The organism is Lysinibacillus sp. NPDC058147 (assembly GCF_042884205.1).
Classification (GTDB): Bacteria; Bacillota; Bacilli; order Bacillales_A; family Planococcaceae; genus Lysinibacillus.
Genome location: NZ_JBHVUJ010000002.1, coordinates 380,712 through 438,382 on the forward strand (window position 1 = coordinate 380,712; position 57,671 = coordinate 438,382).

51 protein-coding genes, 1 pseudogene, 1 riboswitch and 1 other annotated feature (2 of these 54 cut by a window edge) are annotated in these 57,671 nt (G+C 35.9%); of the genes and pseudogenes, 16 read left to right on the forward strand and 36 right to left on the reverse strand.

Annotated elements, in window-relative coordinates; translation table 11 throughout:
- Positions 1–668 carry the 5' portion of a formaldehyde dehydrogenase, glutathione-independent gene (fdhA, locus tag ACFVT8_RS07235; RefSeq protein ID WP_387082922.1) on the reverse strand. It extends 547 nt beyond the left edge of the window, so the window shows 668 of its 1,215 coding nt (coding positions 1–668); its start codon is at positions 666–668; the stop codon falls past the left edge of the window.
- 612 nt (positions 669–1,280) lie between these two features.
- Positions 1,281–2,156, reverse strand: coding sequence for a tyrosine-type recombinase/integrase (locus ACFVT8_RS07240; protein ID WP_387082923.1), 876 nt, complete (start codon positions 2,154–2,156; stop codon positions 1,281–1,283).
- A 343-nt stretch (positions 2,157–2,499) separates the two neighbouring features.
- Between ACFVT8_RS07240 and ACFVT8_RS07245 the strand changes: the two genes are divergently transcribed.
- Positions 2,500–3,294, forward strand: a complete 795-nt coding sequence (locus ACFVT8_RS07245; protein ID WP_387082924.1) for an enoyl-CoA hydratase/isomerase family protein — start codon at positions 2,500–2,502, stop codon at positions 3,292–3,294.
- Positions 3,295–3,341: 47 nt separating this feature from the next.
- On the opposite strand, the gene ACFVT8_RS07250 is transcribed toward ACFVT8_RS07245, so the two are convergent.
- A complete protein-coding gene (locus ACFVT8_RS07250) occupies positions 3,342–4,157 on the reverse strand; it encodes a hypothetical protein (protein WP_387082925.1) in 816 nt (271 codons plus the stop codon).
- A gap of 308 nt (positions 4,158–4,465) precedes the next feature.
- Between ACFVT8_RS07250 and ACFVT8_RS07255 the strand changes: the two genes are divergently transcribed.
- Complete coding sequence (locus tag ACFVT8_RS07255) at positions 4,466–5,641, forward strand: aminotransferase class I/II-fold pyridoxal phosphate-dependent enzyme (protein ID WP_387082926.1); 1,176 nt, start codon at positions 4,466–4,468, stop codon at positions 5,639–5,641.
- Between the two features lie 122 nt (positions 5,642–5,763).
- Here ACFVT8_RS07255 and ACFVT8_RS07260 read toward each other — a convergent pair.
- The 10 genes and pseudogenes from ACFVT8_RS07260 to ACFVT8_RS07305 all read right to left on the reverse strand — a co-directional run.
- Positions 5,764–6,090: pseudogene (locus tag ACFVT8_RS07260) on the reverse strand (NUDIX hydrolase); the annotation flags it as partial.
- 293 nt (positions 6,091–6,383) lie between these two features.
- Positions 6,384–6,686: a hypothetical protein gene (locus ACFVT8_RS07265; protein WP_387082927.1), complete on the reverse strand. Its 303-nt coding sequence runs from the start codon at positions 6,684–6,686 to the stop codon at positions 6,384–6,386.
- A gap of 330 nt (positions 6,687–7,016) precedes the next feature.
- On the reverse strand, positions 7,017–7,256 hold the full coding sequence (locus ACFVT8_RS07270) for a DUF2798 domain-containing protein (RefSeq protein ID WP_387082929.1): 240 nt from the start codon (positions 7,254–7,256) through the stop codon (positions 7,017–7,019).
- Between the two features lie 280 nt (positions 7,257–7,536).
- On the reverse strand, positions 7,537–8,730 hold the full coding sequence (locus tag ACFVT8_RS07275; protein WP_387082930.1) for an MFS transporter: 1,194 nt from the start codon (positions 8,728–8,730) through the stop codon (positions 7,537–7,539).
- A 73-nt stretch (positions 8,731–8,803) separates the two neighbouring features.
- A complete protein-coding gene (locus ACFVT8_RS07280) occupies positions 8,804–9,331 on the reverse strand; it encodes a TetR/AcrR family transcriptional regulator (protein WP_387082931.1) in 528 nt (175 codons plus the stop codon).
- A gap of 807 nt (positions 9,332–10,138) precedes the next feature.
- A complete protein-coding gene (locus ACFVT8_RS07285; RefSeq protein WP_387082933.1) occupies positions 10,139–10,558 on the reverse strand; it encodes a DUF1801 domain-containing protein in 420 nt (139 codons plus the stop codon).
- A gap of 101 nt (positions 10,559–10,659) precedes the next feature.
- Positions 10,660–11,223 (reverse strand): GyrI-like domain-containing protein, encoded by a 564-nt coding sequence (locus tag ACFVT8_RS07290; protein WP_387082934.1) that lies wholly within the window; start codon positions 11,221–11,223, stop codon positions 10,660–10,662.
- A 64-nt stretch (positions 11,224–11,287) separates the two neighbouring features.
- Entirely contained in the window at positions 11,288–12,241 is a 954-nt protein-coding gene (locus tag ACFVT8_RS07295) for a helix-turn-helix transcriptional regulator (RefSeq protein ID WP_387082936.1), read from the reverse strand.
- Positions 12,242–12,391: 150 nt separating this feature from the next.
- Entirely contained in the window at positions 12,392–13,591 is a 1,200-nt protein-coding gene (locus ACFVT8_RS07300; RefSeq protein ID WP_387082938.1) for an AI-2E family transporter, read from the reverse strand.
- 64 nt (positions 13,592–13,655) lie between these two features.
- Positions 13,656–14,606 carry an LCP family protein gene (locus ACFVT8_RS07305; RefSeq protein ID WP_387082940.1) on the reverse strand — a complete coding sequence of 317 codons (951 nt, stop codon included), beginning with the start codon at positions 14,604–14,606 and terminating at the stop codon, positions 13,656–13,658.
- 177 nt (positions 14,607–14,783) lie between these two features.
- On the opposite strand from ACFVT8_RS07305, the gene msrA reads away from it, so the two are divergent.
- Entirely contained in the window at positions 14,784–15,305 is a 522-nt protein-coding gene (gene msrA, locus ACFVT8_RS07310; protein ID WP_387082942.1) for a peptide-methionine (S)-S-oxide reductase MsrA, read from the forward strand.
- A gap of 866 nt (positions 15,306–16,171) precedes the next feature.
- Positions 16,172–16,519: a VOC family protein gene (locus tag ACFVT8_RS07315; protein ID WP_387082943.1), complete on the forward strand. Its 348-nt coding sequence runs from the start codon at positions 16,172–16,174 to the stop codon at positions 16,517–16,519.
- A 63-nt stretch (positions 16,520–16,582) separates the two neighbouring features.
- Here the strand turns inward: ACFVT8_RS07315 and recQ are convergent, their stop codons facing one another.
- Positions 16,583–18,358 (reverse strand): DNA helicase RecQ, encoded by a 1,776-nt coding sequence (recQ, locus tag ACFVT8_RS07320; RefSeq protein ID WP_387082944.1) that lies wholly within the window; start codon positions 18,356–18,358, stop codon positions 16,583–16,585.
- Positions 18,359–18,366: 8 nt separating this feature from the next.
- Positions 18,367–19,527: a TcaA NTF2-like domain-containing protein gene (locus ACFVT8_RS07325; protein ID WP_387082945.1), complete on the reverse strand. Its 1,161-nt coding sequence runs from the start codon at positions 19,525–19,527 to the stop codon at positions 18,367–18,369.
- 410 nt (positions 19,528–19,937) lie between these two features.
- On the opposite strand from ACFVT8_RS07325, the gene ACFVT8_RS07330 reads away from it, so the two are divergent.
- Together ACFVT8_RS07330 and ACFVT8_RS07335 are read left to right on the forward strand one after the other, a co-directional pair.
- Positions 19,938–20,486, forward strand: coding sequence for a MarR family winged helix-turn-helix transcriptional regulator (locus tag ACFVT8_RS07330; protein ID WP_387082946.1), 549 nt, complete (start codon positions 19,938–19,940; stop codon positions 20,484–20,486).
- A 3-nt stretch (positions 20,487–20,489) separates the two neighbouring features.
- Positions 20,490–21,482, forward strand: a complete 993-nt coding sequence (locus tag ACFVT8_RS07335) for an alpha/beta fold hydrolase (protein WP_387082948.1) — start codon at positions 20,490–20,492, stop codon at positions 21,480–21,482.
- A gap of 119 nt (positions 21,483–21,601) precedes the next feature.
- Here the strand turns inward: ACFVT8_RS07335 and ACFVT8_RS07340 are convergent, their stop codons facing one another.
- The 3 genes from ACFVT8_RS07340 to ACFVT8_RS07350 form a co-directional block, all read right to left on the reverse strand.
- Positions 21,602–22,774, reverse strand: a complete 1,173-nt coding sequence (locus ACFVT8_RS07340) for an MFS transporter (protein ID WP_387082949.1) — start codon at positions 22,772–22,774, stop codon at positions 21,602–21,604.
- 171 nt (positions 22,775–22,945) lie between these two features.
- Positions 22,946–24,625 (reverse strand): arginine--tRNA ligase, encoded by a 1,680-nt coding sequence (argS, locus tag ACFVT8_RS07345; protein WP_387082950.1) that lies wholly within the window; start codon positions 24,623–24,625, stop codon positions 22,946–22,948.
- A gap of 45 nt (positions 24,626–24,670) precedes the next feature.
- Positions 24,671–24,891, reverse strand: a binding site (T-box leader).
- Between the two features lie 565 nt (positions 24,892–25,456).
- Positions 25,457–26,311: an excalibur calcium-binding domain-containing protein gene (locus ACFVT8_RS07350; protein ID WP_387082951.1), complete on the reverse strand. Its 855-nt coding sequence runs from the start codon at positions 26,309–26,311 to the stop codon at positions 25,457–25,459.
- Positions 26,312–26,997: 686 nt separating this feature from the next.
- Between ACFVT8_RS07350 and ACFVT8_RS07355 the strand changes: the two genes are divergently transcribed.
- The gene (locus ACFVT8_RS07355; RefSeq protein WP_387082953.1) at positions 26,998–28,602 is read left to right on the forward strand and encodes an ABC-F family ATP-binding cassette domain-containing protein; all 1,605 of its coding nucleotides are present in this window, start codon (positions 26,998–27,000) and stop codon (positions 28,600–28,602) included.
- Between the two features lie 118 nt (positions 28,603–28,720).
- Here ACFVT8_RS07355 and ACFVT8_RS07360 read toward each other — a convergent pair whose 3' ends face one another.
- Together ACFVT8_RS07360 and ACFVT8_RS07365 are read right to left on the reverse strand one after the other, a co-directional pair.
- Entirely contained in the window at positions 28,721–30,064 is a 1,344-nt protein-coding gene (locus tag ACFVT8_RS07360) for an MFS transporter (RefSeq protein WP_387082954.1), read from the reverse strand.
- 42 nt (positions 30,065–30,106) lie between these two features.
- The gene (locus ACFVT8_RS07365; RefSeq protein WP_387082955.1) at positions 30,107–31,666 is read right to left on the reverse strand and encodes an AMP-binding protein; all 1,560 of its coding nucleotides are present in this window, start codon (positions 31,664–31,666) and stop codon (positions 30,107–30,109) included.
- Positions 31,667–31,820: 154 nt separating this feature from the next.
- Between ACFVT8_RS07365 and ACFVT8_RS07370 the strand changes: the two genes are divergently transcribed.
- Positions 31,821–32,447 carry a TetR/AcrR family transcriptional regulator gene (locus ACFVT8_RS07370; protein WP_387082956.1) on the forward strand — a complete coding sequence of 209 codons (627 nt, stop codon included), beginning with the start codon at positions 31,821–31,823 and terminating at the stop codon, positions 32,445–32,447.
- A gap of 184 nt (positions 32,448–32,631) precedes the next feature.
- On the opposite strand, the gene ACFVT8_RS07375 is transcribed toward ACFVT8_RS07370, so the two are convergent.
- On the reverse strand, positions 32,632–33,105 hold the full coding sequence (locus ACFVT8_RS07375) for a DinB family protein (protein ID WP_387082957.1): 474 nt from the start codon (positions 33,103–33,105) through the stop codon (positions 32,632–32,634).
- Between the two features lie 221 nt (positions 33,106–33,326).
- On the opposite strand from ACFVT8_RS07375, the gene ACFVT8_RS07380 reads away from it, so the two are divergent.
- Positions 33,327–34,322 carry a S66 family peptidase gene (locus tag ACFVT8_RS07380; RefSeq protein ID WP_387082958.1) on the forward strand — a complete coding sequence of 332 codons (996 nt, stop codon included), beginning with the start codon at positions 33,327–33,329 and terminating at the stop codon, positions 34,320–34,322.
- A gap of 250 nt (positions 34,323–34,572) precedes the next feature.
- Here the strand turns inward: ACFVT8_RS07380 and ACFVT8_RS07385 are convergent, their stop codons facing one another.
- Positions 34,573–35,682, reverse strand: coding sequence for a hypothetical protein (locus ACFVT8_RS07385; RefSeq protein ID WP_387082959.1), 1,110 nt, complete (start codon positions 35,680–35,682; stop codon positions 34,573–34,575).
- Positions 35,683–36,162: 480 nt separating this feature from the next.
- Between ACFVT8_RS07385 and ACFVT8_RS07390 the strand changes: the two genes are divergently transcribed.
- A complete protein-coding gene (locus tag ACFVT8_RS07390) occupies positions 36,163–36,972 on the forward strand; it encodes a S1C family serine protease (RefSeq protein ID WP_387082960.1) in 810 nt (269 codons plus the stop codon).
- Between the two features lie 298 nt (positions 36,973–37,270).
- On the opposite strand, the gene ACFVT8_RS07395 is transcribed toward ACFVT8_RS07390, so the two are convergent.
- Positions 37,271–37,471 carry a cold-shock protein gene (locus ACFVT8_RS07395; RefSeq protein WP_004230088.1) on the reverse strand — a complete coding sequence of 67 codons (201 nt, stop codon included), beginning with the start codon at positions 37,469–37,471 and terminating at the stop codon, positions 37,271–37,273.
- 211 nt (positions 37,472–37,682) lie between these two features.
- Positions 37,683–37,976, reverse strand: a complete 294-nt coding sequence (locus ACFVT8_RS07400; protein WP_387082961.1) for a DUF1033 family protein — start codon at positions 37,974–37,976, stop codon at positions 37,683–37,685.
- A 128-nt stretch (positions 37,977–38,104) separates the two neighbouring features.
- Here ACFVT8_RS07400 and ACFVT8_RS07405 point away from each other — a divergent pair, with 128 nt between their 5' ends.
- From ACFVT8_RS07405 to ACFVT8_RS07415, 3 genes are all read left to right on the forward strand, one after another.
- Entirely contained in the window at positions 38,105–39,832 is a 1,728-nt protein-coding gene (locus ACFVT8_RS07405; RefSeq protein WP_387082962.1) for a methyl-accepting chemotaxis protein, read from the forward strand.
- 46 nt (positions 39,833–39,878) lie between these two features.
- Positions 39,879–40,160, forward strand: a complete 282-nt coding sequence (locus ACFVT8_RS07410) for an acylphosphatase (RefSeq protein ID WP_387082963.1) — start codon at positions 39,879–39,881, stop codon at positions 40,158–40,160.
- A gap of 545 nt (positions 40,161–40,705) precedes the next feature.
- Positions 40,706–41,239: a hypothetical protein gene (locus ACFVT8_RS07415; RefSeq protein WP_387082965.1), complete on the forward strand. Its 534-nt coding sequence runs from the start codon at positions 40,706–40,708 to the stop codon at positions 41,237–41,239.
- Between the two features lie 405 nt (positions 41,240–41,644).
- Here the strand turns inward: ACFVT8_RS07415 and ACFVT8_RS07420 are convergent, their stop codons facing one another.
- The 3 genes from ACFVT8_RS07420 to ACFVT8_RS07430 all read right to left on the reverse strand — a co-directional run bounded on the left by ACFVT8_RS07420 (position 41,645) and on the right by ACFVT8_RS07430 (position 43,532).
- A complete protein-coding gene (locus ACFVT8_RS07420) occupies positions 41,645–41,908 on the reverse strand; it encodes a hypothetical protein (RefSeq protein ID WP_387082967.1) in 264 nt (87 codons plus the stop codon).
- A gap of 417 nt (positions 41,909–42,325) precedes the next feature.
- Positions 42,326–42,682 carry a VOC family protein gene (locus ACFVT8_RS07425; protein ID WP_387082968.1) on the reverse strand — a complete coding sequence of 119 codons (357 nt, stop codon included), beginning with the start codon at positions 42,680–42,682 and terminating at the stop codon, positions 42,326–42,328.
- A 160-nt stretch (positions 42,683–42,842) separates the two neighbouring features.
- On the reverse strand, positions 42,843–43,532 hold the full coding sequence (locus ACFVT8_RS07430) for a VOC family protein (protein WP_387082969.1): 690 nt from the start codon (positions 43,530–43,532) through the stop codon (positions 42,843–42,845).
- Between the two features lie 400 nt (positions 43,533–43,932).
- Here ACFVT8_RS07430 and ACFVT8_RS07435 point away from each other — a divergent pair, with 400 nt between their 5' ends.
- From ACFVT8_RS07435 to ACFVT8_RS07445, 3 genes are all read left to right on the forward strand, one after another.
- Entirely contained in the window at positions 43,933–44,265 is a 333-nt protein-coding gene (locus tag ACFVT8_RS07435; protein ID WP_387082970.1) for a DUF3139 domain-containing protein, read from the forward strand.
- 444 nt (positions 44,266–44,709) lie between these two features.
- Entirely contained in the window at positions 44,710–45,360 is a 651-nt protein-coding gene (locus ACFVT8_RS07440) for a 5-bromo-4-chloroindolyl phosphate hydrolysis family protein (RefSeq protein WP_387082971.1), read from the forward strand.
- Positions 45,357–46,421, forward strand: coding sequence for a toxic anion resistance protein (locus ACFVT8_RS07445; protein ID WP_387082972.1), 1,065 nt, complete (start codon positions 45,357–45,359; stop codon positions 46,419–46,421). The genes ACFVT8_RS07440 and ACFVT8_RS07445 overlap by 4 nt, the downstream gene beginning before the upstream one ends.
- A gap of 441 nt (positions 46,422–46,862) precedes the next feature.
- Here the strand turns inward: ACFVT8_RS07445 and ACFVT8_RS07450 are convergent, their stop codons facing one another.
- The 9 genes from ACFVT8_RS07450 to ACFVT8_RS07490 all read right to left on the reverse strand — a co-directional run.
- Positions 46,863–47,060 (reverse strand): DUF6501 family protein, encoded by a 198-nt coding sequence (locus ACFVT8_RS07450; RefSeq protein WP_387082973.1) that lies wholly within the window; start codon positions 47,058–47,060, stop codon positions 46,863–46,865.
- Between the two features lie 317 nt (positions 47,061–47,377).
- Entirely contained in the window at positions 47,378–48,109 is a 732-nt protein-coding gene (locus tag ACFVT8_RS07455; protein ID WP_387082975.1) for an amino acid ABC transporter ATP-binding protein, read from the reverse strand.
- Positions 48,110–48,121: 12 nt separating this feature from the next.
- Positions 48,122–48,847 carry an amino acid ABC transporter permease gene (locus ACFVT8_RS07460; RefSeq protein WP_387082976.1) on the reverse strand — a complete coding sequence of 242 codons (726 nt, stop codon included), beginning with the start codon at positions 48,845–48,847 and terminating at the stop codon, positions 48,122–48,124.
- A 189-nt stretch (positions 48,848–49,036) separates the two neighbouring features.
- Complete coding sequence (locus ACFVT8_RS07465; RefSeq protein ID WP_387082978.1) at positions 49,037–49,903, reverse strand: transporter substrate-binding domain-containing protein; 867 nt, start codon at positions 49,901–49,903, stop codon at positions 49,037–49,039.
- 115 nt (positions 49,904–50,018) lie between these two features.
- Positions 50,019–50,205, reverse strand: a riboswitch (Lysine riboswitch).
- 490 nt (positions 50,206–50,695) lie between these two features.
- On the reverse strand, positions 50,696–51,934 hold the full coding sequence (odhB, locus tag ACFVT8_RS07470; RefSeq protein WP_387082979.1) for a 2-oxoglutarate dehydrogenase complex dihydrolipoyllysine-residue succinyltransferase: 1,239 nt from the start codon (positions 51,932–51,934) through the stop codon (positions 50,696–50,698).
- A gap of 93 nt (positions 51,935–52,027) precedes the next feature.
- Positions 52,028–54,853 carry a 2-oxoglutarate dehydrogenase E1 component gene (locus ACFVT8_RS07475; RefSeq protein WP_387082980.1) on the reverse strand — a complete coding sequence of 942 codons (2,826 nt, stop codon included), beginning with the start codon at positions 54,851–54,853 and terminating at the stop codon, positions 52,028–52,030.
- Positions 54,854–55,083: 230 nt separating this feature from the next.
- Complete coding sequence (locus ACFVT8_RS07480; protein ID WP_387082981.1) at positions 55,084–56,469, reverse strand: ATP-binding protein; 1,386 nt, start codon at positions 56,467–56,469, stop codon at positions 55,084–55,086.
- A complete protein-coding gene (locus tag ACFVT8_RS07485; protein WP_387082982.1) occupies positions 56,466–57,140 on the reverse strand; it encodes a response regulator transcription factor in 675 nt (224 codons plus the stop codon). The genes ACFVT8_RS07480 and ACFVT8_RS07485 overlap by 4 nt, the downstream gene beginning before the upstream one ends.
- A 114-nt stretch (positions 57,141–57,254) precedes the next feature.
- Positions 57,255–57,671, reverse strand: the end of a protein-coding gene (locus tag ACFVT8_RS07490) for a diguanylate cyclase domain-containing protein (RefSeq protein WP_387082984.1). Its footprint extends 1,611 nt past the window's final position; only the last 417 of its 2,028 coding nucleotides appear in the window; its start codon lies off the right edge, out of view — the gene reads right to left on this strand; its stop codon occupies positions 57,255–57,257.

A 57,671-nucleotide genomic window follows, 5' to 3' on the forward strand; every position in this document is an offset into this window, starting at 1 on the left:
ACTACAGCGGCTCCTAGTAACTGAGCTGAATGAGCAGCAGCGAGACCAACTGGACCTGCACCTGCGATATATACAGTTGATCCCGGTTTCACACCTGCACTTACGGCACCATGATATCCAGTTGGAAATATATCTGAAAGCATTGTTAAATCTCTAATTTTCTCCATTGCTTGGTCTTTATCAGGAAATTTTAATAATTGGAAGTCGGCATATGGCACCATTACATACTCAGATTGACCTCCAACCCATCCTCCCATATCGACATAACCATATGCTGAACCAGGACGATCTGGATTTACATTCTCACAAATATGAGTATTCCGCTCCTTACAGCTACGGCACCGACCGCAAGCTATATTAAATGGAACAGAAACTAAATCACCTTTTTTAATAAATTCAACATCTCGGCCTACTTCAATCACTTCTCCTGTAATCTCGTGGCCTAGAACTAATCCTGTCGGAGCTGTAGTTCTCCCCCTCACCATATGCTGATCGCTTCCACAAATATTAGTTGTTACTACCTTTAAAATAACACCATGATCACATTTGCGTCCTACATTAAGTGGATTTACCCCTGGTCCATCTCGTAAAACCAAATCTGGAAAACCAATATCTTGCACTTCTACGTTTCCGGAGCCCATATAGGCCACAGCTCTATTTCCAACCACTTGCAATTCCTCCCCTATATCATAAATTCATACAATCTATACATATGGCTACTTTGTCCTAATCATTCCGATGAAAAATAATATTCGTTCGTTCAAATTATTCATTTCTTGTTTAACGAAATGGATCTATCTCTCACGTCTATTTCTCTACTTTACAATTGAATTCACCCATTTCAATTAAGTAGAGATTTTTTTCCTTGCAAACTGCATATGAACTAAAAGAAGAGAGTTGGTCCATAAAGAACTGACTCTCTTCTTTTAGTTCATACTATTAGGTCTATTTTTTCTTTTTAATCAACGCTCCATTAAATGAATAGAATCTCACTTACTTGTGGTACGGTTCACCGAAACTAATATGAAAATGTAATACCTATTTTCGATCGTGCGCCTATCTTTATTGTTAAATGATAAAACAGACATTTTATTTAAGGAGTGATGCAAAGTGCATATATTAACTTCTTTCAGAAAATGTTCTTTGTAGCGAAAGCGGAGCGACAGAAAGAAGTCTCCCATCTCTATAGAGGGTGAGATGAATGTGGGTTTAAGTTACTTTTTAGAGGGTGTTTGGACACTCGTTGAAAAAAGTTGATTATTTTTATAAAAAATCCATCTTTATTCAAAACGCCCCTGTCTCTCAGTAAGCACCCATTTTCGAACATAGCCCATTTTTTCCTGAATATTTTCGATTGTTTTTTCACTTTGAAATGCCTTTTGCATGACCGTGTAGCGCAAATCCGTAGCTCTCACATTTGTCCCCATATCCTTAGACATCGTTTGGAAAATTCGCTCAATTGTTTTCGTTGAGATGGATTTTGATTGACTTGCCTCGCTAACCCAAAGCCATTCTCCTGACTTTTCTTCATGTAATTTCTCTGTTGCCTCTTTATAGTGCGTGAGCATATCCATTAATATCGGGGAAAGCTTTATTTCTCTGCGTCCATTCTGGTTAGCAATGTAAACTACAGATGAATCAAAGTTAAGATGAGCCCATTTCATACGTACAAGTTCTGCTGGCTTACATCCTGTTTCCATTAGTATTTGGACAATGCAGCCATTACGTCTTGCTAACCATGCATGCTCCATTGTTTTAGCGTATTGAAAATAGGTTGGCCAGATATTCGCAATTTGCAGCAATTGTTTATTAGTCAGTAATGTTAAAGCCTCTTTTTGCCTCTTTTTTGGCTGTAAAATACCCTCATAGTCAAAGGGCTCTACCCACTCCCTTAAAAAGACAAAGTCTACAAAGCTTCGTAATGTAGCAATTTTATGATTAAATGTGTTGACATTTGTATAGGTCTCTTTCAAATAATTACTATATAAGAATAACACTTCTTTTAAATGATGATCCACATACAAGTAGTTATTGTCATGAGCAATCGCTAAAAATTGCTGTCCATCTATATTATACTGCTTTATAGTAGCAGGACTTTTCTTTAAAGAATTTAAAAGTAATAAATAGCTTTTCCATGCGTCCACAAGTGTGTTCATCTTGCTACCTCCTTATTAACTGTGCGTGTTTTAACTTTAGTTTACTATATTTTGGGTGCGTACGTTTATTATTAATTTATATAAATTATAATGTCGGATAATCTGTAATATTCATACACTATCCTGCTTCCACTGTTCAAATGGTCCGCTAGCAGTGTCTCATATCTTTTGTTTTCTTACAATAGTAATTTCACTTTAGCTGTTGTAGTACAATTTCTTTAAAATGCCACTATTCTTGTATAACAAGGCTTATTTACATGAAAATTCGTATAATTTAGTGTTTATTGTAGTTTGTGTTATATAATAAGTGTATCAACTATAAAATGTAGGGGGCTTTTCAAGTATGCAAGTAAAAACAACTCGACTTGAAGCAGAAGACGCAAAAATTATTTATCAAGAAACAGCTGGGCTAGCGATTATTACGATCCATCGCCCACAAGCTAAAAACGCGCTAACAGCAAATATGTGGGATCAATTAGCTAAAATTGCCCTACGAGTATTAGATAATCCGAAAAATAAAGTATTGATTTTACGCGGCTCTGGCGAGAACTTTACGGCCGGATCTGATATTAAAGAATTCAACGCCATTTCCCTTGAAAAAGCCGAAGAAGCATTTGTACATATGGAAAAAACAATTTCCACAATTGAGCGTTTACCAATTCCTACGATCGGTGTAATTAATGGTCCTGCAATGGGTGCTGGTTTAGAGCTTGCATTAGCCTGTGATATACGCATTGGCTCTGAAAAAGCAAAGCTCGGTATCCCTGTCGGCAAATTAGGGATCACCTTAAATAACAAATTTGCACAACGTTTAGTTCAATTAGTTGGTCCTTCTACAACGAAGGATTTAGTATTTACAGGTCGTATGTTTAAAGCTGAAGAAGCCTTCAAGCTAGGCATGCTAAACTACTTAGTAGCTGAGAAAGACTTAAATAAATACATGATCCGCATGGGTAAACTTGTTGCAGGTATGTCACCTGAATCTTTACTAGCTGTGAAGAAATCTGTGCAAGAATGCGTGGACAGTGTGCCAACATTATGGCAAGGTTCAACACCGTTTGTCGGAAAGGATTTTGCAGAGGGCTGCAGTGCGTTTGTAGAAAAACGCCAGCCACAATTTACACGTCAATCAAAATAACAAACAGGTACTCTGCTCGCCTCTCTTGCGAATGGAGTACCTGTTTTTTAAAATTTTCGCTTTAGCACGACCGACTTAATGTGAAGATGAATTGCATCTAATTCATAACCAAATTGTTGATGAAATTCCTCTTGTATCATTTTTTGTAATGCATATAATCGATCTGGTAAGGAATAATTAATGGGTAGCTTTAGCTGTAATGTAATTGTTGCTTGCGCTAGATCACCTAATACGAATTGTACGTGCTCGACTTTGTGTACAATATCTTGTTTGGCACAACAATACGTTAGTAGTTGCACGTAAACATGCTTTCCAATATCGATATACTCCTGTTGAAAATCAGGGCGAACGATCGTCGTCTCCCCTATTTTTTCTCGCTTTGAAGAGAAAATCTCCATCCCTCTTTGAACTAGTCGTATAAAAAAGTTTTGTTCGACTTGACGGTACGGTATTGGCATAACGTGTTTCCCTTGAGTCTGTCGAATAAAGCGAGCTTTAGCAATTTCTTTTTGGGAACGGACATCTTCAACATAGTAATAGTTATTAATAGGACCAAGCTCTAGCTGTCGAGCTATCGTCTTTGTCATTTTATCGGATGTGCCAATCAGTAAAATTGACTGTACCTTATATGTATCAAGTGCTTTTTTTACTTCATCGCGATGTGTATCATCTGTAAAAATAGCTCGACGAACGGCTGTTATCGTATTTTTCTCAAATTTTGCGGAGATTCCCGCTACTTTCATACCATTTACAATGAGAAGACCATCATCAATAAGAGCCTCTACGCCGATTTTATGGGCGAAAACAAGCGCGCTTGTACTTTTCCCTGTCCCACTTGGCCCACTTAAAGAATAAACATTCATGACTAACAGCTCCTTTCCATTACATGATAGCAGAAACATATCACTTTTTCCGTCCAAATATTATTATTTTCAGCATTAGATTAATTATGCCTCAGCATAATTCCGTTCAGAATCAGCATTGTGCTGAGGCCTGTTCGATGCAGGTCAGCTAGCCTTTATGAACTCCTTTCCGATTCCGCTAGCCTACGCATACATCTTCTTCAATATAGAAATATATTCTTTTTTCAGAATAACTTTCCCTTTATGTGCTTTAGTATGATAAAATGTGAACTACTATTCTGTTATAGAACTATAAGGAGTGTACTAGTTTGAAAATCGTACCATCTAAAAAAATGTCTTTATTTACAGCAGCAATTTTCGGAGATTTAAAAAATCATGCTAAACAACAGGAAGCGAAAGGCATGAAAATGATTGACTTAAGCTTAGGTAGTCCAGACTTACCCCCTGACGCTAAAATCCGCGAGCATTTATCGTATAGAGCAGGTTTAGCAGAATCCTACGGATATACATTAACTGGCACGCAACGTTTTTATGATGCTGTTAGTCGCTATTATAAACGTCGTAGCAACGTAGATTTAGATCCCGCTTCTGAAATCATTCAAACAATTGGTTCTCAAGAAGGATTAGTGCATTTACCAATTGCCTTTTGTGATCCAGGAGATATCGTATTATCCACAAACCCAGCTTACGTTGCCTATGATGCAGGAATTCATCTAGCAGGGGCAACTCCTTACTATATGCCTCAAACAGCTGATAACGATTATTTACCAGACTTAGACGCTGTTCCTGAAGATATTGCACAAAAAGCAAAGCTACTAATTTTAAACTTACCTGGTAATCCAGTGACTGCAATGCCTTCTTTCGCTTATTTTGAAAAAGTCATTGCCTTTGCGAAAAAATATAATATCATCGTTCTACATGATGCGGCATATTCTGAGTTCTACTTTACAGGCGATGGCCCAATTAGCTTCCTAGCTACTCCTGGAGCAAAGGAAGTTGGAATGGAAATTAACTCATTATCGAAAAGCTTTAGCCTTGCTGGTACACGTATCGCTTATATCGCTGGTAATGCTGAGATGATTTCGATCTTAAAACAATTAAAGTCTAATTTAGATTTCGGTATTTTCGAGCCAATTCAAGATGCGGCAGTCGTAGCACTTGATAACGCGGAGGAAATTACAGCAGGCCTACGTGCAACATTCTCAGAACGCCACAAAACATTAATGAACGGCTTACGTGATTTAGGATGGGATGCAGCCCCTTCTGACGGTGGCATGTTCGTTTGGGCAAAATATCCGTACGATATTGACTGCACAGAGCTAGCCTTTAAAATAATTGAACAAGCTGGTATCGTGACAGTCCCTGGTACAGTATTTGGCTCGGCTGGACAAGGCTATTTACGTTTAGCCTTAGTACAACCTAAAGAATTGTTACAGGAAGCTGTAGATCGTTTAGCACAACTACAAGTTACATCACAAAAATAATTATATAAATAACATGAAAACCCTTCTAACTTTAGTATTGGAGGGTTTTTGTTATTACTTTTTATGTAATCTTCAAGTATCGGTCTATCAGGTGGACTAATATTTTTGGGTAAATCATTTTAAGAGAAAAATTGTAACATTGTTGCCTCATTTTGATCATGAACAAGGAGACCACTATATTCTTTACACTCAAATGCTGTATCAACGTTAAAAACTTCATCACTATGCGGATATTGATAATAAAATTCTTGTCCGGAATACGTATTGATTAATGTTAAATTTTTTGCTCTCAGTACTGTTTCCTCAAATAATTCTCGATGGGCAACTTGCTCTAATGTTTCACCTAGCTCCATAGATCCACCAATTAACCCCCAACACCCGTTATCTTTCCGAAGCTGCATTAAAATTTGTTGACGATTATTAATGACCAATACACAAGCACTACACATAAATCAATTATGCCATGGCATAATTGCGTCTGGAATCGGCTTTGTGCTTGCACAAAGCACTCCTTTCCGATTCCGTGACATCTGCCGGAGGCTTTAACTTCTTTTAGCGGATGTCTGGACACCCGCTGAAAGAAGTTAATGGTCTGGTTCCAACTACTTTACGCAAATCCTTTATATATCCCATAAAGTTCTCCTTTTTTACGTAGGTTCATTTATACATCTCTCTTATTTATTATAATTGACTAGTATTTTCACTAATACATAATCTTCAGTCCACTTTTGTGTAGCTACAATCAAATTTTCACCATGTCTTTCAAAGAAGAGTCCATACCATCCTTTTGTTTAAAAATCCAACCATTTCGGCCAACGATTTCCTTGATCATATTATCTGCTACTGATGTATTTCTTTCTTTTATTACATACCATTCATAATCGTTTTCATTCGACAATTTAACAAGTTGATTCTCGGTATCATTTATTTTTTCTAAAACTGCTTTTTTGCTTAGATTTTCTATAGGGAGTGGTGGAAGATAGAGTTTGTTGTAAAATACGAATGCTCCAACAAGGATAATTATTATTCCAATTGTTAATAACATTTTTTCAAAAAAACACCTCATTCTACAAATATCCATCAACACCTTCTCGCTCTATTTTACAGTAGATATAAATTGAATGGATAATGCTTCAGGAAGTAATATAGTAATCGAAATATTTAGTGGAGGTGAAGAGGAAGAATAAGCAGACTTTCAAGGATCAACAGTTTGTGCTGATCATGAAAGTAGCATTAAGAAATAAATACGTGAAACTGATTTACACGCTTATGTTGTTTTTCTCAAGGTTTTTGGGGATGAGTCCAAAGTTTGTTGTGGATTTGAAATAAAGTTATGATGTTTTATCTATTGCCGACGTAGTATTTCACTTTATTTTTAAGCTTCATTCTCAATAAACGTGAACATTTTCATTATCCTTTTAACTACAAAAGGTAGTAAGTTAGAAGCTATAAATGCAACCACAAAAGCAATTCCCCATGCTTTCATCCATGATTTAAGGAATAAAGCAGTATATCCAACATTCATTGAAGTCATAACGAAAGAGATAATACTGGATATACCTAAAATCATAAGGACACTAAAAATTAATGGTTCGTATTTTTTATTGATTTTCAAAATTTACACCTTTTTCTATCTATTCTACGCTATCAAATTTGATCAACAACTAATCTTACAGTTTAATATCTAGTATGTCCAGGTTCTTTTGCATTGCCAATAGCAATTTTAAAGAATAACCTTACAAAAAAAACCCCCGAATAAAAATATTCGAAGGAATGTAATTACTATATTCATTTATTATTTTTTCGTTTACTTTTTTCTTTAAATAATTATGTTGTATGTCATCTGTATCTGCAAAAGCTTCTTTTCTATTTGAATGAACATCCATATAGTTTAATTACTTTTTCTCGGTCGCATAATAAATCATCGCAATGGTCGGTAAAGCTATTCCAATCAATAATGCTGCTTTCCAACCAAACATGGCGTATGCCCATCCTCCTGTCGCAGAACCAATAGCACCACCTCCAAAAAAAATGGCCATGTATAATCCATTAAGTCGGCTTCGAAACTCTGCTCCCAATGAGAAAATAGCGCGTTGACCAAGGACTAGATTAGCAGAAACCCCCATGTCTAAAAGAATTGCCGAAACTACCAATATTACTAATGCTATTGTCGAGCCTCTTTGAATCATAAGGGGTAGAATGACAGAAATGATAACTAAAGCTAAAGCTAATCCTGTAGCTGGTCGAACCCAACCTTTATCAGCAAGACGACCTGCCACAGGTGCAGCAACCGCTCCAGATACTCCTACCAATGCGAACAACGCAACTTCTTTTTGCGAAAAATTGAAAATCGGACTGGTCAATAACATAGGAACAGTTGTCCAGAACAAACTAAAAGTTCCGAACACACAAAAGTGATAGATTGCTCTACGTTGTAGGACTGGTGTCGATTTGAGTAAATGCAACATAGATTTCAGCAGTGTTGAATATTGTGTTGTTGTCATTGGTTGCCTTGTAGGAAGTAACTTTACTAATACAAAAGCCAGAATAAAAATTATTACAGCGGAAAAGACGAATATAGCGCGCCAGCCCATAAACTCCGCCACAATACTTGATATGGGACGAGCGAGCATGATACCAAGTAACAAACCACTCATAACATTCCCCACATTGCGGCCACGTGTGGCATCGGGTGAAAGATGAGCTGCATACGGTACTAGTACCTGAGCTGCTACTGAGCCTACCCCGATAAACAGTGAAGTTGCAAGAAATAGCGTAGCACTTTTAACCACTGCAGCAATCGCCAACACGACTGCAGTGAAGAGCAATAAAGTAACAACAAGTTTTCTATTTTCCAGGATATCTCCCAGAGGAACGATAAATAACAATCCGATTCCGTATCCAATTTGAGTCAGCGTGACGATGAGGCCAGCTGCCCCGGAAGATAATTCGAGTGTAGAACTGATGGGTCCTACTAAAGGTTGCGCATAATAGAGATTAGCAACAATCACGCCACAAGCTATGGCCAAAATGAGTATAATCCACGATGAAACAGGTTTCTCCATTTTTTGTTTTGCGATTAAACTCATAGAAAACTCTCCCTCACTTTATTAAAGTCGTAGTTACCGGAATGATCATTCCAGTAATGTTAAAAAAATTTGTCTATAGCATCTCAATTACAGTATCCATCATGTCATAAATAATTTTTTTGTTGTTTTTTACCTTGGAAACTACTTTGATACTGTGATTAAGGTTAAGTAGTAAATGTGATAAAGCCTTTATATCTTTCTTAGGGTTGATTTCTCCCACCTGCTGTCCTTTACTTAATAGTTCATAGAAAGACTGTTCTAATTCCTCAAAGCTGTCTCGTATCAATTTACTAAGTTGTTCATCAGGTGAATCCAAACCGATGCTTGCCTTTGTAATCAAACACCCTTTGGGCAAATCATCATCAAATGCAGAAGAAATATGCTGATCAAAATACTGCCGTATTCCAACTTTCGCAGACGGTGCATTTACCAAGAGATTGCGTTTATTTTGATTGAATTTTTTGTATTGGTGTATAGCCTCAATATAAAGTGTCTGTTTGTCCGTAAAGGTTTCGTATAAACTTGATCTGCTTAATTCCATAGCCTCTAACAAATCCGGTATACTCGTTGCATCGTAGCCTTTTTCCCAAAATACTAACATTGCCTTATGTAGTACGTGCTCCTTGTCAAACTCTTTTGAACGTCCGATGGTAAATTCCTCCTTTCCATAACAATAATATAATATTTCCGGAACGAATAGTCCAGTATTTTTTTTAACTAAATACTTCTAGCCCTCATTCCATCATTATTCGAAATTGTCGCTGCTCGTTTTGTTCTTTCGTCCTTATACGTATATATCTAGCCTTATAAAAAACAGCTACTGCACATTCGCAGTAGCTGTCTCCTCTTACACATCATATTTTTGATGGTTCTCATCCTCGTAACGATTATATCGCTGTTTAAATAGCTTGAATAAATGCGTCACCAGCACTTTAATAATGGCATAGCCAAGGATCCCTAAAATTGTATTGAAAATGCTAAAAATTCTACTCTTTCATATATAAATTAAATGTGAATTCTGAGGAACCATTAACAATGCAAAATGGATATATAGATATTAATTTGGGTGGTATTATTTTTTAGAAGGACTAAACTTCCATATATCTCCTTATATACCTTGACTAAAAATAATTAATTCGTTGTATCGACTTGTATAATAACGTTTATATTTTGAGCTTTGGAACATCAATTGATGGAATAAATTTACTCAATTAAAATAAGATGTTACAAGTTTAATAGATGATGTTGGAGGAAGCTGTTGATTGTTTTACAAGTGCAAGTTACATCACAAAAATAATCGTGTACACTATGCAAACCCTTCTAACTTTAACGGTTGGAAGGGTTTTTGCAATAGTTTAATATGTTGTTTTTTACTCATCATAATTGAAACAATTTTAATAACTATTTATTATATTCCAAGCATTGGTAGATGCTTTCGGGTATGATAAGTGAGTGCCAATGCAATGCACTGTTTTAATTCATTTACTGGTATTTCATCATTTTCCGCAAATACAATCGCTCGATTACCTTCATAGTTGAATAAATCTTGATAAACCTCTTTAAACGTATCAATTAGCTTCGTATTACAGTTAAAATACATGGCATATTGATCTGGGCTAGACTGTTTCCAGCCTAATCTAATTGTACTCCCTTTTTTTGTGATATAACTAGGCTCTCCCCATTTTAACGTTTCTTCCACATGATCAACGCTTATTGTCTCTATAGCCGTATCCAAAATTAACTGACGAAGAATCAATAGTTTTGATTGAATGTGTTTAGGGTACTGTTTGAATACTTCCTCCACCTTGGTATTTTCAATTGTACTCATATTCATCATTCCTTTTTTTAAAATAACAAACTAATCAATACTCAATCGTACGATTAATAAATTTCTACAAGCAATTCAAATTGTCTAATACAATCCGAAAGCTATTTTATCGAAATATAAATCTCTGCTTGTCCATCCTCTGGGTTAATATCCTTACTATAATATTCAAAATCACCTGTGAATGCTCGGTTATTGCCTGACTGCTGTGACCATTGCCATATATCAGCCCAAGTACGCTGAACCATTTCTATAATTGGTCCACGTTCTGTAACGAATACAGCATATTTTGCAGCAGGTACAATAAATGCTTTTATCATATCTAGGTTTTGAAGTTGTAATTCTTCCTTTATATGTACGCTGACCATTACTTCATAAAGTCCCGCATCCCCCTGTTCATAGTTGAAGTAACAGCTATAATGACCATCCTCTTGGATATGAGCTCCTAGCTTCTTACCAATATTTTGAGAATGGAAATTTTCGAACAACTTACCAATTTTGCCATCTTGGCTTTGTTCGGCTTCATTTGTTGTAACGGTACTTATTCCAGCTAACGTGAAGGAGGATAATATCTCAATTCGGCTAGGTTCAATTCGTTTCGTAGTAATGTTATCTTCAGACGATATGTAATTCCAGTCAGTCATACTTTTTTGTTCCTTTTGTTTCATCCAAAATCATTCTCCTTATTATAGAATGAAACCAGTATAAAACAATAAACCTGACAACTGATTGTCATGTTGCTTTGTCATTTTTATAAATGATCGTTATTTTTTCCGCACGACTAGCAATGATTTCCCGTAAATGTTGAGGCTCAAGCACCTCTACATGATGTCCCAAGCTAAGAATGAAACTATAGAGCCATTCATTTTCTGGATACGCCTTTTTTACTAGCCAACTGCCATCCTCAACTGGCAAAAGTTCTTCAATACCAAACCACTCTTCTGCAATATGCCGGGCTTCATCTTGGAATCGAAAGACAACTTCTGGTACATCTGATGGCTTGAATTTACGCTTGCCTTCGACATGCTTCTGAGTAGCAGGATCTCGACGAATAAAGTTACTTTCACGATCTATCTCAAGCCCTTTCATTCTTTTTAGTTTAAAAAGTCGAAACTCTTTTTTCTCTAGACAATAAGCTTGTAGATACCATTGTCTTCCTTTAAGAATAAGCATATGCGGTTCTACTATTCGCTTGGATACTTCACCTTCTGCATTCGAATAGGTGAAGTTAACTAATACACTGCTATCTATTGCTTCGTCTAATAGTTGTAGTTTCGTCCGAAGACGTTCAATACCATCCCATGGAGAGTAATCGATTAATACGCGATTTGTCTTATGTCGAAATTCTTCTTCATGTGCTGGTAGTACGACACTATTTATTTTTTCCATAAGTCGTTGGTGTTGCTCTTTGCCGTATGAAGTGGAGATACTGCGAAGAGCTGTAACAATGGAAGCAAGCTCGTCATTTGTTAGCAAATTTCGGTCCAAACGGTATCCTTCTGATAAACCAATCCCACCGTTTGTTCCTTGATAGGTGACGATTGGGATGCCAGCTGCATTAATTGAGTCAATATCTCGGTATATCGTCCGAATGGAAACCTCAAACTGCTCCGCCAGCTCCTTAGCTTGCACCTTTCGACGGTTCAGTAAAATAATAATAATAGATAAGAGCCTTTCCAGTTTCAAAATATGTTACCTCCATTTCAATGGTACTCAAGAAACTATCTCTATAAGAATAATTGATAAGATGAGTCCTAATATCGAGTGATAGAACATCAAGGTTTATTATAGCCTTATAAAAAACAGCTACTGCATGTTCGCAGTAACTGTCTCTACTTACACATCATATTTTTGATGGTTCTCATCCTCGTAACGATTATATCGCTGTTTAAATAGCTTGAATAAATGCGTCACAAGAACTTTTATAATGGCATAGCCCGGAATCCCTAAAATGACACCTGGAACGCCAAATAAAGAACCAGCAGTTAATAACACGAAAATAATTGTAATTGGATGGATACTAAGTGATTTACCCATAATTTGTGGAGAAATGAATTTCCCTTCAATGAGCTGTACGACCGTCCAAACAATAGCTAGCTTAATAAGCATGAATGGTGAGGTTACAAGAGCGATAATGACCGCTGGTGTAATGGCGATAACTGGTCCTAAGTATGGAACTACACTCGTGATCATTGCAAGGAATCCTAGCAATAAGGCATATTTCATACCGATAATTAAAAAGCCAATTGTCACCATGGCACCTATGCACATTGACACTAAAATTTGTCCTTGAATATAGGAACTAATTTGCTTGTCCATATCATGAAAAATTTCATGTACTTCTTTTCGCATACGTGGCGGGCACATTTTTAAAATAAAGCTCGGTAGTTTTTCACCATCTTTAAGTAAATAAAATAAAATAAATGGCACGGTAACTAATGATAAAACAATTCCTGTTAACGTTGAAACGAAGCCAGTAATACCAGATGCTACACCTTGCGCAATATTCGCAGCTGTATTTTTTACAGTATCCACAATATCCGTAGTAAAATTCTTTACCATTGCATCATAGTTTAAATTAATTTTATCTAGATACTCGTTGATACGTGAATTATTTAAAAATTCAGCAATATTTTGCGTAAACGCCATAAAATACCCTGGGAATTCCTGTGCTAAATTAGTAAACTGGTCTCGTAAAAACGGATAGACAAGTACTACTAATAACGTTATTATGCCAATCAGAATGATATATAGAAGAAAGATGCCCCAAACTCTTGGGATACGCCATCTTTCGAAAAGACCTACTATTGGACGTAATAAATAATACCCAATACTGGCAAGTACCCCTGGTAGAATAACTACCTCAAACAAAACTTTAAGCGGGGTAAATATAAAGGAAACTTTTTGGAACATAAAAATAACGCATGCTGATAGTAATAAAATAATCAGTGTAAAAAATAAGTTTTTACCACCTAAAAAACGAATAAACTTCGTTGAAAAGAAATTTGAACGCTCTCTTGGTCTTTCTTTTTCCATCTACTCACCCCAATACAAATCCTATATCCATATAGTACAGGATAATGTTGGATTTTGCGAAAAATCACTCTAGGGAAATGCCTAAAAAATTACGTAAAAATTCTTTATTTTTCTCTACATCAATAATAATTGAATCACCGACACCACTAATATTTTTGAAACTATAACTACCTTCAATTGGAATAGTTGCTTTTTCTATTTTGACTTTACCTTTCGACACCATTTTCAGCACTTGTTGAATCTCACCTGCTGTTGAATAGTCAGTTGTTATATAACCTTGCGCTGCACCAACGAATTTTGGTAAGTTCAACATATTTTGAGGCGATAAAATTTCATTCTTTAAGGCTTCGATAACTTTTTGCTGACGTTCCACTCGACCAAAATCGCCTTTTTCATCGTGACGGAATCGGGCAAAGCCAAGTAATTCTTTACCGTTTAAGTTATGCACGCCTTGTTTTAATGAAACGCCAATTTTTTCGGACATATCCTTATCTACATCAATTTCAACGCCATTTGGTGCAATAATATCTACAAGTGATTCAAAATTTTTGAAATCGATAATTGCATAATGATTAATCGGCAGGCCAAACATATTACCAATCGTATCTTTTAATAATTGGACACCGTCTAAATAGTAGGCCGTATTAAGCTTATAAGATTTATAACCTGGAATATCCGCATAAATATCTCGCATTAATGATACGAGTTTGACATCATTTGTTTTCTTATTCCAAGATAATACCATCATTGTATCTGTACGTGATTTTTCCTCACCACGAGTATCGACTCCTAATAATAAATAATTTTCAACATCACCTTTTACTGGATCACCGGTAAAATCCTCTTGGGCTACCTTTGATTCACTTGCTAATTTTAGACCACTTCGATATTGCATAACGGAATAACCTATAATGACAATGACACAAAGTAATAGCAATGTGAACAATGCTCTCCCTTTACGCAAGCGACGTTTTTGGGGACGTTGCGAGCGTCTTGTATAATCTTGCTCTTCCATAACTGTTAACTCCTCTATTTTTTATAGTTAATGTAACGATTCCATATAAAGAAAGGTTCATTTTACACGATGTTGTGAATTCTTTCTACAACTATTTATAGGTTATTTTACACCCTATTTGCCAGTTATGAACAAAATAATGCTATAATATTTTCACGAAAGAAAGGATGATAAAACATGATCGAAAAAGCAACGTTTGCTGGCGGTTGTTTTTGGTGTATGGTAAAGCCATTTGTTGAATGGGATGGAATACATAAGGTTACTTCGGGCTACATGGGTGGCCATTTAGACAATCCAACTTATGAGGATGTCAAAAAAGGTACTTCTGGCCATTTAGAAGTAGTCGAAATTGAATTCGATCCTAGCATTTTTAGTTATGAGCAACTCCTTGATATTTACTGGATGCAAATCGACCCGACGGATGCTTATGGTCAATTCCATGACCGTGGTGAATCATACTCGACGGCAATCTTTACTTATACAGAAGAGCAAAAGCAACTTGCAGAAGCATCCAAGGAAAAGCTAGCAAAAAGTGGTCGCTTTGATAAACCTATTGTAACCACAATTCGCGATGCCAAGCACTTTTACCCTGCAGAAGATTATCATCAAGACTTTTATAAAAAAGAGTCGGAACATTATCAGCAGGACCGAGCACTTTCCGGTCGAGATCAGTTCATCAATAAGCATTGGGAAAAATAGCTTACATATAAAAATCCATTTCGATAGACAGTTCACTTATTGATATAACCGTTTTCGAAATGGATTTTTTCATTTATTAATAACGTGTATATAAAATAATAAACGGTCTATACTATTAAAGATTTCACTTCAAATCCAATGACAAGGAGGGTTAACCCGATGAGTGGGGCTGACCGGTAACTCAGAAGGACCATCAAAGCTGAAAAGCTAAAGCACAGTTGTCTTAAAAATTTAAGATCAATGCGGAAGCGAGGCAGTGTGTCATGGAGCACTATAAGTAAGTGAGAATCATGCCCGGAATATTAATATTCCGGGTTATTTTTTGTTTTATCCCCTCTTTAGTTTTTCTTCATACGATAACGGCTAACTGCCAGCACATTGTACTGTCGCTTCTCTTTCGCACAAAAAAACATATGTGGGCCTAAGGACATTTAGGACGCATTTATGCCACAGTATAAGTAAAGCTGTTGGATTTTTTTCCTTTTTAAAAACGGGTATAGAAAATAATGAACGGTCTATACTATTTAAGATTTCACTTTCAAATCCAATGACAAGGAGGGTTAACCCGATGAGTGGGGCTGACCGGTAACTCAGAAGGACCATCAAAGCTGAATGAAGCTAAAGCACAGTTGTCTTAAGAATTTAAGATCAATGCGGAAGCGAGGCAGTGTGTCATGGAGCACTATAAGTAAGTGAGAATCATGCCCGGGATATATTCCCGGGTTTTTATTTTTGTCTCGATACTGACATCACCTCTATAGTTATTCTTGAAGTGATTTTCCCGATGGATTTTTATGCTAAAATTTGAAGAAGGAACTAATATTAAATCGAAAAAAAATTTTTTAGACAGATTGGAGTTAGATACAATGATCAAAGGTTTTGGAGGAATATTTTGGAGAACTAATAATCTTGATGTTATAAAAAAATGGTACAGTGAAGTGTTGAAGCTTGAAATAGAGAATTGGAATGGGACTATGATTAAACCCCAATCAGGAAATGAGACGGTTTTTTCTTTCTTTACCGAAGATGACAATTATTTTCCAACAGAACAACAAGTGATGTTAAATTTCCAAGTACATGACATAAACGAGATGATTAAGCATCTTGAACATATTGGTGTACCTCTTGAAAAGAAAAAAGAGATTAGTGAATATGGAAAGTTTATTTGGATTAAAGATCCTGATGGTCGACTGGTCGAACTTTGGGAGAAATAGCGGGTGTAATACTTTGCAAATATAAAGGAAGTGCCTAATTCTTTAAGCACTTCCCTTTTTCCTTTAGATTGATGTTGTATTCAAAAAAGACTGTAGAGCATCAAAGAAACGCTCACCGTATTTTTCAAATTTCACTTCACCGATTCCACTTACATGACGTAAGTCTTCTAGCTCTGTCGGCTTTTTGTCACACAAATCACGCAATGTTTTATCAGAGAACACAACAAATGGTGGTACCTTTTCCTCATCTGCAATTTCTTTACGCAGTACTCGTAAATGCTCAAATAGCGGATCATTGTCTACAAGCATACGCACAGTAACAGCTTCTTTTCGCATGACCTGTCGATTCCCCATTAAAACTTCTTTACCTTCCTCTGGTACATATATGGTCGGAAACGTGCCGTGTTTAACAGCAAGTAAACCTTCAGCAATTAAAAACTCAATAAAGTTTGAGACATCCTTTGAGGAATATTGACCTTTTAAAATGCCATAGGTAGACAGCCTTGCAAAGCCAAATTCCGAGACCTTTTGATTTTTGGAGCCAATTAATACTTGCGCTACCATTGTCTTACCAAATTTTTGTCCCATCCTTACTACACAAGCTAAGACCTTTTGAGCATCTACTGTCACATCTTTAACTTCTCGTCCATCATTACAATTACTACAACGGCTACAAGGAGCCCCTGCTTCGTCGTCAAAATACGTTAAGATAGCATTTTGTAAGCATCCTTCAGTATGACAATAATCAACCATCGTTTGCAGTTTTGCTAATTCCTGCGCAATGCGTGTTTCATCTTGCGTCTGCTCTATTAAAAAGCGCTGTGTTTGAACATCACCAGATGCATACAACAAAATACAGGCACTTGGCAAGCCGTCACGCCCTGCACGTCCCGCTTCTTGATAATAGCTCTCCATATTGCGCGGCATTTGATAATGAATGACAAAGCGTACATTACTTTTATCAATTCCCATTCCAAATGCATTGGTAGCAACCATAATGCGCGCCTCGTCTTTTAAAAATCGCTCCTGCTCAGACATACGCATGTCCTCTGACAGTCCAGCATGGTATTTTGCCACAGCTTCGCCCGAGCGACTTAAAAGCTCATAGATAGCGTCTACAGCCTTTCGTGTCGCAGCATAAATAATACCCGCTTCATTTTTATTTTTCACTAAATAGTTTTTAATATAGCGCTCTTTGTTTTCACCAATTAACACAGAGAAAGCTAAATTATCGCGCGAAAAGCCGGTAATCACCGTCGATTGCTCATCAATTCCCAATAATTGTCTAATATCATCACAAACAGCTGGTGTCGCTGTTGCAGTCAATGCTAAGACAGTTGGCTTTTGTGGCCATAAAGTAAATAATTTTTGGATTGCTCGGTAACTTGGTCTAAAATCATGCCCCCACTGGGAAATACAGTGTGCTTCATCCACAGCAAGTAAAGGTACTGATAAATTCGATAGTACTTGTAAAAATGTTGCACTCTCTAATCGCTCAGGAGCAATATATAGAAGCTTTAAATAACCTGCACTCGCTAACTGCATCGTTTCATTCACTTCTTGCACGGTTAAGGTACTATTAATATACGCGGCCGGAATATTCGCCGCACGTAAAGCTTCTACCTGATCTTGCATAAGAGAAATTAAAGGAGATATGACGACTGTGAGGCCATCTAGCATGAGTGCTGGGATCTGATAGCAAATGGATTTGCCTCCGCCAGTTGGCATCACACAAAGACTTGATTGACCTCGTAATGTTTGTTCAATAATTGGTGCCTGTCCATTGCGAAATGAATCATAGCCAAAATGATGTTGTAGCATTTGTCTTGCTTGCTCCATCCAACTTTTCACTCCTCGGTTGTTAGACGAATAAGTTTATACTCGCCCTGTTCATTTTTATTAATTTCATATACCATCATAGAGTTCGCTAGTGCCTCTTGACCGGCTGAATTAGTTAGGACATATTCTGTTATAGCACGAACTACAATATTTTGTCCTTCCATACTGATGTTTTTAATCGTCGTATCATAAAAACGTATTTTCGCTTGTTTGGATGCATAATTCGCTACCATATTATCCAGTGTGCTTTGTAATTCGTCTGTTCCTATAAAAGGCTTCATGACACTAGCATCATGAATGTCAACAGCCCCTTTTAAATGTTTATAAAATGTATCTAAAAACAGCTTTACCTCATCCACATTATAAGCAAAAATATTCTTGCCGTATCGATCGATAGCTTGCTGGACTGCTTCTTTATCGCCCGGTTCTATATAAGGAGATAAGTTTTTCGATTGAGCTAGTCGATCACTTGTCTTCATATTACCCTCGATCCATTCATCCAATAACTCAGCAATCTCTTTAAATGGCAATATAAATGGCTGTGATCCACCATTTTGCTTGCGTTTAAAATAGATGCCTACAAGTTCACCATTTTCTGCTTCTAGAACGGGGCTTCCGATAAGTGTATTTTGATCTGCATCTATGTAATAAGCAGCTACTCTGTCACTATATTTTTTAATGATGTGCGGTAAGCTATCAACATAAACAGCTAACTGGTCTAATTCACCGTTATAGACGGTCGGCACCTTTACCGATGCGTTATACGGTACCTCTAAAATGGCCATATTATAAGCTGTAGATATAAAGTGCACATCGGCTTCTTTAAGTTTATCATTATTAAATTGTACGAGCGCAGTTGGTTTTGAAGATACAAGGGCACCATTTGTCACAATATAGAGCTTAGCGTCCTCTTTTTTAACAATAATCCCTGCACCGATTCCGTTTTCCCCAACTACTTTTACTTCTGGTACAATTTTTTCTTGCTGCTTCGTCACAGATTTTTCCGATTTTACATCGGTCTTTTTAGAATGAAACACCTCTGCCAATGTTTCATTTCCACAGCCCGTTAATAATAAAGCTGTTGCTCCAAGAATGAGCATCTTTTTCCGCATACGTTCACCAAAACTTTCTATCAAATCTGCCTTTGCATAAGGCACGATGTTGGTCACTCAAGTATTCTCACAAGATGTGAAGTTCATAGCCTGAGTTCCTCTATGTCAGCGGATATTTTTACACCCGCCAAAACCTAAGCCAGCATTCTTCTCATCACCAATGCTGAATGCAAGTTAAACATCTTTCTTTACTATAATAAACAAGGTTACTATACGTTTCAAGTTTACATAATAATATTATTTAAGATTAAGTGTTATAAAAATATTGCCCTCGCCTTTTTCTCAATCCGTTATACCTATAAAAATCGACTCTTTTTTAGGTTTGCTATGAAAAATGACTTATAATTTGCGGTTAAAATGTTATTTAAAAAAGAAGTCTTCTCATTCATTAATTTTATAGACAATATATTGTCCATTTTGTTATGATGATTTTAGACAATGTATTGTCTAAAAGAAAGGACATCTTTATGAACCAAGACTTATTTCTAATGCAACAAATATATTCAGCCCTTTTTTCTGTTGGCAATAAAATTCAAGTACAATCCGATCAATATTTAGAAAAATTAACATCTAGACAATTTATGGTTATCTTAGCTATTGCCCATTTACCTGAAGATCAAGCATCGTTCAACAATATCGCTAGAAAACTAGGAACGACTAAACAGAATGTAAAACAACTAGTCACTACGATGAAAAACAAAGGATATGTTGAAATTGCCCCTAGCCAGCATGATAAACGTGCGGTCAACACTACGATTACTGAGTTTGGCAAACAAGTTGCGCTAGAGGCAGGAGAAAAAGGGACATATTTTTTAGCGGATCTTTTTAAAAATTTTTCTACTAATGAGCTAGAGACAATGTGGGGTCTATTAAAGAAGCTATATAGTTTTGATGGCGAAGAACAGGATGGTTTTGAAGAGCACAGTAACTTGACAATGGATGAAAACCAAAATGACATTCAGTTGCAAGTTTTAAAGGAGTTTGAAAGACGAAGAAATCAAATAGAGGGAGTATGAGAAATGAAAAATAAATCCGAGAAATTAATTAATATCGAAGAATTTGTCTCGGTTAACGGTGTAAATCATTATTTATTTCATTCAGGTACTAATTATGATAACCCAGTATTACTTTATTTACATGGTGGTCCTGGTAGTGTTGAATCTCTTTTTGCTCATTCTTTTCAAGATAAATTAGAAGAAATTTTTACGATTGTTCATTGGGATCAGCGTGGTGCTGGAAAAACGCTTACTAAAAACCCCGATAAATACCCTACAATTGATGTCATGCTAGAAGATTTATATGGAATTATTCAATTTTTAAAGCAGAAATATAATAAGGAAAAGATCGTTTTACTCGGAAGGTCTTGGGGCTCTATTTTAGGAAGTATATTTATTAAGAAATATCCTGAAGACATTGCTTATTATATTGGCGTTGCACAAGTTGTCTCCTTTCTTGAAAATGAGCGTGTTGCTTATGAAAAAATGAAGGAACAAGTAGTAAAAGCTAATGATATAAAAGCTCTAAAAAAGCTTGATGCTATAGGAGCTTATCCTGGAGAAAAAATAAAATTTGATCGTGAGTTTTTAAAAAAATGTAGGAAAATCCGAAAACTTCAAGGGAAATATGGATTAGCTGGTAAGAGTGACCTTCCTATATTTATGACTGCCTTAAAAAGCCCTATTTTTAAATTATCGGATCTTCTCTCACTTTCAAAAGGACTAAAAGCAAACAGCAAGGTACATGAATTTTTAGAAGACTTTGACCTGACGGCAGACTCCTCAAATTATAAAGTTCCAGTTTATTATATTTTAGGTGAAAATGACTGGCAGGCCCCTTCCATTATTGCCGAAGAATACTTTGCTAAAATTAATGCTCCTCATAAAATATTATTTATCATTCCAAATGCCGGACATAGAATTATGATAGACCAAACCAACTTGTTTTCTGATGCATTATTGCAAATATTTAATATTGAGCAGGAAGCGTCCAGATCTTATAAAAGTTCATCATAAAAAATGAGAACTAAAGAAAAGCCGATTTTTAAAATACAAGGTGAAATCGGCTTTTCTCGTCTCTTATAGTTGTAGATTTGAAATAGAGACATGCTCGTGTATCCGCGCATGTCTCCACATTATTTTTTCTTAAGCATAATTGTAGTAGCTATTATGCCAATCATTAAGATTATAAAAATCATATAAGTAAATGTATGGTTTCCAGTGACATCATAGCAATAGCCTATCAGTATAGGGATAATGGAGCTTATCATAAAGCCACCTGAAAGCACCATAGATGACCAGCTATTTGCCTCCTCATCATTTCTTGCCTCATCCAAGGGTAACAATAAACCAATTGGAAATAAGCCACTTAATACGATACCTATTATGAATACCGCAATCCATAATAAAGTCCCTGAGCCTAACCATAGCAGCAAAAATCCAATCACTCCAAAGATCCCTAAAGAAAAGAGCCAACCAATTCGACTGAACCATTTTTCCATTAGCATAGGAACCAAAATATTCCCAATCATTTGTACAATAGACATAAATGTTAGCATAGAGCTTGCAATCCCAAGAGAAAAGCCTTTAGCCTGTACTATCGGTACTAGCCATGACATTATTGAAAAGAACAAAGATGTTTGGATACCAAAGTAAATTAAAATGATCCAAGCACGGCCATTTTTCCAAGGATTTCGTGCTGCATTTTCTGTCAATGTACCTGTCTCTGGTAGCTCTTGATTTTGTATTGCTAGTAACCATATACAAAGTGCAATGATAGCAAGTATTGCCCAACTACCAAGCGACATCGTCCAGCTCTCATGAAAATGATTATAAAATGTTATGGTTAGTGCCGCACTCAATGTTGCCCCTGTTCCTATTCCAAATGAATAAATACCTACCACGGTTGTAAAACGGGTCGGGAATTTTTTCTTTATATAGGCATTTAAGATGGGCCCAATAAGTGCAATGGCAAATCCCGCAGCAAAGCTTGTGACTACAAGTAGTACATAACTTTCTTTTAAAAAGCGTAGCCCATTTGCTAACGCCAAGATCATTATTAATATCGTAATAGCTGTTTTTGTTCCGAGCTTCCTTTGTATAGGTACTGCAAATGGTGCAAAGAGACCCATACAAAACACCGGAATAGATGTTAAAAAGCTCATTTTAGTATTTGATATATGGAGTGATTCCAAAAGTACATTAAATAATGGTCCTATTCCTGTTACTGCTGGACGCATATTGAGCGCAACGAAGAAAATACTAACAACCACAAGTACCATGGAAACACGCCATTGCTTTTTCTCCATACTTTCTAAAAACCTTCTCTCTATTGATACGGTTAAAAATTCGACTAAATATGTTAGATCTTTGAATTTTCACTATTTCCTTTTACCATTTTTTCTAGTATCGGTCAATTTAATGGCAATTATTAATGAAAAGATGTAGCTAGTATCAAGACTGGATGCAACTTACGATACTTACATTTTTTTTGGCGCTGCAATGCCCAATAATGTTAGCGATTCTTTTAAAACAATGGCTACACAACGACAAAATGCTAATCGTGATGTTCTTTGGTTATCATCGACCAATACTTTATTATGCGCATAATATTTATTAAATTGTCGCGCTAATTGTAAGGCATATTTAGCAATTTGTGATGGATCTGCTTGCTCAAAAGCGTTGGCAATTACATTCGGAAACTGTTCCAGTAATAAAACAACTGGCCATGCTTGCTCCCCTAATGCTTCAAACGCTACTTCGTAACTATGTTCATTTGCTTTTTCCAATAGAGATGAGATACGTGCAAACGTATATTGAATATAAGGCCCTGTTTCCCCTTCGAAATGCATCATATGCTCAATCGAAAACTCAATATCATGAAGACGATCATTTTTTAAATCATTAAAAATAACCGCTCCTACACCAACCTGACGTGCAACGTTCTCTTTATCCGCTAGATTTGGATTTTTTTCCTCGATATTTCGCTTCGCAGTAGCAATCGCTTCTTTTAGTACATCCGCTAATAAAACGATCTTCCCTTTACGCGTCGACATTTTTTTACCGTCTTTTAGAATCATCCCAAAAGGCACATGCTGTAAGTCTTTTGCCCAATCGTATCCCATCTTCTCAATCACGTTAAATAGTTGTTTAAAATGAAGAGATTGTTCATTCCCAACAACATAAAATATTTTTTTAGGGTCATATTGTTGATTACGATAAAAAGCAGCTGCTAAATCACGTGTAGCATACAGCGTAGCTCCGTCTGTTTTCGTAATTAAGCATGGTGGCATATTATCGATTTCAACAACATATGCACCATCAGAATGCAAAAGCAGCTCTTTTTCTTCTAACTCCTTAACAACAGTAGCCATTTTGTCATTGTAGAACGCTTCCCCAGTGAATGAATCAAAGTTAATCCCAAGCAGTTGATAAATGGTCTTGAATTCTTCGAGTGATGCATCTCTAAACCATTGCCAAAGAGCTAACGCTTCTTCATCCCCGTCTTCTAATGCTTTAAATGCGCTACGTGCCTGTTCATTGAGTGTTTCATCCTGCTCCGCTTCTTCATGGAACTTTACATAAATTTTTAACAGTTCCTCTATTGGGGCAGCTTCAATCGTTTTTTGATCTCCCCATTTTCGATAGGCAACAATTAACTTACCAAACTGTGTTCCCCAGTCACCTAAATGATTAATGCGGATTGCTTGATAGCCGTTTTTCTCAGCAATGTTGGCCAAAGCGTTGCCGATTACTGTAGAACGTAAATGGCCCATGGAAAAAGGCTTCGCTATATTAGGTGATGAAAAATCTAAAACTACATTCCCTTTTGACGCCTGTTGAGTCCCATATAAATTTTCTTCTTTTATTATTTGACTAAGCACTTGTTGAGTAATCGTTGGCTGATGGTAAAATATATTGACATATCCACCTACTACTTGAACTTCTTGTATTAAATCACTGCTTAAATTGTTTTTTAGGTCGGATGCGATACTGTTTGGAGATTTTCTTAATTTTTTTGCCAATGTAAAGCAAGGAAATGCCAAATCCCCTAAGTCCAAATTTTTCGGTTTTTCTAGTAAATTTTGAATGTCATTGACAGACAACTCGTTATTTAACGCTACAGCAATGCTTTTAGCGATTTGTGTGTGCATGTTCATTCTCCTTCCTCCTCTCAATTCATAAAAAAAGCCCCCGTCTCTAAATATAGAGACGAGAGCATAATGATCCCGTGGTACCACTCTAGTTGCCATATAAATATGACCACTTTCCATTGTTAACGAGGTGACTCCCCGATGTTCTCTACTATTAATTCGAGAACCTTCTCCAAAGTGCGTTTCATTTATGGCTGCTGCATTAGGCTCACACCATCCCTAATTCGCTTTCCAGCAACTCCATAAACTACTCTCTTTATCATCGAATTTAACTGTAATTTCAAAATATTTTACATGAGCTACCATTTTAAGTCAATAGTCTATTTCTAAATCAAAGTGCAACACTTGAACTTGTTTATGACTATTTAGTTTCTTCCTCTCTTAACTAATTACCAGAAGTTTATTATTATATGCAGTAGTTAACTGTTTCGTTCGATTAGTGTTAAAGTTATTTTCAAATAATCGATGGTTTTAAGATAATAAAAGTAAAAAAAGACCGAATAAATTTCATGTGGTACAAATAAGTAATAACGAGGAAACTGAAGTCATGGTTACAGACAATCGATTTACCGCACCTACACAACCTGGAGTTTATTATTATTCTTATGGCGTTTGATGAATGGATGAAAAGGAAGCGAATATATCTCATGGTGACGCTTTCTATGCCTTCGTTTTAGTAGTTGATTGACCATTCCATTAAATGGCAGGTTATTTTCATTTAAATTTTACTTTTAATGAATAAAAAATTATTCATCAGAAAAACGCAAGAAATCAATGTTTCTAAAATTGATTTCTCGCGCTTTTTAAGGTTTTGACCAGTTATGTCCCAACCTTTTTCTATCTTTCACAAGCCCATCCATCGCCATCACGATCATGCTTTTTTTCATAAGCTGGGTGATCGCTACCTACCCCATTTGGATAATCTTTACGAAGCTCTGTACAATTTTTATATTTTGACTTACTTCCGTTTGAAGGTTTTGATGAGCTACTTGACCCATTACTAGTTTTAGCAAACGGATTTTGAGAAGTTAAATGTGAATCTATTACATAACCTCCGTACAGTGGAGTTGTTACAAATGACCAACCAGCAATTGTAGAATGAACTAAAACTTCATCGTTTTTCAAAAGTTCTCCGACATTATCTCCAGAAGGACTAGCGATATTTCTAACAACAAGACCCTGTGTTAATACATATTTAGTTGTTGGTTTAGATTCACTCATAAAAGTTGTAGTCGCATAACCAATGACATTACCATATTGAACCAATGACCATCCATTTCCAACAGAACCGAAGTCTTTCACAACCATTTTATGTTGTAAAGTCGCAACTGTTTTTCCCTTCAATGATGGTGTTTGTTTCACTACCAAACCACTTTTAGAACTAGCTATCTGAATACCGTACAAAGCATCATCCAGTGCAACATCTTTTATATAGCCTTCTATTATTTTCCCATCACTATTTAGATAGGATATACGTGAAAATGAAACATTATGTCCCTCGCTGATTTGTGTTACAAATGTTCCTTCTTTTACAGTTCCTAATATTTTCGAAGACGCATCGGGTTTTTCATATACTTCTATTGATGAACTTGTAATAACTTTTACTTCTTTAAATGTGCTCGCATCGGCTACCTCTAAATTAAATGCTAAAAGTAACATAATGAATAATGCTGCGATTGTTTTTAGTCTCATTTTATCCTCCAATTATTTATAAACTTGTAATCTTCTTTTTAAGTCTGCTTTAAATAATGTAAAAATACTTATAATTACAACTATATGTATTTCGAAATGAAGTAACTCAGCTATTTTTCACAAGCCAATCCATTTACAATTTTAGTCAGACTTTTATTAAAATTCCCCTCCTTCACATTTATTATACATAAAAAAATCCTATAGTTGGTTAATAAAGAAACATTTTACAATAAATTGGGGCAAATCAGGAGGATATCCAAGTGGTTTCTGTCATTATGCACTGCTAAATGACGAGGAAATAACAGTGATTGTTCTTAGTAATGAGATGACGGTGAATTCAAAAAAAATCAACCGTCACCTTACATCCATCGTTCTTAAGCGGCCAATTTGGATATGGAAGGAGATACTTTAATTATAGAAGACTTTTCTCAAGTTTGATTTAAAATAATTTAGTGAAATAAAGCCCTTTCACTAGAGAGGGCTTTCATAAAACCTGTTCTTTACAATTGAGACGATTAAATACATAAAAAAGTATATGTATTCACTTTTTTTTAACATTATCCCCACTCTTATCCCGCTCAAATCTTTTGACAATACATAACCAAACGTTGATTTAATAATGTTTATAGACTCTGGTACATATTTCATGATATACTAGTGCCATTGTGAAAAAAGGAGGAACTTGCATGATTCAAGTAAGTAATGTAGGTCTTCGCTATGGCGATCGTAAACTATTTGAAGACGTAAATATAAAATTCACACCGGGGAATTGCTACGGTTTAATCGGAGCAAATGGTGCTGGTAAATCAACATTTTTAAAAATTCTTTCTGGTGAAATTGAAGCACAAGAAGGTCACGTATCAATGGGTAAGGACGAACGTTTATCAGTCCTTAAACAAAACCACTTTGAATATGATGAATTCAATGTATTAGATACAGTTGTTATGGGTAACAAACGTCTTTGGGAAGTAAAAGCTGAAAAAGACGCTATCTACGCAAAAGAAGACTTTTCTGATGAGGATGGCATGCGTGCTGCTGAATTAGAAGGTGAATTCGCTGACCTAAATGGTTGGGAAGCTGACTCAGAAGCAGCAACATTATTAAACGGTTTAGGAATTGGCGACGAGCTTCACTATATGCTAATGGCTGACCTTGAAGGTTCTGACAAAGTCAAAGTATTATTAGCACAAGCTCTATTTGGTAAACCAGACGTTCTATTACTAGATGAGCCTACCAACCACCTTGACTTAAAAGCAATCCAATGGTTAGAAGAATTCTTAATTAACTTTGAAAATACAGTTATTGTTGTATCCCATGACCGTCACTTCTTAAATAAAGTGTGTACGCATATTGCGGATTTAGACTTCTCTAAAATCCAATTATATGTTGGTAACTATGACTTCTGGTATGAGTCTAGCCAATTAGCACAAAAAATGATGGCAGACCAAAACAAGAAGAAAGAAGAAAAAATTAAAGAGCTACAAGCATTCGTTGCTCGTTTCTCTGCGAACGCTTCAAAATCAAGCCAAGCGACTTCTCGTAAAAAAATGTTGGATAAAATCGAGCTTGATGATATTAAACCTTCTAGCCGAAAATATCCTTTCATTAACTTCCAAACTGGACGTGAAATCGGTAATGATGTGTTAACAGTGGAAGGCCTTTCAGCAAGCAATGAAGGCGAAACACTATTTAAAGATATTCGCTTTTCAATGAACAAAGAAGATAAAATCATTTTACTTGGTAATCCAATGGCAAAAACGGCTCTTCTTGATATTCTAATGGACGAAAGAAAAGCAGATGCTGGTACATTCAAATGGGGCGTAACAACATCTCAAAGCTACTTTGAAAATGATCACGATAAATACTTCGAAGGTTCAGAGAAATCATTAGTGGAATGGTTACGCCAATATTCTCCTGATGATGAAACAGAAAGCTTCTTACGCGGCTTCTTAGGTCGTATGCTATTCTCTGGTGAAGAAGTGAAAAAATCTCCTTCAGTTTTATCAGGTGGCGAAAAAGTTCGTTGTATGCTATCAAAAATGATGCTTGCAACAGCAAACGTTATTTTACTTGACGAACCAACGAACCACCTTGACCTTGAGTCAATCCAAGCACTAAACGAAGGACTTATGCGCTTCAAAGGTGCTATGCTCTTCACATCTCATGACCATCAGTTCATCCAAACAATTGCGAACCGTGTCATCGAAATCCGTGAAGACGGCACAATTTTAGATAAACTATTAACTTATGATGAATTCCTAGAGTGGAAAGATAGCCAAGGCTTAAACTAATCAACAAAACAGGGTTCTCCTATTCAAATAGGAAAACCCTGTTTTTTTTTATATGCCTTTACTCATTAAGAAAAACGTTTGTAGCTTTTTCATACACTTCATTTTTGCAAATAAATTATTACTTTGTCGAGGTTGTCATAGCCACTTCCACTTGAGCATCTGACAAGCGTTCATTTTCTTGTACATTCTCAACAGTTTCTTCATATTGAGTGATCATCCGTGTATCTGGTGAAAATACTGCAAGTAACAGTGATAACAATAGCCCTGCCATCATTAATCCACCAAATAAATATGGTGATGCCCCATATTCTGTTGCTAAAGATGTCCATAGCATTGGTCCAAAACCTACAATTGCCGCAGCGATTTGATAGCCAAAGGATAGCCCTGTGTATCGAACATTCGCAGGGAATAATTCAGAGAAAAACGTACCTTGAGTCGCAAAAATTGCTGCCCATACGACACCAAGTAAAATGATTTGCAACATGAAGAAATAGGTTGAATTAATTGGAATCATTACGAAATATGGTATTGCCAGTAGTAGCATTGTGATAAGGCCACCAATATAAATTTTCTTTCGACCTATAAAATCTGAAAGATATCCAACAATGGGCATTGTTACGATCATTGTTGCACAGCTTAATGTAAGTGCAAACAATGCGACATCCCTTGTGTAGCCTATATACGTAGTTGCATACACCAAAATAAATGACATTAAAAACACATTAAAGAATCCATCCCCTATTTTCAATCCTATAATACGGAAAATATCTTTTTTGTTATATTTAAAAACTTGGACAATTGGTAATTTAGCTAATTCACCATTATCTTTTTTACGTTTAAATTCAGGTGTTTCTTCAATCCCACTTCGAATCCAAATAGCTAATACAATTAAAACTGCGCTAAAGAGAAATGGTAAACGCCAACCCCAGGCCATAAATTGTGCTTCTGTCGTTAATGAAGAAATGAGCGTAAAACTAAATGTTCCTAACACTAACCCAATTGGTACACCAAGCTGTGGAATAGAACCAAAAAAGCCACGCACACCTTTTGTAGCCGATTCAGTAGCTAGTAACACGGCACCTCCCCATTCACCACCAAGTGCAATCCCTTGAATAAGTCGCAAAATTACTAATAGCGTTGGTGCGAGTAACCCAACTTGTGCATAGGTAGGTAATAAACCTATCAAAAAAGAACTACCGCCCATGCCTATTAAAGTAAGCATAAGCGAGGCTTTCCTTCCGACACGATCACCCATATGTCCAAAAATTAAACTTCCAATTGGACGAGCTGCATATCCAGCTCCAAACGTAGCAAATGCAATTAAAATCGAGATTGCTGGATTAGTCGAAGGGAAAAAAAGTGTTGTAAAAACTAATCCCGTCGCAGTACCATACAAATAAAAATCGTACCATTCAATGACTGATCCTGCTAAACTTGCTAATAATATCTTCACATTTTTCATAGAATCCCTTCTCTCTACATTCAATTTTTTATGTCATTCGCTTTAACTAAAAATAGCGTTCCGTAAAACATGCTTTTGAATTTTTCCGACAGATGTACGTGGAAAATCAGTCACAAATTCAATACTATCTGGCACTTTAAATTTTGCGAGGCGTTCCCGACAATGTGCAATCAAAGTCTCTTCACTTGTAGTAGCGCCAGCTTGTAAAATAACATACGCTTTAATAGCTTCATCACGCATTTCATCTGGTACACCAATGACAGCTGCTTCAAATACTAATGGATGCTCTGTTAATACACTTTCCACTTCATTCGCAGCCACATTTTCACCTGAACGCTTAATCATATCCTTTATACGATCAACGAAATAAAAATAACCATCTTCATCAATACGAGCGTTATCCCCAGTTAGTAACCAATTATCTTTAACAGTGCCGTTTGTTGCTTGCTCGTTTTTAAAGTAGCCTTTCATTAAGGTTCTTCCTGGTATCCCTTTAACGGCAATTTGACCAATCTCCCCTTGATTTACAGGGATCCCATGTTCATCTACAAGCTGAACCTCATAGCCAATGCTTGGTCTACCAATGCTCATATTTTTTCGTTTTCCAAATATAGGATTTATCAGTGGAATCCCAACTGTCTCGGTCAAACCGTACAGTTGCAATAACTCCACATCAAATCGCTCCTCAAACTGTACTAATTGGTGTTCAGCAACCGTCTGTGCAAAAAGGACAAGTCGTAAAGGATTATCCTTCGCCTCTTTTTCGTAATCTTTTGCTAAAATCATACGAATAGGAGCGGCAAATAAAGAACCAACTGTTCCGCCTAATGCCTTTGCTTGTTTAAAATAACGTGAAGCACTAAATTTCTCAGTAACTGCAATGCTTGCCCCTACCATGATGGCTGACATCGTTGAGTAATATTGTGCATTCCCATGGAAAAGCGGTAAGACAATAAATGTTCGATCTTCAGGTGTTAAAGCTATTGAACGAGCCATTAACTCACCAGTGTATATATAATTGGCATGTGTCACTTGAACACCTTTAGGTCTTGATGTTGTTCCAGATGTATAAAGCAATGCAACAATATCTTCAGACGAAACTGTTGGGAAATGTACATTGTTATCGCTTTCACTTTTTATGAGCTCAGAGAAATATAAAACACCTTCTAAGCTACCTTGTTGTCTCGTAATAATAATATTTTGTATAGTCGGTGTTTTAGATTTAATACTGACAAACTTTTCGATAAAGTCCTCTTCAGTAATAATGAGGGCAGCTTCAGAATGAGAAATAATATATTCCATCTCATCTGCTGGTGATAAAATGTTAGTTGGCACCATAATACCTCCAATTTCAGCTAAAGCAAACCATGCTGTAAAAAATTCCATATTGTTTGGTAAATGAAACACAACATGATCACCTTTTTTGATGCCAAGTTTAAGAAGTGCATTACTGAAGCGAATAACCTCCTGATAAAAATCCCCATAATTTTTTTCAAAATAGTTTCCCTTACTATCCTCAAATCGAATAAAACTTTTTTCAGGTTGTTGCTCTACTCTCTCCCTTAAAACAGTACGCAACGTTCTATTCCCTATTAAATCCATGATTTTCCCCCTCTAGTTTCATAGACTATAGTCTGTATATTAATCGGCGAGACAATTATTTGTCAATATTTTTTCTAATAATTCAGAAAATAAATTAATTACATGTACGAGTATTATGCTAAAGTAAAATAGAATATCTTGTGTGAATTAGGTGATGAAGAGAATGAAAAAGACGCGAAAACAACAAGCTCAAGAAACGAAAAAACATATCTATTTAACAGCACTTAAATTGTTCGAAACGAAAGGCTTTGATCAAGTCACGGTTGATGAAATTGTGCAAAAAAGCAAAAGCTCAAAAGGTGCTTTTTATGGTCATTTTTCGTCTAAGTACGATATTTTCCTAAAAAAATTTAAAGAAATTGATCATTTTTACGAGGAATTTACAACTACACTGCCCCCAAATCTTTGCTTTAAGGAAAAAGTTATCTCATTAATTGATGCACAAATGAAATATTTAAAAGATGATTTAGGAATGGATTTAATGCGTTCTGTTTACAAAAGCGGATTAATTGAAAACGAAGAAAATTTCTTTACCAATTCTGAACGCGAATTGTATAAAATTTTGCACTCATTTATACAAAAAGCTATCAAAGATGGCGAATTATCTGTACAAATAAATGTTCAACAAACCGTAATTTATATTAGTCGCTGTATGAGGGGTTCATTATATGACTGGTTAGTCTTTGGAAAAGATTTTGATTTATTACAAGAAAGCAAAGGCTTTATTTCAATATTTTTAGATGGTTTGATATTAAATAAAGGGATATCCATAACAAATTAGTAGCTAGTGAATCAGCAAATAGAAGTATGTTAAAACAACATTGCCAAACAAAAATAGGCACTTCCTGATTAACTTTAAACTGGAAGTGCCTTTTATCTTTTTATGTAGTTGTTTCAACTACTTTCTTGCAAAAAATCTCTTTACACAAATAATGACAGATACACTTTGTATCTGCCATTTACATTTATTTTTGCATTTCCTTCGTAGGCCCTAATACGCCTGGTACTGGTAAACCTGCTTGACGTAGGAGCACCGTCATTTGTCCACGGTGATGTGTTTGATGATCGACCATTACACGTAATAATGCACCTCTAGCTATCGGTCCAGTGAAGCCTTTTACTTCCTCCAGCAAATCTTCATTTGATAGCTTTGCTGCTTCCTCTTTCACACTATTTGCTACATTTTCGTAAGCAGCTACAATTTCAGCAGCTGTAGATGGAATTGGATCTTCTTGACGAATCATTGGCACCTTTAAACCTGCTAAATAACTGAAATAACCAGCAGCACCAACTAAATGCCAACCTAACCACCCTAGTGTGCTATGACCTTCCACAATGCTTTGTTCTAGCTTGTCATCTGTTACGGCTTTTAATACTTGAATTGTCCCTTCTGCTGATGCTGACCATTCATTTAAAAAATCATCTACATGACGATACATACAAACGCCCCCCATTTCATAAATTCATATCTATCATATTAAATTCTAAACTCTCTTACAAGTTTCAAATACCAAGTTAACATAATATTATTATTTTGTAATCTGTTATAACTATTCATTTCAGTTACTTTTTACATCTCTTTAGTCAAAACAAGTATACGACTCTTTAAATTGTAAAATCATGTATAATAGCTCTTATCTTAAATTGAAAGAGGTATTTTATGTTTTCCCCATTAAAAAAAGGCGATACTATTGGCATCTATTCGCCCTCCAAACCAGCTACAACTATTGCAAAAGTGCGCTATGAACGAGGTAAAGAACGTCTTCAATCACTCGGCTTTACAATACATGAAGGCTCTTTAACAGGAAAAGAAGATTTTTATCGCTCCGGCACACCGAAAGAACGAGCAGAAGAGCTGAATGCCCTACTTCGTGATCCCCACATCAAAATGATCTTACCAACTATGGGTGGAACTAACGCCAATAGTATGCTTCCATATCTAGACTTCGAAGCATTTAAACAAAATCCAAAAATACTTATAGGATTGTCTGATGTTACCGCTATACTTCTTGCAATGTATGCAAAGACTGGAGTTCCTGTCTTTTATGGACCTTCTGTTGCTTCTACATTTGGTGAATTCCCACCTTTTGTCCATTATACAGAGCAATATTTTAAAGATATGTTTTTACATTCGTTATCATTTCCCTATACCATGCCAATTCCACCTATTTGGACAGATGACCGGCTAAACTGGTTGGAAAAAACGACTGAAAAAACTCAACATCATAATTCATGGATTACAGTTCAACCTGGCATTGCTGAAGGTCGTTTAATAGGTGGAAATATAAATACGATGTACGGCTTTATTGGAACATCTTACTTCCCTCACATTCATGAAGGTGATATTTTACTTCTTGAGGATACTTCTAAAACAATTGCTGTTGTTGAGAAAAACTTTGCCATGCTAAAACTACACGGCATTTTCGACAAAGCTTCAGCGATTATTTTAGGTAAACATGAACAGTATGATGATTTGGGAACCGAGAGAAAGCCTTATGATGTGTTACTTGAGCAGCTAGATGGACGTACTATACCAATTATCGCAGATGTTGATTGCTGTCACACTCATCCCCTACATGCCATGCCGATCGGCTTACGTGTACGTGTCGATACAATTAGCAAAGAGATTACCTTTCTAGAAAGCTGGTTTTCCTAACAATCGAATAAATTATTGGCTAAAGTGAAGAGTTTTGTACAGGGCTGTTGACCAGACTTCAAACCGTTGTGGTACACCGTTCTTAATTCGTAAAGTTTAGTTCTAAAAAAACAGAACCCTGAACAGAGACACTTTTTTAAAGTGCCCACTATTATTCAGGGTTCATTTGATTAAAAAGCTCATTTTACGTCATACCCAATGACACACGTGCAATTTTTGCAAAGAGACATTAGAAAATCAATGGCAAAATCTAATATGTAACCGTCATATCCGTAACTAAAGCTGGTTTTTTATACTCATATACTTTTGTTATTTCTTTACTGTCTAAGTCATACTTGTAAATACACTGTATTTTAGAAATTATGCCGTCAAAACTAACATCTTCTGCATTTTTTGGTATACCCGAAAAATAAACAAATCGCTCGTTTTTTGATAATACCGCTAGCTTTCTTTGACCAATCTCTGATAATATGGGATTATTATTTTTTTTAATCATTTGATCTGTTAATATGGTAGTTAATGTTTTGTCTGTAAGAGATAACTGATAAATGCCGCTTCCTTCATCATCATTTATATTTACCCCTCCAAGAATAACAGATTTCCCATTGGGTCCATATGCCATCGAACCAATATTGACGGCTTTTATTTTCGTTACCAAATTCATGTCAGAGCCATCTAAATTCATTTCATATATTGAATACACAATTTGCCCTAAAGGATCACCAGCTTCATTTGCAGCCGTCCTTCTTGCAGTATTCTCTTCCTCAGAGACATATGCACCAATAATTTTGTCTTTAGAAATATCATACATTTCTACAGCACGGTCAGGTTGTTCAGTATCAAATACAATAGAATCTTTCTTTTCCACATCTACTTTCGCAATCTTTGAAACAGGGAACTTTTCCCCTATTATTTCACTATAGATAGTTTTGCCTTCCTTATCGCCAAATCTAGGCATAAGTTGTCCTAAAGTATCATTTGTGACTTGATAAGTTTTTTTATCATTTTTATCTAATAAAAAAATATCCCAAGGTCCATCTCCTTTAGCACTCATATAGGCAAGATATTGCTTATTATCTGAAAGTTTCGCATGCAACCAAACAGTTTCATTTTTAACTAACTCTTCTTCTACTTCTTTTTCAACATCTAGTTCCACTATGCTACTTTTGCCTTCGTTATCAAACACGGAAATAATGAGGTTTTCATTATCGTTAGTAAGCGTACTGTTCTCTTCATTTTTTTTCATTAGCGTAATGTCGTCTTCTTTCTTTTGACATCCAAATAGCATAATTAATAAAGATAAAAAAATTATAGCAGTAAAACACGTTGCTTTTTTGCATTTACAAACAAGTTCATACATTATGCGATTTTCCTTTGCTCAGTTATTTTTGAATTCGAAATATGTAATCTTCATTGCTAGGTGAAAAATTATGATAAGTTATAATTATCCATTTTAGGTAAATAATTAATATAAGTCAATGTAGTTTTAATGAAATGGGGTATGTTCAGTTTCCATTCATCACAAAGACGCTCCTCAATCATCTATTTGACTTCGTGCATGTCGATGCAACTAAATAAGAAATAGCTTTCTATAATTCTGGTTTTCCTAACATTCGAATAACCTAGGAACTTCACGTATAATGAGAGAAAATAGCTGAAAGAGCTTGCTTACAAGACAACATGAACTTCTACTATCTCTTGCACTACTCGTTAGCTATAAACAATAATGTGCCAGAGCACAAAACACCAGTAGGTAAACAATCCCGTTAAATGAAATATCCGAACTTACATGAAATTCACAGGTGTTCTGCTGGGCACCTTTTGAGGAAGGAGGGTTTTTATGAATGATATACATAGATCAACAACAGATGAGGAATTGACGGAAGAAGAATTGATTGAGCTTGTTCTCGCTGAACAGCAGAAGGCGTTAGCACAAGAACAAGAAGAACGTCAGCAAGGAAAAAAGCCTAAAAAACAAAAACCGGTTGTCAAATGGATTGTCTGGAGCATGGCATTTGTGTTGTTTATGAATACATTTGCACTTATCTTTCAAATATACTCCATTCCAGCTCTTGAATTTTTGAAGGTGTCTGCACGACTATCAGCTCAAGAAGATATAAAAACCTATAAAAAAGCTGTTGTAGAGATATCTACAGGTTCTAGTAAAGGCACTGGTTTTTCGATTTCATCAGATGGACTTATCGTAACCAATGCACACGTAGTAGAAGATGCTCAATCATTATTCGTCATTTTCCCTGAGGAAGGTTTAATGGGAGCCAAGTTACTGCAAAGCTTCCCAGACGTAGATTTAGCATTATTACAAGTAACGGGTGATGAGTTACCTTCCCTCTCACTCGCTGAAAATCCTAGCTATGGCAAAAATGAGCATGTCTATTTCATTGGTAATCCACTAGCGTTTACAGGCATCGCAAATGAAGGTACTTTACTGGAATCAACACAAATTGAAGATTGGCAGGAGCCTGTTATGATGATGAAAGCCCCTGTGTATCGTGGAAATAGTGGCAGTCCTGTCATAAATTCTGCTGGTGAAGTTATCGGAATCGTCTTTGCAACGGCGAAAAAAGATCCATATGGTCGTGTCGGTTTGTTTATACCTGTTCAAGTGCTACAGCATTTACTAAGTAGCTAATTGCTCGAAAAGTTGCTTGTTCTCAATACTAACGAGGCAAGCAATTTATTTTGTTTACATAATAAAATTATTTTCTTTACCGAAGACAAATTGAGAAAACTGCCTTGCTTCTTCCCCATCACTTTTCTCAGTTTTTCGAAGAGCATTGAGATTAATGGCAATATGCAACTCTTTCATATAACTAGTTCACTAGCGTTCATATTTTGTAACTCTCAAATGTTCGAAGCAAGCAAAAAAAAAGGCATCCTATATCAATAGGATGCCTTAATTTAACGAAAGTAATTTTAATTACTGAGAATTAAAGTTTAGTTACGTTAGCAGCTTGTGGTCCGCGGTTGCCATCTACAACTTCGAATTCCACTTTTTGACCTTCGTCAAGAGTTTTGAAACCTTCGCCTTGGATAGCTGAGAAGTGTACGAATACGTCGTTTTCACCTTCAACTTCGATGAATCCAAAACCTTTTTCTGAGTTAAACCATTTTACTGTACCTTGTTTCATTTAAGAAAACCTCCAAAAAATAAAAGTGAACAATATGTAATTTCTTCAGCGAATGAAAAAATTCACATATTACAAAGAGTACCGAACTAACGCGATCACTTTTTGTAATATGTGAATTCATGTTTCCGGTGAAGCAATTTAATTGTTAAACTAAGTATAACCATCATTCATAATTTTGTCAAATAAAGAAAAATGTTTTTTTTATTAATTTCTAAATTTTATTGCTATTTCCAGATTTCAAAACGATAATACCGTGATATATCTGTACATCATCATCACAGGCTTCACAAAAAACACTTTCATCCTCTGACCAGAATGCCCAATATCCGCCTTCTTTCGTTATCTCATTGTCATATGTTAATCGGAAGTGCTGTAATTTTCTTTGTAACGCTTCCTCAAATTGCTCCTCCGTTTCAAATGTTTCATTTGTTTGAATAAAAGTCTCCCAGCCTTCAAACTTCCACCAAGGCTCATAATCAGCTTTCATGTAAATGATTGTATACATATTTGCCACATTCCCTGCTGTAATAAGATATTTTCATTTTAGCAAAGACATTTGAAATGTCTATTAAAACACTCTGTAATATGCTATTATTACCTTATTATTCATAATTTTGGGGAGGAATTTTTTTTATGTTTTCAAGCATTCGACCTAAGGCCGAACTCGAAGAATTATTAAAGCGTGGTACAAATTTAAATGCAACTGGCCGTTTTAATAAAACATTAGCATTTAACCATTTTAATGCTCAAGATGAAGAGAATTTAAAAACTCTCTACAATAAATTAAAAGATATCACGCCTTCAATGAACGCTATTTTTAATAGCTATTTACGTGAAATCTCTCTCTCCTCACAGCTTACGATTAGTGAAGAAAATATAAATCGATACTTAAATCAATTTTTCTTGGCTACTCGTGATGATGAATATGTGGACGAAACCGTTAAATTTTTCAATTTATTCAGAAAGAATCAATATGAGCCAGGTAAGTTAATCGTCGTCTTCAATCAATTTGCATTTTATATTACTACATACATTTTACATAATTTTGGCTTAAAACCTAATAAAGCATTTGCATATATGAAATCTTTCCAATCTGCAGTCAATGTTGATCAAGAATTACTCGTGGAAGTATTAACAGAACGTACTATTGAAAATGTAGTCGCTGAAATTTCATCTTTAATGGATGTCAACGCAAAAATCATGTACATGAAAGATTTAGTATTTAGCTTAGATAAACAAAACGAAGAAATTCAATCCTCTACTGCAGCGACTGAAGAAATTGCCGCTTCTATTAATGAGGTTGCTCGAATGTCTTCCCATATTTCTGAAAAAACAACTGAATCTGTTGATCACGCTGTACAAGGAAAAAATGCAATTGAGCATGCCCTTTCTGAAATCTTTAAAACAGAAGAGACATTTACAACGATTGTTGAGTCCTTTGCAGAATTACAAAAGCGGGTAAACGATATCGAAAATGTTGTGACGTTAATAAACCAAATTGCCGATCAAACGAATTTACTTGCCTTGAACGCATCTATTGAGGCTGCACGTGCAGGTGAACATGGTAAAGGCTTCGCTGTAGTTGCACAGGAAGTTCGAAAGCTTGCTGAGGGAACAGTATCAGCGCTTAGTGAAGTATCAACAAATGTACAACATTTAAAGAGCTATTCAAATGATGTATCAAACTCAATTACTGAAACAACAGAAATTATTAAAGAAGCAACAGTGGAAGCTAAAGAATCGTTACCATTATTGAATGCCATCGTTAGTGCCATTGAAGGTATTAATCTGGACGTTACAAATACAGCTGCAATCTCACAGGAACAGGCAGCAGCTATTGATGAAGTATCAGCAAGAATGATTGAAATTTCTAACCTTCAAGATGATATTCGCGAATATAGCCATAACACATCTAGTGATATACACTCATTAGGTATAGAGATTAATCGTTTCCGCAATGATATTATTTCGAATAATAACGTTCAGCTTTCGTCTATAGCACTTTTACAATTATCGAAGGCCGATCATATTTTATGGAAATGGCGAATTTATAATATGTTCCTTGGACTTGAAAATGTCGAGCCAAGTGATGTTTCTTCGCATACAGAATGTCGTCTCGGCAAATGGTATACTTCTACTCGCACTGTAGACCGTTTTGGACACTTGCAGGAGTACCGTGAATTAGACGCATATCATTTACGTGTTCATGAATCGGCGAAGTTATCAGCTGAGGCATATAAGGCTGGGAATATTCAACAGGCTGAAGTTCATTTAAAAGAAGTAGATCAAGCTTCGAAGCAGGTTCTTTATTATATCAATAATTTAATTGCATATTTAGAAAAAGAACGTGTTATGCACTAAGCACAAAAGAGGGTTCTCCCCCTCTTAACTAGTAGGAGGTGTTAGCTTGAACAAGCGAGCGCTAATTAGATTTTTCGGAGATGTTTATGGAACTGGCTACCGTTTTTTTATTAAACAAAAAGCGATTGAGCTAGGATTAAAAGGCTACTGTAAACTAAATGATCAAGATCAAATTGAGGTTGAAGTAGAAGGTTCAAAAAAAGCGATCGATGAATTTTTAGTATTTGTACAAAAGGGTGTTAGCCCTCAAGCAGATTCCAATTCATTTGCATTAGAGCTTTTTGATGATTTAAAAGGTTATGCACGCATGGAGTCAGACATTGTTTAGTCTGGCTCCTTTTTTATAGTGTTGTAATATCAAAGTTTATCAGGGTTTTGAATATATTTAACATTTAATGAATACGGTTTTATCTAAAATGACTTTGCTGGAGGCAATTTTATTAATTAAGATTAGGAATAATACCCCAGTCCTTTTTATTTCACCTTCCACAAAAAACACCTGCCGTAGCAAATACAAATTTTTATTTAGATTCTTTATTATGTCTCTCTAGTGTTGTGTTCAATGCTATATGATCTCATTCCTCTTTTCATCTATGTTTTATTTAGTTGCTACTGCACTTAAAAGTAATTGTTTGTTGTGATCAGACATTACTCGCCATTCTTTAACCGTTACTTTCATTCGCCCTCACATCCTTTCGAATATATGCTTCCAAACACATTATGCAAGTTTTGACGTAATTAAGACACTTCTTTTCATTTAATAACCTGTGATATTTCATAATGCGCACTAAACAGTGTATGCTTGTGAGCATCTACTGTAACTAAGTACAAATACTCAGCATATAATAAAAAAACTATCTGGAGGTATTTTCAATGTATTATGGATCAAACGGTTATTATCCAGTTTTATACCAAATTTTAGAGAGCTGGACTGGACAACCAAAAAACACTGTTTATTTGTTAATAAATAAATATGGTTTACCAAATGAAGCAAGTTCTAGAAGAATCATCTGGTATAACAATGGTCCTTGGAAGCGTACTATTGTTCATCTTGATACAGTACCTCACAACACCCCTACTCCTCATCTTGATTATTTGGAACAAACCATAGATTATAAAGTGCCGGTTCAATTTTTTAATGATTTAGCACAGTTTGATGGCAGTTTATATCCGGACCGAACGGCTGGTGAAGCTACTGCGAAATGCGATCAAGAAGCTGCAAATTTTATGGCTTTAAACTTGATGAACGACATCGTTACCGGACAGCGGACCGTAGAAGACGCACGTCAAGCAGCAACCGAAATTGAGAAAGCCTTCCGATTAAAAGGTCAATTTTCACCATACACTACAGGATTTCTATTTTCAAAACAATATAATACCGCTGATCCCGATGTCAGCTCTTTTTAGGAAGCCTAACAGCAGTTTTTTACGTTATTACATTTGAATTGTGTTCCTAGACTTCCACTTCATTTTAGATAATTTTTATAACTTTAAGCACTGCACATAATAGTTTATTCAATAGCGTCTTTAGAATTATATATAAATCCAATTTTATCCACTTTATGAACTGTACCGTAAAAGTTAGATACAATCTCTAATTTTTACGGATTTATAAATGGACAAGTAGCATCCATAAACAAAATGGGCAAGTCCCCTATTGGCATCTGTGATGTTTAATAGTTCTTTTTCAAAATTAATTAGAAATGGCGTTATCATTTTAAAACAGTTGGATTGGTTGCCCTCGTAAGGATCAGCATTACAAGCATAATAAAAAGCCACACCAATTTTGGACTGTGACTTGATATCAATATGTTATTTCATTAATGTTTCAATGGTTTTACTGTTATTACAGGTAAGACAATTAGCTTTAAATTTTATACTCGTTGAAAGCATCTGCAACATACTTAATTCATTAGCCAATTTTTCTAATTCAACTAATCCTTCGCTTTGCAAATTACTGATTTCCAACTCAAGTTGTTTCAATGATTTTTGAATGAATTCGATATTTTCCTTGTATTCCTCTAAAATATTTTTAATATCCAATATCTCAATATTATTATTAGTGTTTTTTTGCATATGTTGATTCTCCCTTTCTATCTATAAAGTCACCTTTATAGCGCAATTTTTATTACATGAGATATTGAAAAACACTTTAGGAAATGAAAGTATCTCAAAAAATGGATTTAATTAACACTATTATAATGTTGTTTAACTTATTTAACAATATTATTTTTATTCAAATTAAAATCAATTATGCCTCGGCATAAATGCGTCCGGAATCGGCTTTGTGCTCGTACAAAGTACTCCTTCAGACGATATTTGTACACTCACTGAAAAGTAACTTAAACTCACATTCATCTCAAACCTATAGAGGTGGGTGATTTCTGTACCTGACGCTTCGCTTTCGCTACAGAAGACATTTGCTGAAAAAAGTTAAAAAAGATACACCTTGTTAGATGTATCTTTCTTTAACATTTTGGTCTATACTGCTATCTAAATAAATTGTAAATACTCTAAGACATTTCCGAAAGGATCTCTAAAGCTAATAACTTTTCCAGGAGGGCAATCCATAGGCTCATCTACAATGAATTCAACATTATGTTCTTTTAACTTATTGACCGTTTGATGAATGTCCTCTGTTTTTAAAGCTAATACTACACCGATAGAATCTTTAGGAATAGATTTAGAGTTTTTCGTTTCTTCTAAAACTAAAGGTAAATCTCCGTGAACTAGTGTCACGATTTTGGGTCCGTATTGTTTGTTTACTTCAAAACCTAAAACAGTAGTGTAAAACTCTATTGCTTCTTCAATATTAGGTACATAGATGCTGATAACACAAACTTGACTCATATTTCATCCCCCTGTTTCCATTTCGGTATATAAAAAATAATAGAATATATGGTAATATTTTTCAACTTATAGAGGATACTCGATTGGATGACTAACAAATATTGATTAAGAGATCATTATATAACTTCTAAATCATTACTTATCTCTAACCCTTTACTATTTACCATTCAGATCTATCATTGATAGTGAATTCACCTTGATGATTAACAATAATCATTTTTCCATTATCAACTGAAATTTCCAGCGGGAAAATGCTTGAATATTTATCTGAAAAAATCCATCTTCTTCCGGGATGTGCAAGGATTATAAAGATCCCTTTTTCCCTTACGCCCATAAAATTTAGAAATTTTTCATTTATCGGTTTGTATTCCCTTTCAAAAATATGAACTTTGGATAATTCTTCTCCTGCCTTGAACACATCATCAACTATAAGGCCAATTTCACTAATATGCAAAATACTTTTAATAGTAAACGGCTCTGAACTTTCTTCGTTTATGCCATAACGAGCTATAAACTCTACAATATTACCTGACGGGTCCTCAAAATACATTGCTTGTGCTGCAAAGTTTGAAAAGTATACCTCATCTTCTCCATCCTCTGTCAAAAGTTGAACTTTGTTCTTCAACCAAAATTTCGCTTCTTCAAATTGGTTTGCTGGAATATTGAAGGCAAAATGATAAAATGGTTTGCTTACTGTATCACTATTCGTGAACTTCAAAATACTAGTGCCTGTTTGAATTTGAAAGCTATCTCTAGTTTCGGCAATCATAGGAAATCCTAATTTTTTAATATAAAATTCTTTCATCGTTTGTAAATTATCCGTTTGTAAAGTAAGGGATTTAATTTCCATATACAATATTCTCCTATTTCACATGTTTTGTGAAATACTATAATAAAAACAATACCCATTTACATCAATCTTTCGACTGAGATTTTTTTGAAATTAGACCTTATTGTTTCGGCCATGTCTAAACCATCCAATTCATATGCACCAAGTTAATTCTAATTATGTGCTTTTATTTTCCCATAATAAAGGCCTTCCACAATTAATGCAGAAGGCAATTGCTATATTTCATTTAAGAAAAGCTCATCTCTCAACACTTATCCCTAGTAAGATGAACTCAATATTTCGTTTAGAAAAAGATAACAAGGCTTTCGATGAATCATTGTCGAAATAGTATCTTTAATGAGTTGTTTGAAAAGTCATTCTTCCCAGAAATGTTGGCAGAACTTGTTTAAGGAGATGTAGAATGAAAAAGTTTTTAATAGTTGCGTTAGTCATTATATTGCTTGCACCATTTTGTACAGTACAGATTAAAAAGCAATTATATGAAAAAAGAATCGAAAACTATTTGATTGAAGATATGTCTTATCAGAAGGAAGCTATCCAGTCTATTGAATGTGAATGGCACTTTGCAGGTCTTCCAAGTTATTGGGTAAATGTTATTTTTTCAGATGAACCAAATGTCGTCTATACTTATTTTGCTCATGATAAAAACCATTTAGGGCAATTTGAGCACCATACAATTGATAGGACGACTCTTTCAACAGAACGATTAAAACATTTTAAGCCTTACGAATAGCATTAAAGCGGGCATGTTTCGCTACTCAAAATGTAAAATAATCATCACGAATAAGCTGTTTACGAGGAATCAACAACGGATGAAAAAACAATACTAATGTTTAACCTATTAAGAGAGAAAAAATTGACTAACAAAGTGTGAAGCAATTCGCGAATCACATTAATTTTGAATACTATATAAATGAAAATAATTAATCCTTGATAGGCTTTTAACATTCATCCTAGTATTGATGAAACCGCAATGTCAGATAATTAGTTAACTCCTTTTTCGTCTGTCCCCTTTTCTTCCTAATAAAGCAAAGGATTTACTTGTTCTAAAGTAATATCATTGAGAAACTTTACAATTAGCAGTAAAATTTATGTAGGGATTATTATTTCATTGAAACTTTATGTCGATTATTTCGTATAAGAATATAGACATATTTAAATGCTAGGAGGAAGAAACATGCTTAGTGTCGGACAGTTTTTTTCTAGACATACCGCTAGCTTCTTAATTTCTCTCTCAACTGTTTCTATCGCAGCAATTGCGGCAAGTCCAGGATACTTCCTTGGTGGTTTATTGTTTGCTGGAACATACGCGTCGAGTACGGCGTTGTTGAAACATAGACAGAAAAAGAAATTCATGCAAATAGCAGGTATAACAAAAGAAGAATACAAACATATTGAAACACAACTTACAGCTGCCAATAAAAACATTCAAACATTAAGTCAAAACTACTTACGTGTACGCTCTGTTTCTGCATTTAAGCAATTACTCGAAATGACACGTATTTCAAAAAATATCGTAAAAATAGTGAAAACAGATCCACGAAAATTTTATAATGTTGAACAATTTTTTTATGCACACCTCCCTTCTGCTGTCGAATTAACGGATAAATATACGATGTTATCGAGACAGCCTGTGAAGGATAAGGAAATCCAGATTACCTTATCAAAAACAAGAGAAACACTTACAGATTTAAATGATACGATTCAAATTGATTTAAAGGATGCGCTTTCTAACGATATCGACCATCTTCAAATGGAAATCGAATTTGCGAATCGTTCCAATATTAGACGAAAAGAACAATTGGAATGGCGAGGCGATGATAAGTGACAGCAAATGATCACGCATTTCAACTAAATACAATACAAGGTATTTCCCCTCTTGTGCAATCTTATTTAGAAACTACAAATAATGAGGCGATGGCGACATATGAAACGCTATCGCCTCTTGCACAAAGTCGAGCACTTCTATTCGCTAGTCAACTAGACCTGACAAACTTTGAATCAGTCCTGTCTTTAGGGCAAGGTTCACAACGAGCGCTTTCTCAATTTGCTGATCGAATGCTTGCACAAGTAAAACAGAAAGACGTCACAAAGATTGGTCAAATGTTAGACTCTTTAATGCAAACGTTAGACCGTGTGGACCCTAACGCATTAGAACCAAAAAAACAGTCTTTTTTTCAAAAGATGTTTGGCAAAATTGAGCCTACTGTTAAGCAAACATTAACGGAGTTTGAACGAATTAGTATCCAAGTAGAACGCATTGGTGTTCAGCTTGAACGTGCACAGCTTCAAATGATAAGAGATGTGGAAATGCTAGAAGAACTTTATGCACATAATAGAGGATTCTTTGAAGAGTTAGCTACTGCTATTGCAGCAGGGCAAATGAAGAAGCAGCAAGCCATTGAAGTTGACCTTCCTAAAAAGGTGACTAGTGTACAGGCGACGAAACAGCCTCTAGCTATTCAACAGCTTAATGATTTTGCCGATCAAATTGAACGTCTAGATCAACGTATTTATGACTTACAAGTTTCTCAGCAGGTTGCCTTACAAACTGCGCCACAAATACGCATGATTCAGCAGTCCAATCAAACGCTAGCTGAAAAAATCGAATTTTCAATCGGCACACTTATTCCACTTTGGAAAAATCAATTGGCCATGATGTTATCCATGCATATGGATCATCACTACGCACAACTAGAGGAAAGATTATCACGTACAAACGATCGTTTTACGAGCCCATCCTTTGAACAGCAAGTATCGAAATTCAAAGAAACACAGCATGAGCTGAAGACAGCTATTAAAGACGTCTTTGCCCTTCATACAGCTACAGAACAGGAAAAACAGCAATTACAAGATGTAGCTGAAGTAAAGAGCTTTAAGAGGGAATGATTCTTCTTTTCTAACAAGTAAGGGTGGCTCAGAAATCATCTGAACCACCCTTTTATTTTCATTCAGCAGAAGAAACCCACCTCTTAAGGTGGTGATGAATGCATATGTAGTTCCACCTTTCCTGGATTTCCCAAACACCTACTGAATGAAAATAAAGCCTCCGGCGGATGCCCCGGATTTTAAAAGGAATGAATAAAGGATGTTAGCCTAAAACCTTCGCATGCTGCGAAAACGGCTAACTGACCTGCATCGGTAAAAACGCCACGTCCTGTGGCATTACCGAAATGACCCACATCGTGTCGGCCCTCGTGCAGGCCTGAGAACAATTCAAAATCCGGACACATTGTTTATCTGCGCGAAAGCGAAGCGTCAGCGGCAAATGTTTTCTGTAGCGAAAGCAAAGCGTCAGCTACAATTACGCCAAGGCGAAATTGATTAAACTTATTTAAAATAATCTTTATAGTAACCACCGATATTACCAGTGTTATCGATAATAAAAATGAATTCTTCTGTTTCATTTTTCACATCATATTGTTTCCCTACTGTTAATACGTTTGAAACTAAATATTTTGTTGCATTTGTATGCTTGCAAGTAACTGTGCGTACCGTTGGAGCATCTTTCCATTTTAAATGTAACATAATCTCTCTACCTCTCTTTACTAGCACGAAGCTAATGTCTATTGCTTATTTTATAATATTTTTGAACTTTTGTGGAGAAAAAAACCATAGAAGATCATATTTTCTCCATAACTATCGTTTTTTTAACCATATCCATAATAAAAATTTTACTTCGAGGTGTTACTATGAGCTTTGGTGGTGTACCACAATGGTTTTTTATTCTGGCCGTTGCATTTGCAATTTGCTTTGTTTTATACGCAGAATGGAATTCTAGAAAATAAGTGAGCCCATTCATATGGACTCACTTTTTTGTTATTGTAATCAAATACGCAAACCTATTATTTTAATGTTCGTTTTAAAAACTCTTTTGTCCGTTCATTCTGAGGGTTTACTAATACCTGTGATGGTGGTCCTTCCTCAACAATAACACCTTTATCCATAAATACAACGCGGTCTGCTACCTCTTTTGCAAATTCCATTTCATGTGTAACAATTAACATTGTATTCCCGGCATCTGCTAGCTGACGCATTACCTTCAACACTTCACCAACCATTTCTGGGTCAAGAGCTGATGTCGGTTCATCAAATAGCATTACATCTGGGCTCATTGACAATGCTCTCGCTATCGCTACACGCTGTTTTTGACCGCCAGATAGCTGTCTTGGCTTCGCATTTACGTATTGATCCATACCAACAATTTGCAAATATTTTAGAGCAACTTCGTCGGCTTCTGCCTTTGAACGCTTTAATACTTTCATTTGACCAACTGTACAGTTTTTTAGCACATTATGATTGTTGAATAAGTTAAATTGCTGGAATACCATACCTAAATGTGTACGATATTCTTGGATATTATGCTTTTCGTCTAAAATGTTTTCACCTTGGTAAATAATTTGACCGCCGCTTGGTGTTTCCAGTAAATTGATGCAGCGTAGTAGTGTTGATTTACCAGATCCGGAAGAACCGATTAAGCAGACAACTTCGCCCTTTTCAACTTGGAAATTTACATCCTTTAACACTTGGTTACGCCCAAATGATTTACTTAAATGTTCTATTTTAATAACTGTCATCTGTTCGTCCCCCTATATTGCTTCTTTCTGTTCTTTTCGGTAAGCATCTGGTCCATCAAGTCTTTTTTCTACATACAGTAAAATTCTTGATGCTGTGAATGTCATGATGAAATAAAGGACGCAGGCTACAAAGAAGGATTCAAAATAGCGGAAGTTATTGCCCGCTATCGATTTTGTTTGGAAGTATAATTCCGTAACCCCGATAACGTTTAATACTGCTGTATCTTTAATATTCATAATTAATTGGTTACCTGTTGCAGGCAATATGTTTCGTGCAACTTGTGGTAATACAACATGTAGCATGATTTGAAAATGATTCATACCAATTGCCGATGCGGCCTCGTACTGCCCTTTATCAATGGAAACAATACCACCACGCACAATTTCAGCCATATAAGCACCTGTATTTAGTGAAACAACTAATATCCCCGCCGTAATAAAGTGCATATCAATACCAAATGCCATATCTAATCCGTAAAATACAACCATAGCTTGTACAATCATTGGTGTACCACGGAAGAATTCAACATAGCATGTTAGTATAAAATTAATGAGCTTTAAGCTATAGAACTTTACACCTTTTTTACGAACCTTGATGGTATGCATAATTCCGATGAAAAATCCGATAAGTGCACCAATAATTGTACTAGAAATCGAAATAAGTAATGTATAATACGCACCTCGTAAAAACATTTGCCAGTTGTTCTCAACAATAGAAATAATCCAATCAAGACTCATGATGTTCCTCCTAACAACGTTGTGTGGCTTGTTCGTTACAGTCGTCTTAGCTATCTACCATTTTGATAGGGCCTTTTGTTTCTTTTATCTTATGAAACTTTTAGCTAAGACATTATTATTTTTTATAGAGATTCTTTTTTATAGATTGTATTGGAGCACGGACTAATAGATAGTCCGTGCATTTTCATGTTATTGTGCTGCTGGTTGCTGGTGAATCGCTTCTTCCATAATTTTTTGGCGATCTTCTTCTGAAATACCTTTTAAGATTTCATTGATTTTTTCAAGATCTGCATCACCTTTACGTAAACCAACTGCAATAGATGTATTTGAAATATCTGTATCGAAGCCTTTTTCAAACTTTACATACGTGAACTTATCATTTGCAGCAGCAGCGGAAATACCTTCTGGACGTTCTGCTACATAGCCGTCAATTTTTCCAGCTTCTAAAGCAACGCGCATTGCTGGGAAGTTATCCATTGCAGTTTGTTTTTTTACATCTTTAATTTGATCAATAACATCGTAGTTAGACGTATTTAATTGTGATGTAATTTTAGCACCGGAGAAATCTTGAATAGATTTTGCATTTTCATATTTACTGCCTTTTTTAATAACCATAACAAAATCAGACGTATAGTAGTTTTCAGTGAAATCTATTGTTTTCTTACGCTCAGCAGTAGGTGACATACCAGCAATAATTGCATCGATTTTGTTTGATTGCAGTGCTGGTACTAGGCCATCCCATTCTAATTTTACGATGACTAATTCTTTTCCTAAGCCCTCAGCGATTTTTTTCGCCATTTGCACATCATAACCACCTGCATATTCTGCATTATCTGCAATTTTCACCGCGCCATTTGCATCATTTTGCTGCGTCCAGTTAAACGGAGCATAGCCAGCTTCCATCCCTATACGGAACACGCCGCCACTTTCACCCTTATCAGTATTTGTCCCTCCATCACTAGACGACGTCTCATCTTTTTTGTCTCCAGTACCACATGCTGCTAACAAAATTGCAGTCATGACGGTCAACATTAATACCAACCATTTTCTTTTCATGTAAAACTCCCCTTTTCTGTAAAAAAATAAGACAACTGTACCAAAAAAGACCTAAGTTCTGAACTTAGGTCTTATCTTTTTAACAGTTGCCCAAATCCTCACTATAATTCCAACATTCCGAGATAGCACAACCTAGTAAACTTGGAAAGTAATTTACTAGGACAGTCCTGCACTTATTCACTGCAGACCCAGCATAAAAGTACGAGCTCCTTTTATACTTCGGCGATAGTTCCTTCTCCATTGCGTCTTCGCTTGCTTATACTCAACAATGAACTAATAAATACCGCGCCTCTACCTCACAATAGGATAAATGTGAGGTTTGTATATTTAATTGATATTAAGATACTACTATAAAACTAAGTTATCCGTCAAGATAATTTTATTACTTTTCTGACTAATTACAATATTAGGGTTTTTTTCTTTTAAAATCCTTATATGCAACTTTGCAAAGTCGGATATGGTGTTTAGATTTACCCTCTACAATAACGTAGCAATTGTTTTCCGTTCCGATATTGCGCTTTCCTGGAGGTGTCCAGTTTTCACTTAACCAACATATATAAGTGATTAAGTTTTGCAAATATGAATTTCATCATTTTCAGAAAATTCTCAAATATTTATCATCAGAGCTCTATTCTAGTAATCCAAAAGAAACTGTTGTTCAACAAAGTTAAATTCTTTTGCACTATATACTTTATTACTATGCGAAGCTTTCGAAAGTATTCCAGCACTTCAATTGATGAAAAGAAAAAACCCTGCAAAACAATGTTCGCAGGGTTTTAATAAACTCAGGAATTAAGAATTTAATAATAAATCTTCTGGGTTTTCAAGTAATTCTTTAACAGTTTTAAGGAAGCCTACAGAATCTTTACCATCGATAATACGGTGGTCATAAGATAGAGCTAAGTACATCATTGGGCGAATTTCTACTTCACCATTCACTTCAACTGGACGTTTTTTGATAGTATGCATACCAAGAATACCAGCTTGTGTACCATTCATAATAGGTGTAGACATTAATGAACCGAATACCCCACCATTTGTAATTGTGAATGAGCCACCTTGAAGATCTGCTAAACCTAATTTTTTATCGCGTGCTTTTTTCGCTAGGTCTGCAATTGAATCTTCAATTTCTGCAAAGTTTTTGCGGTCAGCGTCACGTACAACTGGTACTACTAAACCTTCTTCTGTTGATACAGCTACACCGATATCAAAGAAGTTGTTTAAGTGAATTTCATCACCAGAGATTTGTGCGTTCACATATGGGTATTTTTTAAGCGCTGCAACTACAGCTTTTGTGAAGAATGACATGAAACCAAGTTTTGAGCCAGTTGACTCGAAGAATTGGTCTTTTTTACGAGAACGTAAAGCCATAACGTTTGTCATATCTACTTCGTTGAATGTAGTTAACATTGCTGTAGATTGTTTTACTTCAAGTAAACGTTTCGCAATTGTTTGGCGACGACGGCTCATTTTTTCAACAGTTACACGTGATTCATCTACAGCTGCAACAGCTTTAGGTGCTGCTGGCGCTGCTTGTGGTGCTGCTACTGGAGCTGTACCATGAGCTGCTACGTCTTGTACACGTACACGGCCTTGTGGATCTACTGGAGATACAGCAGCAAGGTCAATACCTTTTTCACGAGCAAGTTTACGAGCTGCTGGAGATGCGATTACACGCTCACCAGAAGTTTCTTCTACTACTGGAGCCGCTGCAACAGGAGCAGGTGCCGCTTGTGGCGCTGCTGGAGCTGGAGCTGCTGTCTCAACTGGTGCTGCTGGAGCAGGTGCTGCACCTTCGCCAGCTTCTACAACTGCGATTACTTGACCTACAAGTACAGTATCGCCTTCTTCAGCTAAAATTTGAGTTAAAACTCCTGCTTCTTCAGAAATGATTTCAGCGTTTACTTTATCTGTTTCAAGTTCAACGATGAATTCACCTTTTTCAACGCGATCGCCCACTTTTTTTACCCACTGTGCGATACTACCTTCTGTAATCGATTCTGCTAATTCAGGGACTTTAATTTCAGCCACTTTCATTTCCTCCTTTAATTAACGTGCATTCTGCACATAAAAGGGCTACTGCCTTAGCAAGTAGCCCGGCTCTCAAAAATTAATATGTGATTATTATTTAACCTTTACAGGCTCAGAAACTGCTTCTTCTACAATTGCGGCTTGAGCTGCTTTATGAGAATCTGCATCACCTTCAGAAGTAGAGCTCATTGCAGGACGGCCTACATAACGAAGCTTTTTACCTTCTGAAAGTTCATGTAATGTTTCTAATGCATAATTCCAAGAACCTTGGTTTTTAGGTTCTTCTTGTACCCAAACAACTTCTTTTACATTTGGATACTTAGCAATGATACCAGCAACTTGTTCTTTTGGGAATGGGTAAAGTTGTTCTACACGAGCAATGTGTAAGTGATCGAAGCCTTCACCATCTTTAATACGGTCTGCAATATCGATCATTACTTTACCTGAACCTAATACAATGCGTTCTACAGCTTCAGTTTTTGAACCTAGGCCTGGTTGTTCAATTACTTCTTGGAATGAGCCATTTGCTAATTGTTCAGCATTTGCTGCAGCTAATGGGTGACGAAGTAAATACTTAGGTGATACAACTACAAGTGGTCGTACGCCTTCTGTTCCTAACAATGCTGCTTGACGACGTAATAAGTGGTAATAGTTACCTGCGTTTGAGCAGTTTGCTACAAACCAGTTATTCTCAGCTGACATTTGTAAGTAACGTTCCATACGGCTTGAAGAGTGTTCTGGACCTTGACCTTCATAACCATGTGGTAAAAGAATTACTAAACCAGATTTTTGACCCCATTTAGCACGGGCACCTGAAATAAAGTTATCGAACATAACTTGTGCCATGTTAGCAAAGTCACCAAATTGAGCTTCCCAAACTGTTAATACATGGCTATTTTCTAAATTGTAACCATATTCAAAGCCCACTACCCCTGCTTCTGTAAGTGGAGAGTTGTGTACTGTAAATGATGCATTTGCACCTGAAATATGGTGAAGTGGCGTGAATAACTTACCATTGTTTTTGTCATGTAATACTAAGTGGCGTTGAGAGAACGTACCACGTTGTGCATCTTGACCTGTAAAACGTACTGGTGTGCCATCTTGAATAATTGTTGCATAAGCTAAAGTTTCTGCATGACCCCAGTCAATTTTTGCAGAAGCAAATGCATCACGGCGTTTTTCTAAAATTTTACCAAGTTTTTTCTGTGGTTCAAAGTTATCTTCAAACACTAAAAGCTCTTCGTTAATTTTTCCTAGACGTTCCGCACCAACTGCTGTATCAATTTGTGGGAATTCTACTTTTAGTTCTTCTGGCATTTCTAGATGCTTATGCTCATCTTTATCTGCCATTTCTTTTACATGATCATAAGCTGCTTGCATTTCTGCATAAATAGCTGTATCTAATGCTGCTACTTCTTCAGCAGAAACTACACCCTCAGCTGCTAATTGAGCACCGTATAAAGCACGAACTGGCTCATGTTTAGAAACTAATTTATATGTTTCAGGGTTTGTAACAGTTGGATCATCAGTTTCATTGTGACCATGACGACGGTAACCGATAAGGTCAACGATGATATCTTTACCGAATTTTTGACGGTAGCTTGCTGCAAAACGGCCTACTAAAGCTACAGACTCAGGACTATCAGCGTTTACATGTACAACTGGTACTTCGTAACCTTTTGCAGGGTCAGAAGAGTAAACAGATGAACGAGAATCTTGTAGTTCAGTTGTAAATCCAATCATGTTGTTAGCAATGATGTGGACTGTACCACCAGTAGTGAACCCTTCAGTTTTCGCAAAGTTTAATACTTCTGTTACGATACCTTGACCTGGGAACGCAGCATCACCGTGCACAAGAATACCTAATCCTTTTGTGCGGTTATGGATAGCTTGCCCTGGTTTAGAAGTGTCATCTTGTGCTGCACGAGCAGTACCTAAGACAACCGGATTCCCTACTTCTAAGTGAGATGGGTTGTAAGCAAGTTTAACATTCATACCAGATTCACGCATATATGAAGCACCCATGTGGTACTTAACATCACCAGTCCAACCTTTAGTAATTTCAAGGCGACCATTTTCCGGCATAAATAATTCATTAGATACATGTGCAAAGTCAGAGAACATCATATCGTATGGTTTATTTAAAATGTGTGTTAATACATTTAAACGACCACGGTGAGCCATACCGATACGTACTTTTTCTACGTTATTTGCTTCAGCTGTTTTTAAAATTTCATCAAATAGGATAATTTGAGTATCTAAACCTTCACCAGAGAAACGCTTTTGACCTACAAATGTTTTATGAATAAACTTCTCAAAGTTTTCAACACGTGTTAAACGATCTAATAAAGCTTTTTTCTCATTAGAAGCTAATGATTGTTTAAATGAACCAGTTTCAATTTGTGCTTGAATCCAATCACGTTCTTCTGTTGCTACTACGTGATTATATTCAAATGCTACTTTATCTGTATAAACAGATTTTAAGTAATCGATTGCATCTTTACCATTTTTCACGTTTGCTGGCACATCTTTGAAGAAGATTGCTGCAGGAATTTCAGCTAAATCTGCAGCGCTAAGGTTGAACGCGCTTTCTTCAATTTGAGCTGTTTGTAGTTCACGGTTTTTCAAAGGATAAATATCTGCCGCTAAATGACCGTTTGTACGGATTGCATCTGCTAATTTCACAGCTGCTAACACTTTCTTATAATCGCCAGCAGGAGCTGCTGCTGCATTACTAGCTACAGCTACTTCACCTTCTACTACTACTGGTGCACCAAATTGTTGGAATAATAATACTAACTCCGGTTCTACTTCTTCAGGAGACTGTAAGAATAAGTCGTATTGCTCCATCACATATCCTAGGTTAGGACCAGAGAAAGCTGACCATGGAGAACTTACAGTTGTAACGTTGTTCGACATGAAAAATGACCTCCAAATTTTGCCTTTCGGCAGTTCCATTAATTAAATTACAATTAATTATATAATATTTCTCCGCTCTTTTAAAGGATGTTTGACATCTTATCCATTATTTAAAGAACGTTTTTTCCATCTCAATCTTACTACTCTTCACAAAAAATACAACTCTTTTTAGCAAATTAAGCAATTTTTTTCCCAAAGGATAAAATAATTAAATAAAGCATGGATTTTTCTCAATATTTCAGCGGGAATTTCATCAAGAAAACGGTTCCAACATTTTTAATACTATTGACTTCCACAGAGCTATTGTATTTTTCAAGTAACATTTTTGTAATACTAAGCCCTAAGCCTGTACCGCCTATTTGACGATTTCTAGCCTCATCAACCCGATAAAAACGATCGAAAATGAACGGAATGTTCTCTTCTGCTATGCCAATTCCATTATCTTCAATTTTTAAGAGCACCTCATTCCCAGAGACAGAAAGTGAAATTTGAATCTCAGGAATTTTTTCACAATAACGAATTGCATTTTCTATTATATTACGAACAATTTGGCTAAGTGCATTTTCTGTTATAAATAACCGCCCTATTTCTCCATCTTTCGACAGCGCTATTCGAACATCTGGATGAAGGAGTCTCGTTTCCTCTATAACCGCTTCTACAACAGCTACTGTATCAGCCTCACTATTGATATCCTTTTCTTCACGACGTGCAAGTTCTAGTAATTCTTCGATCATTTTACGCATCCTTGCAATTTCCGTTAGTGAAGTTTCAATCGATTCCTCTAAAATTTCTGGATCATCCTTCCCCCATCTTTTCAAAAGGGAGAGATGTCCTTCAATTGCCTGAATAGGCGTCCGTAATTCATGAGAAGCATCCGCAACAAATTGTTGCTGCTGTGCAAATGATATTTGCAATTCATTCATCATTGCATTGTACATTTTCAATAGATCACCAATCTCATCATGAGACGTGTAAGTTAATTGAATTGGTTCATTGAATCCTTTATCCATAACGGTTTGCATCGATGAACGTAACGTATGCAACGGTTTGATGAAATAGTTTGCGAGATAATATCCAATCGAAGCTGATAATAATAACGCTCCTAATCCCGCTATTAGCATTGTAGTCAGTAAATAATGCATCAAAGACTGGAACTTAGATAATGGATGAATCACCTGGATATACCCTTGAAAGAAGCCGAGCTGAATCCGTTGATTTATGACATAGACATTCTTGTTATCAATTGTCGTTTCTTTAATTTCACCTATCGAGTTAAGTGTTGCAGCCTGTGCAGTATTATTAATACGAAGAATCTGAACGCCATCTGCATTAAACATTCTAATCGTTTGATCACGATCCCCAATAGAATCTATAAGCCCTTTATTTTGCTGAATTTCCTGTATTGTAAGATTAGGTCCCTGTGACTCTAAAAAATACACCAAATCATCGCTTGTCCGTTTGATTTTACTTGCTTCGTCATTTAATAACCATGTATGCAATGAAACATAAACGACAATACAAATAATCGTATAGCTAAAAAATATAACAGCACTAGATGTGAGCATCCATTTTCTTTGTAATGACTGATTGACTAAATAATCTCTCAATTTTTTCATTCACGCATCACGTACCCAACCCCACGAACGGTTTCGATATAGACATTCATATCACCCGGTAGTTTTGTTCGTAAATGCCGGATATATACATCTACGACATTTGTCTCTATATCCGTATCATACCCCCAAACAGAGGTTAAAATTAGCTCTCGTGTACAAACTTTATTTTTATGCTCTATTAATAATTTAAGTAAATCATATTCTGTTTTCGTTAAATCAAGCTTATTTCCTTGAACAAATACTTCATAGGCCGCTACATCCATTTCGATATCACGAAAATGTAATGAACCTCCAATTTTTTCATCAGGTGTTACCCGACGTATTATAGTACGAATTCGAGCTAGTAGTTCTTCAATTGCGAATGGTTTTACTATGTAATCATCTGCACCAGCGTCTAAGCCGGCTACACGATCCATCACAGCATCTCGTGCTGTTAACAAAATAATAGGTACTTTTGACTGCGTACGTATTCGACGACAAATTTCAATTCCATTTATCCCTGGAAGCATGACATCTAATAACAGCACATCAAAATCTTCAGATGAAGCTAGCGCAAGTCCTTCACGCCCATCAAAAGCGACGAATACATCGTAGCCTTCATGCTTTAATTCTAGCTCCACAAAGCGAGCGATATGCTTCTCATCTTCCACCAAAAGTATTTTTTTAGGCATTTCTTCACCTTCTATTCTAAAATAACTATGAGGGATTTCCTCTTTAATACTGTTATAGCATAACATCAAATAAAAAGTCTGTACCACAAGTAGTTACTGCGGTACAGACTTTTTTCAATGCATGTCAGAAATATAGAGATTATTTTTCCCAATTTCTTTCGCTTTATATAAAGCTTGATCTGCTAATTCTAGCAATTCATTTAATGTTTGACCGTGATCCGGATAATAAGCAATACCAATGGAGGCAGTTGGAGCAAAGTGATGACTTTCGATCGTCCAACCCTTTTTTAGTTCATTTCGAATACGATTAATAATATCCATTATTTGTGTACGTCTCTTCTTTTCATCCCCTGTTAAACCTGTTAGGACGACAATAAATTCATCGCCACCCATACGAATCACTAAATCGTTGTTACGTACAGCAGTAACTAAAACTTGGCCAAACTTTCGGATAAAATCATCCCCCGTGTCATGACCGTGCCGATCATTAACATTTTTAAAGTCATCCCCATCTATATAAAGCATTGCTAA

What these genes read in the sequence shown, in the direction of transcription:
- ACFVT8_RS07465 (WP_387082978.1), bottom strand. Translation starts at nt 49,903, where the DNA reads ATGAAAAGAAAATGGTTGGTATTAATGTTGACCGTCATGACTGCAATT.
- ACFVT8_RS07395 (WP_004230088.1), bottom strand. Translation starts at nt 37,471, where the DNA reads ATGAAACAAGGTACAGTAAAATGGTTTAACTCAGAAAAAGGTTTTGGA.
- ACFVT8_RS07415 (WP_387082965.1), top strand. Translation starts at nt 40,706, where the DNA reads ATGTATTATGGATCAAACGGTTATTATCCAGTTTTATACCAAATTTTA.
- recQ (WP_387082944.1), bottom strand. Translation starts at nt 18,358, where the DNA reads ATGGAGCAAGCAAGACAAATGCTACAACATCATTTTGGCTATGATTCA.
- ACFVT8_RS07425 (WP_387082968.1), bottom strand. Translation starts at nt 42,682, where the DNA reads ATGAGTCAAGTTTGTGTTATCAGCATCTATGTACCTAATATTGAAGAA.
- ACFVT8_RS07455 (WP_387082975.1), bottom strand. Translation starts at nt 48,109, where the DNA reads ATGACAGTTATTAAAATAGAACATTTAAGTAAATCATTTGGGCGTAAC.
- argS (WP_387082950.1), bottom strand. Translation starts at nt 24,625, where the DNA reads ATGAACATGCACACACAAATCGCTAAAAGCATTGCTGTAGCGTTAAAT.
- ACFVT8_RS07460 (WP_387082976.1), bottom strand. Translation starts at nt 48,847, where the DNA reads ATGAGTCTTGATTGGATTATTTCTATTGTTGAGAACAACTGGCAAATG.
- ACFVT8_RS07430 (WP_387082969.1), bottom strand. Translation starts at nt 43,532, where the DNA reads ATGGAAATTAAATCCCTTACTTTACAAACGGATAATTTACAAACGATG.
- ACFVT8_RS07475 (WP_387082980.1), bottom strand. Translation starts at nt 54,853, where the DNA reads ATGTCGAACAACGTTACAACTGTAAGTTCTCCATGGTCAGCTTTCTCT.
- ACFVT8_RS07315 (WP_387082943.1), top strand. Translation starts at nt 16,172, where the DNA reads ATGATCAAAGGTTTTGGAGGAATATTTTGGAGAACTAATAATCTTGAT.
- ACFVT8_RS07245 (WP_387082924.1), top strand. Translation starts at nt 2,500, where the DNA reads ATGCAAGTAAAAACAACTCGACTTGAAGCAGAAGACGCAAAAATTATT.
- ACFVT8_RS07405 (WP_387082962.1), top strand. Translation starts at nt 38,105, where the DNA reads ATGTTTTCAAGCATTCGACCTAAGGCCGAACTCGAAGAATTATTAAAG.
- ACFVT8_RS07285 (WP_387082933.1), bottom strand. Translation starts at nt 10,558, where the DNA reads ATGAGTACAATTGAAAATACCAAGGTGGAGGAAGTATTCAAACAGTAC.
- ACFVT8_RS07450 (WP_387082973.1), bottom strand. Translation starts at nt 47,060, where the DNA reads ATGTTACATTTAAAATGGAAAGATGCTCCAACGGTACGCACAGTTACT.
- ACFVT8_RS07420 (WP_387082967.1), bottom strand. Translation starts at nt 41,908, where the DNA reads ATGCAAAAAAACACTAATAATAATATTGAGATATTGGATATTAAAAAT.
- ACFVT8_RS07375 (WP_387082957.1), bottom strand. Translation starts at nt 33,105, where the DNA reads ATGTATCGTCATGTAGATGATTTTTTAAATGAATGGTCAGCATCAGCA.
- ACFVT8_RS07250 (WP_387082925.1), bottom strand. Translation starts at nt 4,157, where the DNA reads ATGAATGTTTATTCTTTAAGTGGGCCAAGTGGGACAGGGAAAAGTACA.
- ACFVT8_RS07280 (WP_387082931.1), bottom strand. Translation starts at nt 9,331, where the DNA reads ATGTTAGTATTTTGGGAAAAAGGCTACGATGCAACGAGTATACCGGAT.
- ACFVT8_RS07400 (WP_387082961.1), bottom strand. Translation starts at nt 37,976, where the DNA reads ATGTATACAATCATTTACATGAAAGCTGATTATGAGCCTTGGTGGAAG.
- ACFVT8_RS07370 (WP_387082956.1), top strand. Translation starts at nt 31,821, where the DNA reads ATGAAGAGAATGAAAAAGACGCGAAAACAACAAGCTCAAGAAACGAAA.
- ACFVT8_RS07350 (WP_387082951.1), bottom strand. Translation starts at nt 26,311, where the DNA reads ATGAGACTAAAAACAATCGCAGCATTATTCATTATGTTACTTTTAGCA.
- ACFVT8_RS07380 (WP_387082958.1), top strand. Translation starts at nt 33,327, where the DNA reads ATGTTTTCCCCATTAAAAAAAGGCGATACTATTGGCATCTATTCGCCC.
- ACFVT8_RS07340 (WP_387082949.1), bottom strand. Translation starts at nt 22,774, where the DNA reads ATGGAGAAAAAGCAATGGCGTGTTTCCATGGTACTTGTGGTTGTTAGT.
- ACFVT8_RS07480 (WP_387082981.1), bottom strand. Translation starts at nt 56,469, where the DNA reads ATGAAAAAATTGAGAGATTATTTAGTCAATCAGTCATTACAAAGAAAA.
- ACFVT8_RS07330 (WP_387082946.1), top strand. Translation starts at nt 19,938, where the DNA reads ATGAACCAAGACTTATTTCTAATGCAACAAATATATTCAGCCCTTTTT.
- ACFVT8_RS07275 (WP_387082930.1), bottom strand. Translation starts at nt 8,730, where the DNA reads ATGAGTTTAATCGCAAAACAAAAAATGGAGAAACCTGTTTCATCGTGG.
- ACFVT8_RS07440 (WP_387082971.1), top strand. Translation starts at nt 44,710, where the DNA reads ATGCTTAGTGTCGGACAGTTTTTTTCTAGACATACCGCTAGCTTCTTA.
- ACFVT8_RS07290 (WP_387082934.1), bottom strand. Translation starts at nt 11,223, where the DNA reads ATGAAACAAAAGGAACAAAAAAGTATGACTGACTGGAATTACATATCG.
- ACFVT8_RS07305 (WP_387082940.1), bottom strand. Translation starts at nt 14,606, where the DNA reads ATGGAAGAGCAAGATTATACAAGACGCTCGCAACGTCCCCAAAAACGT.
- ACFVT8_RS07485 (WP_387082982.1), bottom strand. Translation starts at nt 57,140, where the DNA reads ATGCCTAAAAAAATACTTTTGGTGGAAGATGAGAAGCATATCGCTCGC.
- msrA (WP_387082942.1), top strand. Translation starts at nt 14,784, where the DNA reads ATGATCGAAAAAGCAACGTTTGCTGGCGGTTGTTTTTGGTGTATGGTA.
- ACFVT8_RS07390 (WP_387082960.1), top strand. Translation starts at nt 36,163, where the DNA reads ATGAATGATATACATAGATCAACAACAGATGAGGAATTGACGGAAGAA.
- ACFVT8_RS07435 (WP_387082970.1), top strand. Translation starts at nt 43,933, where the DNA reads ATGAAAAAGTTTTTAATAGTTGCGTTAGTCATTATATTGCTTGCACCA.
- ACFVT8_RS07265 (WP_387082927.1), bottom strand. Translation starts at nt 6,686, where the DNA reads ATGTTATTAACAATTGGAATAATAATTATCCTTGTTGGAGCATTCGTA.
- ACFVT8_RS07385 (WP_387082959.1), bottom strand. Translation starts at nt 35,682, where the DNA reads ATGTATGAACTTGTTTGTAAATGCAAAAAAGCAACGTGTTTTACTGCT.
- ACFVT8_RS07240 (WP_387082923.1), bottom strand. Translation starts at nt 2,156, where the DNA reads ATGAACACACTTGTGGACGCATGGAAAAGCTATTTATTACTTTTAAAT.
- ACFVT8_RS07365 (WP_387082955.1), bottom strand. Translation starts at nt 31,666, where the DNA reads ATGGATTTAATAGGGAATAGAACGTTGCGTACTGTTTTAAGGGAGAGA.
- ACFVT8_RS07355 (WP_387082953.1), top strand. Translation starts at nt 26,998, where the DNA reads ATGATTCAAGTAAGTAATGTAGGTCTTCGCTATGGCGATCGTAAACTA.
- ACFVT8_RS07300 (WP_387082938.1), bottom strand. Translation starts at nt 13,591, where the DNA reads ATGGAAAAAGAAAGACCAAGAGAGCGTTCAAATTTCTTTTCAACGAAG.
- ACFVT8_RS07360 (WP_387082954.1), bottom strand. Translation starts at nt 30,064, where the DNA reads ATGAAAAATGTGAAGATATTATTAGCAAGTTTAGCAGGATCAGTCATT.
- ACFVT8_RS07335 (WP_387082948.1), top strand. Translation starts at nt 20,490, where the DNA reads ATGAAAAATAAATCCGAGAAATTAATTAATATCGAAGAATTTGTCTCG.